Here is a 57,528-nt window from a genome sequence, read left to right on the forward strand (position 1 = left end):
CTATTTTAAGCCGGGCGTTGCGAACAAGACACGGTTTGCAGTGATCAAAACGTAAAGAGGTAAGGTTAACAAAACGGCGAACGCAGGTGCGTTCGCCGACTGATCAAGCCTTTATCGCCTTTATATCGCCCAATTCCTGCTATCCGAGATGCAGCAACTGGCGAGTCAGGCGCACAATATCGTTATAAGTTGCGAAGATCATGAGGCTCGCAACCAAGGTCAGGCCGAGCTTGAAGCCAAATTCCTGCGCCTTCTCATGCATCGCCTTCCCCTGAACCGCCTCGACGGCATAGTAGAATAAATGGCCGCCATCGAGCAGCGGGATCGGCATGAGATTGAGAATCCCGACAGAAATGGACAGAATTGCGGCGAGATTCAACAAAGCCGCCAAACCGATCTTAGCCATCTCGCCCGAGACCTCGGCGATCCGGATCGGGCCAGACAATTGGTCGGTGGATTCGCGTCCCATGACCAGGCCGCCGACATAAGACCCGGTCCGCGCGACGACGAACCAAGTTTCGGAGCCGGCCCGCTTGACGGAGTCGATCAAGCCGAAACGTTGCGTGCGCCAATTTTCTGGCTTGGCGCCGGCCTCGACTCCAAGAACGCCGACCCGCGTGGTGCCGAAGGGCGTCTTGATCTCCCGCCGATGCGGCGTGGCGACGAGTTCGATGAGTTTGTCCTGGCGCTCGACTTCGAAGGTCAAGGCCACGTCGCTCGAAGCTTGAACGATCCGTTGCATGTCTTCGAAACTGGCGATCTTGTCTCCATCGATCGCGACGATCCGGTCACCCGGCTGAAAGCCCGCGCCCTCGGCGACGCTTCCGGCCGCAACCTTATCGACAACGGGCGACAGCACAGCGCGGCCGTTGAAATAGAAGATGCAGGTGAAAATGACGATCGCCAGCACGAAATTCGCGGCTGGCCCGGCGGCCACGATCGCCGCGCGCTTCCACACTTTTTGCGCGAAAAAGCTGACTGCACGCTCGTGCTCTGGCATGGCGGCCGCGGCCTCGCGATCCGTCACAGAGGCGCCGTTCGCATCGCCGTGGAACTTTACGTAGCCCCCGAGAGGAAGAACGGCGAGCCGCCAGCGCGTCCCATAACGATCGACGAAGGCGAAGATCTCCGGCCCGAAGCCGAGGGAGAAAGCGTCAATCTTGACGCCGCACCAGCGACCAACGAGAAAATGTCCCAGTTCATGAAAGAAAACGACGAGGCTCAAGACGAAAATGAATGGGACTATATACACGCCGGCCGACCAGATATGCGCTATGATTGACATTGGAGCTCCTAGAGCATGATCCAGGATCGATGAACGAAACCCGGGATCAATGCTTCGATTGACGACGATAGACAGTTATTCCAAGTCCAACTTCCAAGTCCCCCACCCCTCTCGGACCACGGCGCATCCTTTTTCGGGAGGCCGCTAGAGCGAATTCCAACCAAATTCGAGTCATCCAATCGATTTGGAATTCACTCAATCTTTAAAGCTTGAGCATATACTTCCCGATCAGATCGACTTAGGTCCAATCGGAACGCGCTCTAGGCCCAAGCAAGAACGATGCGCACGAAACGTGGGCGGATATTCTTAGTTGGCCAACGCCATTCCGCTCGGACCGCGCACACTCGGATCGGGACCCAGGATCAAATATCGTTCGGAGCGACCGAAAACAAAGCCTCATCGCATATTCATAGCGCGATTAAATGCGACCGATCATGAACATGCGGTTACGCCTTTTCGCCTCGCACGCACTCGCGGCGGCGCCTCATTTCGCGCCGATTCCGCATAGAACTGGTCCTAAACGAAAGCAATCGAACCAATCGCATTGAGCGGAAAGGAGGCGGGGCGCTACTTGGCCGTCCTTAATTAACATCTGCCGCTTTAGCAATTCAATGGAGCCGAATGCAAGCGTCGCCTATGCGCCCGCGCTTCCCCTCCAGTCATCACTAGTTCAAACGGACCGCCGCGCGCAGACCGCCATTACGCGGCAAAACGCCGCGCGCGAGCTCTCGCGCGGCCATATCCATCTCGAGCGCGTCGGCGACCGTTTCCGGCGCATGCGCCGCGCCCGCCGCCCATGCCGCCTCGCAGACCTCCTCGACGATGCTCGCGATCTCATGAAAGGAGATGCGCCGATCAAGAAAGGCCTCGACGGCGATCTCATTGGCCGCATTCAAGACAGTGGGGAGCCCCTGCCCCGCGCGCAAGGCCTCCAAGGCGACGCGCAGGGCGGGGAACCGCACGAGATCCGGCCGTTCGAAGGTCAATTGGCCGACCGCCGCCAGATCGAGGCGCCGCGCGGCCGTCTTGATCCGCTCGGGATAGGACAGGCAATGGGCGATCGGCACTTTCATGTCGGGGGCGGCGAGGCCGGCGGTGACGGAGCCGTCGACGAAAGCGACGAGGCCGTGAACGACCGATTGGGCGTGAACGAGAACATCGAGGCGCGCGGCTTCAATCGCAAAAAGATAATGCGCCTCGATCAGTTCGAGGCCTTTGTTCATGAGTCCGGCGGAATCGATCGTGACCTTCGGCCCCATGGACCAGTTCGGATGCGCCAAAGCCTGTTCCGGCGTCGCCGCGGCTATGGCTTCGCTGGTCCAGGTCCGAAACGGTCCGCCCGAAGCCGTGAGCGTGATCATCTCGATGGTCGCGAGATCAGCGTCGCCCATGGCCTGGAAAATGGCGTTATGCTCGCTGTCCACCGGCAGAAGCCTCGTTCCCATCGCCGCGGCCTGACGCATGAAAGGCGCGCCAGCGCAAACCAGGCATTCCTTATTCGCGAGCGCGATCGTTCGTCCCGCCGAAAGCGCCGCAAAAGTTGGCGCGACGCCCGCCGCGCCGGCGATGGCGCCGACGACGATATCGGCCGGATGCAAGGCCGCCTCGACGACGGCTTCCGCCCCGGCGGCCGGCTCGATCGAGGTGCCGGCCAAAGCCTCCTTAAGCTCGGCATAGCCCGAGGGGTCGGCGAGAGCCGCGAATTTCGCGCCAAGCTCGCGAGCGACCCGAGCGAGGGCCAGAGCGTCGCGGCCTCCGGCGACCGCCGCGACCCGAAACGCGCCGCCGGCGCCGGAGATGATTTCGGCGGTCGATTTCCCAATCGATCCGGTCGCGCCGAGGATCACCACGCTGCGCGCATCCCCGGACTCCGCCGCGGCGCGCGGCGATTCGATGACTTTCTCCATGCCGGTTCAGCCGCTCTTTCTTCGTGGCGTCGCGATGGGCCTCACAGGTTCGATCCAAAATGACCGACCAAGCCTATGGCGGGATTATCAGGAAACCATTTGCGCCGCGACTCCCGATATGCCTAGGAAGCCGCGAAGCACAAACATTGCCAGGTCAAATGAGCCGGGCGCAATGGCCAAGCAAGGCCTCAGCCTTGCGATTCCATAAAGGCCTTCAAATCCGCCATCGACTTGAAATGATAGACGCCGCGTTCCGATTGGGCGTCGATCGATCCATCGGCGTACATGACGTAAGACGTGCCTTCGGATTCATAGCGGCCGGCGATCGCGAGGCCTTGGTCCGTGGGCGGCGAGTCCGGCTCTTCCAGTTCGCGCGAAAGCGTTTCGAATTCAGCCATCTCGTCCGGGCCTTGCGGCGGCGAGGCGATTCGGCTGGCGCCTGAACGACTCCTGGAGTCCCCGCCAACCGATGGACCGAAGCCGGAAGCGACGTCCGTCCCGGTGGGCAGCCCCGCGCGGAACGACGCCGGCCCCTCTCCCGCACCAGCAGCGGCCACAGTCGAGGCGGGCGCCCCTGGTGCAAAGCTCGAGCTAGTTCCGCTGATTTCACGCGTTCCGGCCGCGACCGAACTCGAAGGCCCCATTCGGGCGGCGGGATCGCGCAATGGCGCCCCGGGCGGCGAGCCGGCGACAACGGCGGGCCCGGAAATGCTGGGCGCGCCGACCGCTTGCCCAGGGCCGGGGCGTGATTTCGGCCAGGCCTCGACCTTGGCCGCCACGAGCCGACGCACGTCCTCGATCGACGCGCGGGACATAGTCGCGGCGTCCCGCACCGCCTCGCCCGGTTGCGGCGGCGGAACGCGCGATCGGCCGCGGTGAACGTCGATTTGCTCCACGACCCGCGGTGGCGGCAGCGGCGACGCGTTCTTGGCGTCAGCGATCCGGGGTTCGGGCGAAGCCGCGGCGGGCGGCGGCGCAAGGCTTGCCCCACGACGCTCGCCCCTTTCGAGCGGCGGCTCTTGGGAGGGCGGCGCTTCGGAAGGCAGCGCTTGGGACGGCTGCGCCTCTCGGGGTTGCGGCGCCGCCTCATCCAGCGGTCGGATCGCCGCCGCAACCTGCTCCTGCGGCAAGGGCAGCGGCGCGGCCTCGAGCGCGGCCTGCTCCAAGAACAGCCGTAGCCGGGTCAAGGCCTGCAGGATGAAACCGAGCGCAATGGTGACGATTCCGCAAGACAGCGCGGTCGCGCCGGCGATCACGCTCGACCAGCCGCGCTCGACGTTCACGATGCCATAGCCGAAAGAGACGGCTGCGGCGCCGCAAACCGAAAGCGCAAGCCCGAGGGCGAAAACCAAATAACTCATCTGCCTTTGTCCACGCGCCGCTCCGCCTTTGACCCAGCCAGCTATGGCCAAGAGAGCCAGAAGTTAGCGCAAACCGAAGCGGCCGCAAAATTGCTCGCTTTCTGACGGCCTCCCAGGGCACAGGAGATATACTATAACATTAGTCGAATTTATCCCGCCGCGGCGGTTGCCGGCTTTGGCGAGGCCGTTTACTTATGCCGCGCATGCGGCCGCCGAGCGTCGGCTTCGTCGACCGCGTCGCGCTATCAGGAGCACCCTATGTCCTTCACTCTGCCCGAACTTCCCTATGGCTACGAGTCCCTGCAACCCTATCTGTCCAAAGAGACTTTGGAATATCATCACGATAAGCACCACGCGACTTATGTGACCAACGCAAATAATCTCCTCAAGGACAGCGGCCTCGAAGGCAAGTCGCTCGAGGAGATCGTCAAGGATTCCTACGGCAAGAACGTCCCGCTGTTCAATAATGCGGCGCAGCATTACAATCATTCGGAATATTGGAAGTCGATCAAGCCGAATGGCGGCGGCGCCATTCCCGGCGCGCTGGAGAAAGCCCTGATCGACAGCTTCGGCTCGGTGGCCAAAGCCAAGGAAGATCTGGTTCAGGCCGGCGTGACCCAGTTCGGATCGGGCTGGGCTTGGCTCGCCGTCAAGGACGGCAAGATTTCGGTCTCGAAGACCGGCAACGCCGACAATCCGCTGACCCAAGGCGCGACCCCGATCCTGACCGTCGACGTTTGGGAGCACACCTATTACATCGACTATCGCAATCGCCGCCCCGATTATCTGAAGGCTTTTGTCGATAATCTGGTCAATTGGGAATATGTCGCGGAACGCTACGAGGCGGCGATCAAGTAATTTTTGGAGCGCCGCGCGGAGTCCGCGCCACGGCGCTCCCCGAGAGCGAAAGCCTATCATCGGCCGCGCCCGCGCGGCCGCTTCCATCGCCCGGCCTCGGCGCTAGAGATCGGCCTTCTTCAAGTCTTCGATTTCGCGGATCGGCCCAGCGACCACGGCCTTTGGCCAACTTGGTCGAATACGCTGCGCGTGCGCGTTATCCGCCGAACTGCCCAACTCCGGGGTTCTGCTGTGCGCTCGTCTTTCGACAGACGACGCTTTCGACCGCGCGTCCCTTTGACCGCGCCGCGACGCCGCCAGCGCCAACGACTGGTTCGTAAACTACATAATCGCCCCCCCTTGCCGAACGCAGCGCGAACATATTGGGTATGTTCACCGTTTGTGCGAAGCCCCGCAATGCTGTATCAGTCGGCGAGATCGAAGCGATTCGGAGCCGCGCGGCTCGGGAGAAGGCCAAGGCCCATGTTGACCAAAAAGCAAAGCGAGCTCTTGCGCTTCATCCATGAGCGCCTCAAGGAGACCGGCGTGCCGCCCTCCTTCGACGAGATGAAGGACGCGTTGGATCTGCGCTCCAAATCGGGCATCCACCGCCTGATCATCGCGCTCGAGGAGCGCGGATTCATCCGCCGCCTGCCCAATCGGGCCCGCGCGCTCGAGGTCTTGCGCCTGCCGGGCTCCTCGACGCCGGCGGAGCCCAATCGCAGCAAGAAATTCGCGCCGAGCGTCATCGAGGGGAATTTGGGCCGGGTCCGCCCCATGCCGGCGCACGCCGCCGACGATGATTTGGGACGTTCGGTCGTGGCCATTCCAGTGATGGGGCGAATCGCGGCGGGCACGCCGATCACCGCCCTACAGAACCGCAGCCATACGATCAGCCTGCCGCCCGACATGCTGCCGCAAGGCGAGCATTACGCGCTCGAAGTCCGCGGCGATTCCATGATCGAGGCCGGGATCTTCGATTCGGACACGGTCGTGATCCGCAAGCAGGATACGGCCGAGACCGGCGACATTGTCGTCGCCCTCATCGACGACGAGGAGGCGACCCTGAAGCGCTTGCGCCGGCGCGGCGCCTCGATCGCGCTCGAGGCCGCCAATCCCGCTTATGAGACGCGGATTTTCGGCCCGGACCGCGTCCGCATTCAAGGCAAGCTCGTAAGCCTCATTCGCCGCTATTGACCGCGGCGTCGGCTGGGCGACGCATCGGCCGTCATCCTAATCCAGCGGCGCGCCATCGTCGGCCTCGCCTTGCTCCAAAACAGGGCTGGTCGTCGTCTCGCCTTGGACGTCCGGTCCCAGGCTCAGCGGTTGCGGCGCCCGACCCCACAGGCGCTTCGGCGCGCGCGACCAGGGCCTGTCCTCATCCGCCGCGCGCGCCGTGCGGAATTCGACGCCTTTCGCTCCAAAAGACAAGGCGAGCGCGCCGGTCTGCTTCAATTTTTCGCGATCGATGACAATGCCGGCGGCGCAGCCGAAAGGCGCGAAATAGGGCGTCACGATAATATCGGCGCGGGCGCAATCCTCGGCGAAAGCGCGCCGATCGAGCACCAAAGCGACGGTTCGCCGGCCGGCCATGCGGCCGACGCAGCCGAGCCGATCGCAGTTGTCTTTTTGAACGGCGGCGCGGGCGGCCCGCCCGTCGGCGTCGGCCCGTAGCCATTGCTCGGCGGCGAAAAGGCTCGGCCGCAGCCCGATGACGGCGAGACGGCCGTCCGGTCCGCGCAACGCGGCAGAGTCGCCCGACGCCGCCACGGCGAGGTCGAAGGCGGGGCCGGAGGCTGCGCCGAGAAGCCCGATCAGAACGAGCGGAACAGCCATGGCGCGGAAAGACAGCGTCCGCCACAGCACGATGGAAAGCAGGGCGAGGGTGAGAAAGACGATCGCCCAAGGCGCGAAGGCGGGGAGATGGATCGTCGCGCCGGGCAATTCGCCGACCTTCCGCGCCGCGAACATGATGGAATCAATGCCGAAGCCGACATAGCGCCAAACCCAGGGATCGAGGCCGAGCGGATAGAGCAGCGCGCCGAGGAGCGCGCCGGGCACTGCGAAAATCTCGATCACGGTCAGGGTGAGCGGATTGCCGATCAGCACATAGGGGCTCAATTCGTGGAAATTAAAGGCCATGAAGGAGGCCGTGGCCGAGGTCGCGCAAAAGGTCGCGAAGAGCAGGCCCGCGGGGCCGCTCTGCAAATGCCGGCTCGCCTCCTCCCATAGCAGGCGCTTGCCTGCGCCGGCCACCGGCCGCGCCGCGACGAAGAGCGGTTCGGCGCGGTCGCTCAGCTTGGCGGCGATGCGGCCTTCATAGACGGCGACCAGCGCCGCGACTGCCGCGAAGGAGAGCTGAAAGCTCGCGCCCATGATGGCTTCCGGCTCGAGCAGAATCACGATCAGCGCGGCGAAGGCGAGATTGCGCATAGTCAGGGCCTGGCGGTCGAGCAGCACCGCGCCCAGCATGATCAGCGTCATGAACAAGGCGCGCTCTGTGCCCACGCGTGAGCCGGTCGCGACATCATAGAAGATCGCGCCCGCCATCGCGGCGGCGGCGGCCCATTTCTTGATCGGATAGCGGAGGGCAAGTCCGCCGCTGAGCGCCAGAAGGCGGCGCAGGCCGACGAAGAAAATGGCCGCGACCAGCGTCATCTGGACGCCCGAAATGGTGATGATATGGAAAATTCCCGCTTCGCGAATCACGTCCTTCGCGGATTCGGAGAGGAGATCGCGCTTGCCGGTCACCATCGCCGCGGCGATCGCGCCGGCGTCGCCGCCAACGATCGCATCGATGCGGCGCGCGAGCGCGTTGCGGCCGCGATCGAGGGCCATCATGGCCGCGAGCATGGGGCCGGGCGGCGCGGGAGGGGCTGCGAGCTCGATCCGGCCCAGCGCATTGCCGACCGCGCCGAGCCGCGCGAACCAGGCGTCCCTGGCGAAATCATAGCCGCCGGGCAGGCTCGCGCGGGCGGGCGGCAGAAGCCGGGCTTTCAGGCGAACATAGGCGCCGGCGTCAAAGGGCGGCGTCCGACGGATCGAAAGCCGGACCCGAAAGGGCGTATCCTGCCGCGCCAATCCTTCCGCCGCCACGATGCGCAAGATGAAGCGCGCGCCGGCGCGGCGAAAATCCATTTGCTCGACATAGCCCTCGACCGTCGCGATCCGAACCCGGTCGATGACGGGGGCAGCGGCGCAGGCAGTCCGCCAGGCCGCCGAAAGCTCGCCGGCGAAAAAGGCGCAAAGGCCGCAGAGGATGAAAAAAGCAAGCCTATGGTCCCGCACGAACCAGGCGAGGCCTGCAAACAGAGCCGTCAAAGGCCCGATCAGCCAAAGCGAAGGCTCGCGGTCGGCGTAAAAATAGGCGAGCACACCGGCGCCGGCCGCGACCGGCAGCCAAAGGAAAAGCCGGCGAAGCGCGATCTCGGTCTCGGTCTCGAAGTCGCGCGCCAAACGGTCGAGAAGCCCTTCGAGACCCGCGCGCAGCCTCGCGGCGAGGCCGCCCGTCTTGGCCGCGCCGCCGTCGTCGATCGCCGTCCCGGCCGTCTCCGCCATCCGCACATCCGAAGCCGCGTCCCCGGCGTCGTCGCGCGGACGCTCCGATCAGCCGAGCCCGCCGCCGAGGTCCCTTTTCTTTCGGCGTTTCCATGTTACACGACCCGACGCGGCGCGTAAGGCCGAGGAGCCGACCCGCCAATGATTTTCTCCAAGCTTTCAAACGTGCAGGAATTCCGGTCATGACCGATGCTGTGGTCACGCGCTTCGCCCCGTCGCCAACGGGATTTCTCCATATCGGCGGAGCCCGCACGGCGCTGTTCAACTGGCTCTACGCGCGCCACGCCGGCGGCCGCATGTTGCTGCGCATCGAGGACACCGATCGCGAGCGATCGACCGAGGCCGCGATCGCGGCGATTCTCGACGGACTTTCCTGGCTCGGCCTCGATTGGGACGGCGAGGCGGTCCATCAATTCCGCCGCGCCTCGCGCCATCGCGAAGTCGCCGAAAGCCTGCTCGCCTCGGGAGACGCCTATCTTTGCTATGCGACGCCGCAAGAGCTCGAGGAAATGCGGGAGAAGGCCCGCGCCGAAGGACGCCCGCCGCGTTATGACGGGCGCTGGCGCGAACGGCCCGCTTCGCAAGCCCCGGCCGGCGTCGCCCCCGTCGTGCGCCTCAAGGCGCCGCAAGAGGGCGAGACCGTGCTCGACGACAAGGTTCAAGGTCGGGTGAGCTTCGCCAACAAGGATCTCGACGATTTCATCCTGCTGCGCTCGGACGGGACGCCGACTTTCATGCTCGCCGTGGTCGTGGACGATCATGACATGGGCGTCACGCAAATCATCCGCGGCGACGACCATTTGACCAACGCGGCGCGGCAGATGCAGATCTATGAGGCGCTCGGCTGGACCGCGCCCGGCATGGCCCATATTCCGCTGATCCATGGCGCGGACGGCGCGAAACTCTCGAAGCGCCACGGCGCGCTCGGGGTCGACGCCTATCGCGCCATGGGCTATTTGCCGGAGGCGTTGCGCAACTACCTCGTCAGGCTCGGCTGGAGCCACGGCGATAAGGAATTCTTCTCGACGCAGGAGATGATCGACGCGTTCGATCTCGGCCATGTCGGCCGTTCGCCGGCGCGTTTCGACTTCGTCAAGCTCGAGAGCATGAACGGCCATTATATTCGGGCGAGCCGCGACGCCGACCTCGTTGCGGCGCTCGAAGCGACCACGCCCTATCTGCCGCCGGGCGGCGGCGACCCGATCGCGTTCGACGACGAGACGCGGACGAAATTGCGCGCAGCCATGCCGGGCTTGAAGGAGCGCGCGAAGACCTTGGTCGAGCTGCTCGACGGCGCCGCCTATCTCTTCGCCAAGCGGCCGCTCGTCTTGGACGCCAAGGCGCTGGCCCTTCTCGACGCGGTCGGACGCGCCCATATCGCCAGCCTTTTGCCCCGTTTCGCCTCGCTCGAGACCTGGTCGGCGAAAGGGGCCGAAGCCGCTGTGCGCGACTATGTCGAAGAAACCAAGGTGAAGCTCGGTCAGGTCGCACAGCCTTTGCGCGCCGCGCTGACCGGCCGCGCGACGTCGCCAGGCATTTTCGACGTGCTGGAAGTGCTCGGCCGGGAAGAGAGCCTCGCCCGACTCCAGGACCAGGCCCATTGACCGGGCGCGGCGATGGACTACGGGGTTCGCAACCGGACAGAAACCGGTTCGTCCCGGCGGCTTGAACGGGGACCGCGCATAAGATAGTATTTTTGCGTCGCATCAATCGATGCAGCGACGCAACTCTCCTCCGTTGACTCCAGCACATCTCAAGCGCGGCCCATTCGGCGCGACACAGATTTTATCAAGAAGGCAGCCTCTATGAGCGAGACGACCGGCTCCTTTAGCCTCGGCGACCAGACAGTCAGCATGCCGGTCAAGGCCGGAACCATCGGCCCTTCGGTCGTCGACATCGGCAAGCTCTACGCCCAAACCGGGATGTTCACCTACGACCCCGGCTTCACGTCGACCGCGAGCTGCGAGTCCGAGATCACCTATATCGACGGCGACGAAGGGATATTGCTCTATCGCGGCTATCCGATCGAACAGCTCGCCGAGCAGGGCGACTTTCTCGAGACCTGCTATCTGCTTCTCTATGGCGAGCTGCCGACCCCGACGCAAAGCCGCGACTTCAACTATCGCATCACCCGGCACACGATGGTGCATGAGCAGATGGCCCGGTTCTTCCAGGGCTTCCGCCGCGACGCTCATCCCATGGCCGTGATGGTGGCGAGCGTCGGCGCGCTCTCCGCTTTCTACCATGATTCGACCGATATTTCGGATCAGCGGCAGCGGATGGTCGCCTCGATGCGCCTGATCGCCAAGATCCCGACGCTCGCCGCAATGGCTTATAAATATTCGATTGGGCAGCCCTTCGTTTACCCCAAGAACGAGCTGGACTACACGTCGAACTTCCTACGCATGTGCTACGCGGTCCCCTGCGAGGACTATAAGATCAACCCGATCTTCGCGCGCGCGCTCGACCGCATTTTCATTCTGCATGCCGATCACGAGCAGAACGCCTCGACGTCCACCGTCCGCCTCGCCGGCTCTTCGGGGGCCAATCCGTTCGCCTGCATCGCGGCCGGCGTCGCCTGCCTTTGGGGACCCGCGCATGGCGGCGCCAATGAAGCCGCCCTCAAGATGCTGACAGAAATCGGCACGGTCGAGAACATTCCGAAATATGTCGCCCGCGCCAAGGACAAGAACGATCCGTTCCGCCTCATGGGCTTCGGCCACCGAGTCTATAAGAATTACGACCCGCGCGCCAAGATCATGCAGCAGACCTGCCACGACGTCTTGAACGAGCTCGGCCGCAAGGACGACCCCCTGCTCGAGGTCGCCATGGAGCTCGAGAGAATCGCGCTCAGCGACGAATATTTCATCGAGAAGAAGCTTTATCCGAACATCGACTTCTATTCCGGCATCACCTTGAAGGCGATGGGCTTCCCGGTCTCCATGTTCACCGTTCTTTTCGCCGTCGCCCGCACTTCGGGCTGGATCGCGCAATGGAAGGAGATGATCGAGGATCCGGGCCAGAAGATCGGCCGGCCGCGCCAGCTCTACAAAGGCGCGACCCGACGCGACTATGTGCCGGCGGACAAGCGCTAAGACGGCGCGCTTCCCCTCGCCAAACGCGTTCGACCGGGCTAAATAGTTTCGATACGCGCGTATTTCTGGAAAGGCGGCCTCAGGCCGCCTTCTCCGGTTTGGCCTCAAGGCGGTCATGTCTCTCGCTAGCCCGGACATTAAGACGGATATTCTCGTGGCCGGCGCAGGGGCCGCCGGCCTGTCCGCGGCTCTCGCTCTGGCCCAGGCGGGCTTCGCAGTCGTTTGCGTCGGCCGCCTCGACCGACGCCCCAATGGCAGGACGGTCGCGCTTTTCGAAGCGTCCCTCCGATTTTACAAATCGCTCGGGCTTTGGGCGCATTTTCGCGGCAAGACCGCCGCGCTCGAAAAAATCACGATGATTGACGCGACCGAAGCGCGGCTTCCAGTTCCGGCGGTGACCTTTGCGGCGCGCGAGATCGGCCTCACGGCTTTCGGCGAGAATATCGAGAACAGTATCCTTGTCGACGGTCTCGCGGAGATCGCGGCGCGCGCGCCCGGCCTCGACCTGCACGAGGGTCTGCTCGAGGACCTGAGCTATGAGCCTGAGATCGTCCGAGCGACGCTGGCCGACGGACGCCGCGTGGAGGCCAAGCTGGTCATCGCCGCCGACGGCCGCGCATCGCTCGCGCGCAGCAAGGCGGGCATTGGCGCCCGCAACTGGGCCTATCCTCAAGTCGCGCTCACGGCTCTGCTCAGCCATCGAAAGCCGCATCGCCATGTCTCGACCGAATTTCACACGCGATGGGGACCTTGCACGCTGGTCCCGCTGCGCGCGCTCGAAGGCAGGCCGAATCGTTCAAGCCTCGTCTGGCTGATGTCGGCGCAGGACGCCGACAGCCGAGCCGCGCTCGAGCCGGAAGCGCTCGCGCGCGAAATCGAAAAGCAGGTTGATTCATGCGTCGGCCAAATCGAGGTCGAAGGCGCCTGCGGATTCTTCCCGATGGCTGGGATGAGCGTCGACAGCCTGTTCGGCCACCGCGTCGCACTGATCGGCGAGGCCGCCCATGTTTTTCCGCCCCTCGCCGCGCAAGGCCTGAACCTCAGCCTGCGCGACATTGCCGCCCTGGTCGAGGCGGTCGAAGACGCGCGGGAAGCAGGAGAGGACATTGGCGGCGCGAAAGCGCTTTCTGCCTACGCAAAGGCCCGCCGAGGCGATATTTCCCTGCGAACGAACGGGGTCGATATTCTCAACCGCTCGCTCCTCTCCAATCTCTTCCCGATCGATTTCCTGCGCGGCGCGGGCCTTGTCGCCTTCTCGGTGATCGGACCCTTGCGACGGGCGCTCATGCGCGAGGGCGTTCTGACCCATCGCGCCCTGCCCCGCCTCATGCAGGCGCGGCCGCCGCGATACGCGCGGCAGGGGCGCGGCTGAGAGGATTGTCGCCGAGCCATGCGCCGGCAAAGTCTCAACTCGGCTTCCCTCGGCGCATCCCGCAAATTACCGTCGCGTTCTTGGAGAAGGACTGTTCCGCATGACCTTGACGCGCATCGCCGAGCTTTCGGCGCCCAGGCTCCTCAGCGTGCTGAGGATCGTTTCGGCGCTTCTGCTTCTCCAACATGCGACGGCGAAACTGTTCGGCTTTCCCCATGTCGCCAGTTTCGAGGGTCTCAAGCTTCTGTCGCTGCTGGGCGTTGCGGGAATTCTGGAGCTTGTTGGCGGCGTCTTGCTTTTGCTCGGCGCGTTCACGCGGCCCGTCGCTTTCATCCTGTCCGGCCAGATGGCCTTCGCCTATTTCCTCGCCCATGCCGGACGCGGCTTCTTCCCTGCGCTCAACCAGGGCGAGCCCGCGGTGCTGTTTTGCTTTATCTTTCTTTATCTTGCGGCGGCGGGCGGCGGCGCATGGAGCCTGACAGATCGGCGCCCCCACATGGAATAAAAGGACGGAAAGTTCCGAGTCCGATTGATTGAACGGCGCGGGCTTTCGCCTTTTAGCTTTGGGAGGGCCAAAGCACGGTCGATCGTTGGAGCGTCACTTGCCCGACGGCGATGATCCATCCGCGACGTTTGCCGCTTCGGACGCCTGCTTCGTCGCTTGAGCGGAGAAATGCGCGCTGTCGAGCTCGCTGGCCACCGCGCGGAAGGCCGACACCAAGCCGGCTGTCGGCAGATTGGACAAGGCGTCCGGAATGATGCGCGCCGCCTGGCGCAGGCCGGTGAGCGCCTGTCCAAGAAAGGACGGAGTCGGTGCGCTGGCGTTCGCGACGTCGCCTGTGAGGCTCGGAAGATTGGCGTGATCAGGCCGCGCCGAGACGATTGTCGTGCGCTCCGCTTCGGTGGCGTCCTTGCCGGTCGCTGCGCCGCGAAGCCTTGGCGTTTGTCCGCCATCCGCGTAGGCGAGAACCTGCGTCGGCAAACCGGCTTGGTCTTTCGGTCCCTGTGTGATGACCACAGGCAGGCTGGCCGCGCGGGCAAGCTGGGTCGCCCCTCCCGCCGCGACATTCGTCGCAACCGCCGGCTTTGCGCCGGCGTCGCTCCGATCCGACGCCGGCAAGGCCGCGACGCGGTCGAGTCCTTGCGGCCGAGATGGGGGCAACGGCGCTTCCGCGACGGCGACGAGATCAAGCGGACGCGACGGCGGCAATGGCGCGGCTGCGGCCAGCCATCCCGTCCTCGTCTTGTCCTTGAGCAAACCGCCGGACGCCGCCTCGGCGTCATTGTCGGCGACGGCTGCGTCAATCGCACTGGTCGCGCCGCCAAGGCTGGCGACGACCGTCTTGCTCGCGCTCGACGCCTGATCGAGCTCACGCTCCGGCGAGGGCGCGACGGCGATTTTCGGCGTCGAGGCGACCTTCGGCGCGGAAGCGACACGATCGTCATCCGCTGCGCTTCCTCGCGCCGCCGCTACGCTCGCTTGCTCGACCCCAGAGCGTCCCGGCGCCGCCGCGCCGAGGCCGGCGACCCTCGTGCGGTCGCGGCGAGAGCCCGCGCTGCGGACGATCTCGGCGTCTTCTTCCTGATCGCGATTTTGATCGTGGTTGCCAAAGAGCCAAGCAAAGAAATTGCCGCCGCTCGAGGCAGGCGCATCGGTTGTCACGCCGCCGCGCGCGGCGATCTCGGCGCGGGCCTCTTCATAACGCGGGAGCGTTCTGCCATTAGACGCGAGATGGACGGTCTTCCCGTCAGGGAAGAGGCGGGCGAGCTGATCATAACTCATGCGCGGCCAATGGCGCACATTGCCGACGTCCAGATGGACGAAATTCGCGTTGCCATAATAGCCGACGCCGCCTCTCTGCAGGCGCATGCCGAGCTCGCGAATCTTCTCCATGGACATCCCCGGCATAGTCGTGTCCATCGCCTTGCCGAGTATATGTTGCGAGTGCTCGGCGACCGCGCGCGACCGTCGACGCAACATGGCGTTGGTCTCGGGAGACCGATAAGCGGAAACAACCACAATCGGCTCATTGGCGCCTGCGGAGCGGTAGGTTTCCCATACAACGTCAAACAAGCGCGGATCCATCTTGGTCCGGTCGTTGTTGCGCCAGTCGCGCAAGAACCAGTTGAGCTTCTCGAGAACGGCCGGATCATAAGCGCCATTGACGCGGAAGGTCGCGTCGATCGATTCGCCCGTATGCGAATGGTAGAGACTCAACGTGCGCGTATCGCCATTGGCGACGGCGGTTTCGGTTGACGACGGCAGCAAGGAGCCGAGCACGAAGACGCCGAAATAGGCCGCGGCCTGGAAAACGCCGCCCTGTTTGAAATTCGTGATGACGCGCGGTTGTCGCAAATCAATTCTCACCAGTAGGGCGTTCGTCGCGTGCAACGCCGATCGGTTAACGTCGAAGGCCGCCTTTGTCGTAAGACACCTCTTAATGATCGACCGGTTAATGTCCCGTTGCATGGCAGTCCGCGCCCCCTCAGCGAGATCGCCGCCGATCCGGAATCGTTGCGATTGGTTCAACATAAGTCGCTGAATGTGGCGACCATGTGTCCGCTGGGCGAAGGGGTTTCATGCGCCGATTTCCTATAGCGCGTCACGCTCGCTCGAGCCTTGCGCGACGGTTCGCCTCACCCGCATGGGACGCAAGGGATTCAACGCGTTGGAACGACTGGGGCGCCGCATGGAAAGAACGGAACGAGAATTAACGAGTCCGGCGTTTCACCCGAACCCGACGTGACAACGCCGCGTCGAGTCAACCCCTGGATCCGGGATCGATTCGAGACGAAATGTTGAAAATGGCGAAAACGCGCCGAACAGAGCGAGACGCCGCGACTTCAGGCCGCGAGATCGGCGACGACCGCGTCGAGCACCGGGAAGCCTTCCACGCTCACTCTCAATCTTCCCTGCGGCGCATATTCGACCATGCCCTCGGCGACCAGAGAAGCGACCCGATCTGGATCGAGGCGCCGTCCCGACATGGCTTCGAAACGATCGGGCTCGATTCCTTCGGCGAGCCTGAGGCCCATCAGAAGAAATTCATCGCCCTGCTCTTCCTTTGTGAGAAGCTCGTCCTCGACAAGCGCATGGCCGTCGCCCTCGACGACGGTGAGCCACATTTCAGGGTGCCGCTCCGTCGCCTGGGCGCGTCGTCCGGCAGGAGTTGAGATCCGGCCATGCGCGCCGGGGCCCACGCCGACATATTCGCCATAGCGCCAGTAAATGAGATTATGACGGCTCTCGGCTCCGGGCCGCGCATGATTGGAGACTTCATAGGCTGGAAGGCCGGCCCTGCCCATGACCTCCTGGGTCGTGTCCCAGAGGTCGCGCGCGAGATCCACATCGGGAACCCTGAGCTTGCCGCCGTCGCGCAGCCGCTCGAACATTGTGTCGGGCTCGATCGTCAATTGATAAAGGGAAAGATGGTCGCGCGCGCGCTTCAGGGCGGCGTCCAGCTCCCGCCGCCAATCCTGCGGAGTTTGATTTGGCCGCGCATAGATCAGATCGAAGGAATAGCGCTCGAAGATCGATGCGGCGATCTCCACCGCCGCCAGGGCCTCGGCCGCCGAATGGGCGCGGCCAAGCGCCTTCAAGTCGACGTCGTTCAACGCCTGCACCCCGAGCGAGATTCGATTGACGCCGGCGGCGCGAAAGCCGCGAAAGCGGCCGGCCTCTACGCTGGTCGGATTGGCCTCCAACGTAATTTCCGCATGCGGGGCGATGGACCAATGATCGGCGATCGCATCGAGTATCGCCGCGACCGTGCCGGCCTGCATCAAAGACGGCGTGCCGCCGCCGAAGAAAACCGAAGATACGGTGCGGCCCATGGTCAGGCCGGCGCGATGGCCGAGCTCCGCGCGATAGGCGGCAAGAAAGCGGCCCTCGTCGATCGACTCGGCACGGACATGGCTGTTGAAATCGCAATAGGGACATTTGGAGAGGCAGAAGGGCCAATGCACGTAGATCCCGAAGCCCGGGTCGACGGCAAGTGGACTCTGACCAACCTTCGTCATCTCGTATCGCGCCATTTTGGACTGTCTCATTTTCAGGCGCTCGGGCCGAGATCTCAAACGAACTAAATCGGCGACGCCGCTGCGCCTGCAATGTCGCAAGGTTCAATATAGAGCCCCAAAGATCTTCCAACAAGAAATCGCGCGCCCGCGAATTAAGACCCACGAATTAAGAGCGGTCAAAGTCGCGCCATAATTTCCAGCACAGTGCGCATTTGGAGATTTCAGCTTCGCATAGGCTTTGCCGCTCATGCTCGACGAATCAGATTTCGGGCGGATTGCTTAAGAATGCGTTCACCACGCTTGGATAGCCTCTGCCGTCGGAGCCGTTGCGTTGGTGAAAGTCGAGAGTAGGTGAACATTGGGTTATCTCGCTCCGCCGCCGATGCCGGCGCCCGTCGTGGTCACCAAGGATGTCGGCGGCTATGTCACGGATTATCAGGCCCAAACCGAGATCTATCGGTCCTCGGATCGCGAAGTCAGGCTCCATGAGTGCCGTTCCGCCTGCACCCTGGCGCTGAGCCTGCCCAATGTTTGCGTCTATCCGGACAGCATCCTCAAATTCCATCTCGCGTACGATCCGCGCAATCATCAGACCGACGCCAATGTCTCGCAACAGCTTTTCGATTCCTATCCGCCGGCCGTGCGTGCGCGGCTCGGCGGCCTGACGCGCGAATACAAGGTTTTGCGCGGCAGCGAATTGATCGGGCTCGGCGTCCGAAATTGCAATGAGGACCGCGTCATGGTCGCCGCCCGCACCCCGCGCAAGACGCCGCCTTCGCTTCGCGGCCCGGTCCAGCAGGCCCCGGCGGAACAAGGATCCATTTTCGCCGGCCTGATGCAAAATCTTTTTTCCGGCTTCGGAGACGCCGGATCGCGGGCCGACGCGCCTCGCGACAAGATCGCCATCGCGCGGGCGGGGTCGCAAGCGAGGCTGGCTTCGGCCGAAGCGCCCGCAACCGAGACGCCTTTGCCGCCGCCTCGGCCGGCGGACGTCGAGCCCGGCGAGATCGCTTTAACGGAGCACGCGCCCGAGACGGGCTCGGCATTCCAGGAAAACGCCAAAGCCGTGGCCGCACCGCCGCTTGCGCAAACGGCGATGGTCCAGATTTCGGAGGCTCCGATTTCAGAGGCCCCTTTACCGCCGCAGCGGCCCATGGATCTGTCGCATGGCTACGCCTATCGGCTCGCGGCGATCCCCTTGCCGAAAATCATCACCGGAGCCCAGCCGATCCTGCCGCCTGGTTTCGGCGCTTATGCGCCGCTCTCCCGCTAGATCCGGCGCATGCGCTCTTTCAATTCGGATGGCGGCGCCCTCAGTAAGAACGGCTAAATATTGCGGCGCCGAAGATGCGCGTGTCCGGCGGCGGCGCAATCGGATATGTAGGCCCCTGCCGGATTCGCCGCGCGACCTGCTGGGACGCCGATATTGGACGCCATATTCGGAAGCGACAGCCTGCCGTTCGCCATCGCTGCGACGGCGCTCGCCCTTGGACTCTGCCTATTTCTCCTGATCCTCCGCCGCGCCCTAACGGCTAAGTCTCTCGCGTTGCGGCGCGGAACCCCGAATTCGTCCCGCCTGAGCGTCGGTGAAACCCTAGAGATCGATTCGACGCGGCGGCTCGTCGTCATTCGCCGCGATAATGCCGAGCATCTCATCATGATCGGCGCGGCCAGCGACCTTCTTTTGGAACACGAGATTTTCGAGCCTCGGCGGAACACTGAGGGGACTCGCGGAGAAGTCCTCGAGGCGATCCGCGCCAAAATCTTGGCGCAGGACGCAAACGACGTCTCATCTCCCGCACTTCCAGACGCCGAGTCCGACGCGTTTCCCGAAGCTCCGCCCGCCCCTCGCGCGGCCAGCGAAGAACCTTCTCGTTCTTTCCGCGAGGACCGCATCAATCCGCGCGCCTCGGCCCGGGCGCTGGAGAAAGCCTCGGTCCAAGCCAGGAGGGCGGTCGGACGCGGACTTACGATCGGCTCGGGCTTGATCCCTTTGGCGCTGCTTGCAGGCGCCGCCGGGGCGGGCGCCGGATTAATCGGCGGGCTGTTCCGGCTGGCCTTGCGGCAAGCCTCCCATCTCCGCTCCGCAATGCCCCTTTGGTGGAGCGACGCTCCGCTTCTCGGCTTCGGCTTGATCGTCGTGGGCGCCGCTGTGGCGACGGCGCTCGCCGTGTGGCTCGTGCGCCGTTTCATGGAGCATGCCGCCGGCAGCGGCATTCCTCAGATCGAGGCCGTGATCGGCGGCGAGCTGCCGCCGCCTTCCTTGCTGCTACTTCCGATCAAATTCATCGGCGGCGTTCTGGCGATCGGCTCCGGCCTCGCGCTCGGCCGCGAAGGGCCTTCCGTGCAAATGGGCGCGACCTTGGCTGATGCGCTCGGAAAAGCATTCGGGCGCAACCCGGACGATCGCCGGTCGCTCATCGCGGCCGGAGCCGGAGCCGGCCTCGCCGCCGCCTTCAATGCGCCCCTCTCGGGTTCAGCCTTCGTGCTGGAGGAACTGATCCGGCGTTTCGACCCTCGCGACGCCATCGCCGCGCTGGGCGCAGCGGGCAGCGCGATCGTGATGGCGCAACTCCTAACTGGCCCTGCGCCGGCTTTTACGGTCGCCGACCTTCCTTATCCAGAGCCGGCCGATAATCTGCTCAGCTTCGCCCTGGGGGCTGTGGCCGGCGCGCTGGGCGTCATCTATAGCCGCGTGCTTCTCGGCGCGCTCGCGGCGGCCGATAGGCTCACGCGATGGCCGCCGGAGTTGCGCGGCGCCCTGCTCGGCGCGGCTGTCGGCGCGCTGGCCTGGTTCGCGCCCCGCCTCGCCGGCGACGGCGAGCAACTCATCCAGCAGACCCTCGACGGCGCCTATGCATTGAGTCTGATCCCCTTGCTTTACCTGCTCCGGCTCGGCCTCGGCGCCGCCTCCTATTCCTCCGGCGCGCCAGGGGGCATATTCGCGCCTCTCCTCGTCCTCGGCGCGCAAATGGGCTATTTTTTTGGCGGCTTGTGGCATCCCGCCGGCGTCGATCCGGCCGCTCACGCGGTCTCTTTCGCGATCGTCGGCATGGCCGCTTTGTTCAGCGCCGTCGTGCGCGCGCCGCTGACGGGCATCATCCTCGTCACCGAGATGACCCAAACCTCGAACCTGCTCTTGCCCATGCTCGCCGCCTGCTTCTCCGCCATGGCGACTGCGTCCATCCTCGGCGAGCCGCCGATCTATGATTCCCTCAAGGCGCGGATCGTGAAGGCCGCGCCAAAGACGCTCAGCCCCATATAAAATCCACCGAAGGCATCAAGCGCCATGCAATTGAGGGCCTGCTCGCGTCGAGCAGGCCCTCCTAAAAGCGAAGCGATAAATCCGATTTTGGAAACCGAAACGCCGCGACGATCAGTTCGTCGCCTGGCTGATGGCGGCGCGGAGGTCGGCGAGCGTGACGACGCCCGGACCATGGAGGGCTGCGATCTGAGCCACGTCGAGCTTGAGCTTTTGGATGTTGTCATAAAGGTTGACGGAATAGGGGTTCGGCGTCGCGGGGGGATTGCCCGGCGTCGGCGTATAGGCGTCGGCCTCGATCAGGATTTTTTCGGCCGGCAGATAGACCAGCGCCAGGTCGTCGCTATGGCCGTTTCCGGCGATGCGATGAATTTCAATCGCCCTCGACCCGTCGGTCAGCACATGTCGATCGCTATAGGTCTCGAATTTAGCGGGCTTTTGCGATCGCGACAGAAGGTCCGGGCGCAGCGTGTGCGGCGCAGCCCATGCCCCTTCGAGATAGGGCTTATCGAGCTCATGCGCCACAATGACCGCATCCGCGTCGACGAAGGTGCGCAGGCCGCCCGAATGATCGAAATGGACGTGGCTGGCGACGACATATTTGATCGGCTTGTTGGGAGCGAGCTCCTTGATCTTGTCGATCAGGGCGAGCGATCGCTCCTCATTGAGCGGCGCTTCCACCAGCACGACATGATCGCGCTGTTCGATGGCGACGCTGTGATGGGTTCCCCCGGTCAGATAATAAACGCCATTGGCGAGCTTGTTGACCGCGACGGGCGCGGGAGCCGGCGCCGCCGCGACATTTTGCGGCGCGGCTATGTCGACGGCGGGATTGAGCTTGACCGCCGCCACATTCAGGTCGAGCACCGGATGCCCGCCCTGGGTGCGCACGATATGGGCGGGAAATTGCGCGCCGCCGAAATCCTTGTAATCGCTGAAGCTTGTTTCCACCAACGTGTCGCCGAGCACGGGACTGTCGATCCAAGTGCGGACGCGCTCGAGTTGGTTGCGCGCGTTGATGACCCCGACATAATGATATTTGCCGCCGGCCGTGAAAGAGACCTCCAGATTGGCGCCCGCGGGCTCCGATTTGGCGTCATTCGCGAGCGCCGCCTTCAAGAAACCTTGCGGAGTCGCCCATATTTCCGCGAGTCGCTCTTCGACCGCGCCCGGCTGCGAGGTCGGGACGGGGGCCGTTCCGGGCGGCGAGTTCGGCGGCGGCGCTACGTTCCAAGCCGTTCCCCCGCTCACATAGAGGTCGGGTTTCTGCTCGACCGGGTCGGGTCTCAGCCGGCCTGGCTCAATCGCCTGCTTGCGCACCTGCTGCACACGAGCGCTCGGAACGTCGTAATTAATGTCGGCGACATAGCTCGTCACGTCGAATTGCGGCCAAGGGGCGTTGGGGATCGGCGCCTGGCCGAATTGGAACCAGCGCCCCGAGCCTGAAAATTCGATGGATTTGACATTGGCGGCGCCAAGGGCGGTGGCGGCGTCCCGCAGCGAAGCGGCTTGCGCCGCGCCGAAAGCCATGGTCAAGGCGAAGGTCAGGCCGGGAAGGGTATTGAGCGCTTTTCGCATGAGGCCTCTCTTTGAGTCTATATAGTCTATAAAACTACTATATAGAAGCACGCAGCACACCCATCGTCAAGCCGCGTCGAAACCTCCCGCTTGCTTTAGACGCCCGGCTCTCCAGCCCGAACCAAGGCACGGCGAAATCCCGCAAAAGCGAGCGAATTCCTCGGAAGATGGCGCCAGCGAAGCGCGCAACTTTAGAGAATGTCGGCCGTCGCGAAGCGATCGACGCCGATCTCGCGGAAGCTGTTCCAGGCCGAGGTCGAGCCCGCGAGACCGAGGGCGCGGCAAGCGTCCTCGACGACAGCGACGGAAAAACCGAGTCTCTTCGCGTCTTCCGCCGTCCAACGGACGCAGACGTCGAGGGCGAGCCCGGTCAGAACGACGCGGGCAAAGCCGCGTTCGCGCAAATAGCCGCAAAGGCCGGTCGGCGTCCGCCGATCGTTCTCGAAGAAAGCGGAATAGGAATCAATGTCTCGGCGATGGCCCTTGCGCAGCACCAGCGCGGCATGAGGAATGTCCAAAGCGGGGTGAAAATCGGCGCCTCCCGCACCCTGAACGCAATGGTCCGGCCAAAGAATTTGCCGGCCGTAAGGCAAGTCGATTTCCTCGAAAGGCTTCCGCCCCGGATGAGAGGACGCGAAGGAGGCATGGTCCGGCGGATGCCAATCCTGCGTCATGACGACATGATCGAAAGCCTGCGCGAGCCTGCTGATCAGCGGCGCGACCTCGTCGCCGCCCGGGACGGGTAGACTCCCGCCGGGACAAAAATCTCTCTGCACGTCGATGACGAGCAGAACGTCGGCATCCGATCGCCCGATCAGCTTGCTCAAACTGGCTCCTCAGCGAGGCCGAGCCGACGCTCGACGTCTTTGGCGAGACGGCGCAAGGGCGCAGCGACCACAAGAGGATAGGTCGCGCCCGACTCCAGCTTTTGCAAGGGAGCCGGCAAGCGCGCCAATTCCGCGCGGGCGCGCGCACGGATTTCTTCCAGAGTCGGCGGCGGAGAGAGACGACGTCCCTCGCGCATCACAGGCGCGAGCAGCGGCTCGCCCGACTGCGCGTCATCGCTTTCGAGCGAGAGCGCATCGCCCGTCATCCGGCCTTCGGCGAAGCTGCGCCAGACCTGCTTGCGGCCGGGCCAAGTCGCTTTGCCGGGGGCGCGTTTGAGCCGCGCAAGCCCGGCATATTCCTCGAGCTTGTAGACGCAATCGAGCGAGGCTGCGTCGGAAGATGTGGTGAGGCACGTGCCGAGGCCATAGCCGTCGATCGGCGCGTCCTGATGCGTGAACGAGACGAGATCATCCTCGTCCAGGCCGCCGCTGGCGAAGATCGTCGTCTCAGCGAGCCCGCCCTCGTCGAGTATGCGCCGGATCTTTCGCGCCAGGACGACCAGATCGCCGCTATCGATGCGGACCCCGGCGACGCGGATTCCCGCCGCGCCGAGCTTGGGCGCGAGGGCGACGATTTTGTGGGCAGCGGCCTCCGCGTCATAAGTGTCGATCAAGAGGATAAGCCCATCGGGCCGGGCGTGGGCGAAAGCCGCGAAGGCGGCAGATTCGTCGTCAAAGGTCTCGATGAAGGAATGCGCCATGGTCCCATAGAGGGGAATGCCAAAAAGCGCGCCGGCGAGCACGGTCGCCGTCCCGTCGAACCCCACGATATAGCTCGCGCGCGCCGCCATCAGCCCCGCCTCGGCGCCATGCGCGCGGCGAAAGCCGAAATCGACGAGAGTCTTGCCCGGCGCTGCGAGGCGCATGCGCGCCGCCTTGGAGGCGACCAGCGTCTGATAATGCAGAATGTTCATCAGCCGCGTCTCGACGAGTTGCGCCTCGGCCAAGGGCGCGGTGACGCGCAGGACAGGCTCGTTGGCGAAAAAAACGCCGCCCTCGGGCATGGCCTCGACCGAGCCGGTGAAGCGCATGGTCTCGAGCTTTTGCAGAAACGCGCCACTAAATCGGCCGCTCGCGGCGAGCCATGCGATCTCGTCTGGCGCGAAACGGAAATCTTGAAGATAGTCGAGCGCCTGCTCGAGCCCGGCCGCGACCAGAAAACCGCGCCGCGGCGGCAATCGGCGCACGAAAAACTCGAACACGGCCTCCCGCGTCTCGCCGCTATCCTGATAGGCCTGCAGCATGTTGAGTTGATAGAGATCCGTGAGCAAAGCGCTCCTAGTGAGATCCATACGCCGATTTCCCTTCGCGCCGCGCGCAGCGTCCGTCATTGCTTTGACCGAAGCTTAGCAGGGCCGGCCCAGAGTTTCGACAAGCTATCGAATCCCGCCGGCCGCGCGAATGCGGCTTCCGCCCTTCTGTCATGCGACGTGAGATCGCTCGTTCATCCGTCTTAAGAGCACGCAAAGCTCGATGGCCATTCGCCAATCGAACGCTCCATTTGGGAGAAAGGCACATGACGACCAAGCCGTTGCTGCTCCTCGCACTCGCGATCGCCGCTCTTTTTGCTTCTCCCGCGCGGGCCTTCGAGACCGCGACCGTGGTGCGGGACCACTGCTCTATTCGGATCGGTCCCTATTTGCTCAATTACAGCGGCTTTCAGCCGGAGGTCCAATCGAAAGAAGCATTCTGCGCCGATCTCCCGGCTTCGGGCAGAACGCTGATCGTTCTCGACGTTGAGCAAAACTCCGGCGGAATGGGCTTGGCCTCGGACCATTACAATGAACTGCGAGACATGCAGATCGACTTTCGAATCGTGCGCAATGTCGGACAGGACGAAGAGGATCCGGAGGAGCAGACCGAAGTCTACCTTCCGCCAGAGAAATATCCCGCCGGCACGCTGACCTTGCAGCATGATTTCAAGAATGGCAGTTACATCGGCGTTGTCACGGCGCGGGACTACCACGGTCGAATCTTCGTCTCGCGTTTTCCCTTCCGGGTTGGGCCGTCGGCCAGCGCATTGCCTTACGCGGTCGGCAGCTTCGTCTTAGGCGCGGCGGCCGTCGGATTTTTGATCGCGCGGCGCCGGTCGCCGGCCTTGTCGCGAGCCGTGCAGCGTTTCCGCGCCACGACGACAATTAGCTGACCAGCGAACGCCACTCGCGGCCGGGATCGCTTGCCCGCCCGCGGCGGCATCGGCGCAAAAACCATATGACAAGGGTTTTCGTCTGCGCTACGGTGACGGCCATGTTGCTCGTCTCCAGCCGCGCCTATTTCTGGTTTTATTGGTTTTCCTCGCCAGCGGCTGAGGCTCGATGCGCATGATCTGACGACATCGCAAAAGTCCTTCACCAGCCGCCCGGTTCGCCTGGCGGCTTTTTCATGCCGCGGGCCCCGGCAAAATTCGGAGCCGAAGCCGTGTTGAGCACTGACGACCTTCGCATTTGCGAGATCAAGGAACTCGCGACCCCCGCCGAAATCATTCGCGAATGCCCTCGCACCGAGACCGCGACCAAGACCGTCATCAACGCGCGCGACGCTTTGCGCCGCATTCTCCGCGGCGAGGACGATCGCCTCGCCGTCGTGATCGGTCCCTGCTCCATCCACGATCCAGTCGCCGCGCGCGACTACGCCGCACGGCTCGCCGAGGCGCGCAAGCGGCTCGCGGGCGAGCTTGAGATCTTCATGCGGGTCTATTTCGAGAAGCCGCGCACGACGGTCGGCTGGAAGGGACTGATCAACGATCCGCATCTCGACGGCAGCTTCGCGATCGACCAGGGCTTGCGCATCGCGCGCGGGCTACTCCTCGACGTCAATGATCTCGGCTTGCCGGCGGGCTGCGAGTTCCTCGACATGATCACGCCGCAATATATCGCCGATCTCGTGAGTTGGGGCGCGATCGGCGCCCGCACAACCGAGAGCCAGGTCCATCGCGAGCTCGCCTCCGGCCTCTCCTGCCCGATCGGCTTCAAGAACGGCACCGACGGCAATGTGCGGATCGCCGTCGACGCGGTGAAGGCGGCCTCCTGCCCGCATCATTTCCTCGCCGTGACCAAGACCGGCCAGAGCGCCATCGCCTCCACGGCCGGCAACGAGGACTGCCATATCATTCTGCGCGGCGGCAACGCGCCCAATTACGACGCCGCCAGCGTCGCCTCGGCCTGCGCCGAGGCGGTGAAGTCCGGGGTGACGCCGCTTCTGATGATCGACGCCAGCCATGCCAACAGCCGCAAGAAGCCGGAAAATCAGGGACAAGTGATCGAGGATGTCGCGGCGCAAATCGCCGCCGGCGAGCAAAGAATCATCGGGGTCATGATCGAAAGCCATTTGCGCGCCGGCCGCCAGGATCTCGTTCCTGGCCAGCCGCTGGTCTATGGCCAGAGCATCACCGACGGCTGCATCGACTGGGAAAGCTCCGTCGCGCTTTTGGAGCGTCTCGCCCAGGCTGTCGCCGCACGGCGCGCCTTGGGTCGATAGCGGACCGGAACGGCCGAGTTCAGATGGAGAGCTTGGCCCCGACCGCGGCCAGCGTGCTGGCGAGGACCGGCCGTAAAAACTTGTCGGGGATCCTGGCGGCGAGATAGGAGCCGATGGCGATTCCAGGGAGCGACCCGATCAAGAGCGAAACGAGCAGGACCCAATCCACCGAGCCCATGAGCCAATGGCCGGCTCCGGCGACGAATGTCAGCGGAACGGCATGCGCGATGTCGGAGCCGATCAAGCGGACGGTCGGCAATCTCGGATAGAGGGCCAAAAGGACCGTGATGCCGATGGCCCCAGCCCCGACCGAGGAGATGGACACGAGCGCGCCGAGAAAGGCGCCAAGAAGATGGGTCAGAAGCCGAGTCTGGCGATCGGTCAGCCGATCCGTATGCGCGGCGATGTATCGGAGCAGCCAACCGCGAAACAGGATGACGACCGCGGTCAAGATCAAGGCGAAGCCCAGAACCGAGGTGATGACGCCATTGGCGACATGGCCGCCTGATTTTCCGAGCAGAGAAAGCGCGACGAGCGCCGCGATCGTCGCCGGAACGCTGCCGGCCGCGAGCCGCCCGGCGATGCGCCAGTCGACCGTGCCGTTCAGCGAATGAACGAGCGTGCCATTGCTCTTGGTGATGGCGGCGTAGAGGAGATCCGTGCCGACGGCGGTCGTCGGCGCGATGCCGAAGGCCAGAACCAGCAATGGCGTCATCAAGGAACCGCCGCCGACGCCGGTGAACCCGACGAGCCCGCCCACGAAGAACCCGGAAATCGAATAAAGCGGATGAAACGCATGCAGAAACTCGACCAAGTGACGCCCGCACTCCGGTTAATCTGAATGTCATCCTGCATACATTTCGCGCGCCAGCAAGGCGGGCCCAGCCTATCTCGCGATGAGAACCCTTTGGCAGTCTGTGGGCAATTGCGCCATGGTCAGCGGCGGCTTCGGTTTCCATGGCCCTGGCTTCGGATGCAGGATCTGATCGGAAAACCACCAAGCGAGCGAGGCGTCGCAGCCTTGGCCCGGAGGCGTCGGATCCTGATCCTTGCATGCGTCCTCGCCGGCCGGACAGGCGAGCCGGACATGGAAATGATAGTCATGTCCGTAATAGGGACGCACCTTGCCGAGCCACGAGCGGTCGCCCGTCGCGTCTCGGCAGATCGCCTTCTTGATCGCGGCGTTGACGAAGATGCGCTGAACCTCCGGGTCCTGCGCCGCCGCCTTGATCACGGCGAGATGATCCGGCGTCCATTTCGTCGCGTCGACGTCGAGCCGGTCGGCGCGCACGACATTCACCGCCGACATTTCCTCGCGCTCAGCTCGCGACAGATCGCGATTTGGCATAGGCGTCAGCCAAATGTCGGCGTCCAGACCGATCTGGTGCGAGGCGTGACCGGTGAGCATCGGGCCGCCGCGCGGCTGTGACATGTCGCCGACGAGAATGCCGGGCCAATGGCTCACGCCCGGCACCTTGCGCGCGAAACGCTCGAGAAAGGCGATCAGCGCCGGATGACCCCAATTCCGGTTGCGCGAAAGCCGCATTACCTCCCATGCCGGCCCGTTGACCGGAAGAGGCTGGCCGCCAGCGAGGCATCCACGCGAATAGAAGCCGATCGTCCGTGCCGCCAGGGGCGCGGGCTCGGCCTGGCGGCCGAATAATTCCTTAGCGGGCGTCGCGGGATCCTCTGGATGCGCGAGCGGCGGCAAAGGCTTCGGCTCGAGCGTCCCCTTGTCCTGGGCCAAGGCCGCGCCGAACGCCCCCAAGCCGAACGCGACTGACGCCGCGAAAAAGCGCAATCGCATCGTTTCCTCCCTCTCCGGTCGCGCCGCGCGATTGCTGCGCAGCCCAGAGGCTAATAGGAAAATGCCAAGAAGTTAACGCTTTCAAACCTAGGCCTCGGTCCGCCGCATTTCGTGTCGGCCTTGCTCGCGATGCATCTGGAATGGAAAATGCTCCGAAGCGCGGATCACGCCGCGTGCGGAGCAGAGCTCGGCGCGGCGATTCTTCGCCCGCCCAGATCCGAGAGAAACGATTCCATGTCCGAGGTGATGCAGCGAAAGGAGCGAATCAATTCGGCGATCCGCGAGCGCGGTGCGGCCGCTTTCGCCGGGGCGTTGATGGGATGGCTGGAGGCGACCGCCTATTTGCGCGTGCTTCCGACGCTCGAGAAGCTCGCGCTTCCCCGCGGCGTCGTTCCGACCCTGTCCAATGTCGATCTGCGCGAGGAAAGCGTCCGTGAAGTCGCCGATGACGCGGTCATGGCCTTTTGCATCTCCGCCGGCCTGGGCGACAATCGCGAAGCCGTCATCGAGCTGCATGGCCTTTTGACCAAGCAGATGGGCCCAATCTATCCGGGCTCCTCAGCGATCGCGCACTGCATGCAGACCATCGATCCGATCGTCACGCTCGACGACGCGGTCGGCCAAGCGCTCAAGGCCATGCTCGACGGCAAGGCGCTGGACGCAAAGGACATATGGAATTCCGGGCTGCGCCTGCTGCAGCGGCTCCGTTCGTCAAATTTCATGCAGGAGCTTGCGCCGCTTCTCGCCCAATGGATGCGGCGGAAATGGTCCTCCGTGATCCGTGAGCAGCGCTTCAATCTGACTCGGCCGCGCCTCAGCGTGCCGCCGATCGAAACAGCCCTCGCCGACCCCGCCGACGATCAGAGCTTCATCGCAGCGCTGCTGCTCGCCGGCGCAGACGCCGCCGACATCGAGATCGAAGCCGATTACCGGCGCCAGCTCGAAGCGATCGCGCGACGCCCCTGAGCCGCTTTGGCCGCGACGCCAGCTCCGGCATGTCGACCAGCGCCCGCGGCCAATCTTGAAATGGACAAGATCCCCCAACAATAATCCAACGTTCATGGTGGAGAAATCGAAACGGCTGGTCGGCGCCGCGCGAATTTCGCCGCCCTCGTCTAGCCCGAGCCGCGAATCTCGGACTGCGCAGCCTATTGAGCGAGCGCAATGACGCGATCCGGAGCCTTGTCATCCTGTCATGGACATTCATTCGTCGGGGCCCTATCGCGGGAGCTGCGAACCGTCGGGAGTTCCGCTTGGCGCGAACCGGCTCAGCAAGGGAGCAATCTCAGGCAATGCGCATGTCGGCGTTCATCGCAATCGGCTTGGCGGGATTGGCCGGCGGCGCCGGCGTCATCTTATCCGCCGTCGCGGCCCATGGGACGGCCGATGCGCCGCTCCTCACGACATCGGCCAACTTCCTCATGCTGCACGCCGCCGCAACCATCGCCGCCGCATCAGTCGCTCTTGCCGCCCCACAAAGCGGCCGGCCATTCCTGATCGCCGCAGCGCTCTTCTTGTTGGGCGGCCTATTGTTCAGCGGCGACCTCGCCACCCGCGCGCTCGCTGGAGCGCGGCTCTTTCCCATGGCCGCGCCGATCGGCGGCTCGAGCCTTATTCTTGGCTGGGCGGCGGTGGCGATCGCTGCAATCGTCGCGCTACGCGCGGAGCGAGCCAAAACTCTAGGACGAGTGGCGGAAGGCAAATAATCGAATGATGGCCACGGCGCCGGTCCATTTCCTGGACATTATGAAATCTACAAGGCAAAGTCGTCGATATTGAAACAATGGTTCGTCAAATGGCGCTCGTCCGCTCAGCGGCTAACAGCTCGAGACCTCGGATCTTGATCGTCGAGGACGAACCGTTCATCGCGCTCAGCTTGGCCGATGCGTTGTTCGATCTCGGCTTCAACATCGCGGGCAGCTTCGCCGACGTCGCTTCAGCGCTCGAGTTCATTGGCCGGGAGCAGATCGACGGCGCCTTGCTCGACGTGAACCTCGGCTCGCATAGGATCGACCCAGTCGCCGATCTCCTCGCAAAAAGAGCCTGCCCGTTCATCTTCACCACAGGATATGGCCGATCGGGAATACCACCTGCCTACGCCGATCGCGCCGTGCTGCAGAAGCCGTTCGGCCTCAACGACCTCGCCGGCGTGCTGCAAGCCGAGTTCGGCGTCGTCGGCATCTAGATCCGACGCCAGTCAGATCAAAGTCGCCGCCGCCGGCCGCGCAACTTTCTAAGACAGCCTCGGGTTCGATCGCGCTACGATCTCGCCTTATCGAGCGCATGTGACTCTCGCGACCGCGCCGCCGCTCTTGACAAGATCCGACTGATCAAAGCTCTATCGCCATGTTGGCGACAAAGTCGAGGGTCAGACTAAGGGGGGTTCGACGGCGCTTAGCCGCTTCGAGCCACAAGGCCGCCAACGCACGACGCCTACTAGGGCAATTTGAGAGCCATGGTCGAAATGGCGCCACTCGCTCCCCTGTCTTCGCGGCCGTCGCGAAAGCGCGCGGCTCGCGCGATCGGAGCTATCGCCGTCATTTTTGTCCTCGTCGGCTTTGTCGCGGCCATGGTCCCCTGGGCTTTCTCGACCGAGGCCTTGCGCGGCGAGATCATGTCGCAGATTCGGCAGATGACTGGCCTCGCGCCGATCTCTCAAGGACCCGCCGTCTTCGTCGTTCTGCCTCAGCCGCATATCAGCATCGAGGACGTCAGCCTCTCCGATCCATCCGGCGCGCTTCGAATCCAAGCCCGCGCGCTCAAGGGCTATTTTCGCGTGACGTCGCTTCTGCGCGGACAATTGGAGATCGGCTGGGCGAGCCTGACGCAGCCCGAACTGGCCATCGATCTCGATGGAACGCCGATGCCTTCCGATAGCGCCATCGGGCGCGCGGCGGCCGCGAAATCGGCGAGCCCACAAGCCGCGACGGCGGACCAAGCCCGGCTCGCCGCCGTCACGCTCATCGATGGCCGCGCCCGTCTCAAAAGCAGGTTCTCGGCCTCCGAGATCGTCATCGACGGCGTCAACGTCGCAATCGACTGGCGAAAGCTCGGAGGTCCCGCCCGCGTGACCGGGCAGGCCCGCTTTCAAGACGAAACCACAGGGATCGCGGCCCGGATCGAGAGTCCCGTCGACCTCTTGCGCGGCGGGCGATCGGCGGTTTCGCTCGGCGTCATGAGCAACTCGCTCAACCTTTCCGCCGACGGCGTTCTCGCGAGCGAGCCGGGCGCATCCTTCAGCGGACACATCGTCGCTTCGTCGCCGTCCTTGCGCAAGCTGCTGCAATGGGGCGGCTTCTTCATCCCCTTCCCTGATCTTCTCACGGATTTCGCCCTCGCCTGCGAGGCGAGGCTGGACGAGACGGGCGCCGCCTGCTCCGAGCTCAAGCTCCGCCTGGACGACAATGAATTCGAAGGCGCGCTTGCGCTTCAAGCGCGCGACAAAACGCCGGCCCTCTTGGGCACGTTGGCGACGAACCGCCTGTCCGCGCGGCCTTTTATCGTGGACCTCCCGCGCGCGGTCGGGCCCGACGGAGAGTGGAGCCGGGAGAGTTTTGATCTCGACGACCTCCGCCGGTTGGACCTAGACCTGCGCGTCTCCGCGGCTCGGATCCTCTTGCCGAACGCGCAGATCGAGGATGCCGCCTTCGCTGTGCTGAATCGAGACGGTCGGCTGGAATTCAGCTTGGCCGAGGCGAAGGCCTATCAGGGCGTTCTCAAAGGTCGGGCGTCCCTCTCCGCCGGGCCGGACGGCGTCTCCCTCCGCGCGCGCGGCTCTCTCTCTGATCTCGACATGGCGGCTTTGCCGTTCAGCGCCTTCGCCGGCGGAAAAATAATCGGCGCGTTGACCGCCCACACCAGCATCGAAAGCTCAGGCTCCGACATGCGTGAGCTGATGCGCAATATCGACGGCGACGCGCAAATATCGGTTGAGAAGGGCGGGCTCGTCGGCATTGATCTCGGACAGGCTTTGCGGAGAATCGACAAGATGCCGCTCGCGCTCCCGAGCGACATCCGTCGTGGGGGCACCGCCTTCGATCGCGCCGCCTTTGGATTGCGCATCGCCAAAGGCGTCGCGGAAATCGAGGCCGGCGCGTTGAACGGCCCCGGCGTCGATCTCCAGTTCGGCGGGGCGGCCGATATCGGCGGGCGGGCGCTCGAGCTTAGCGCCGTCGCCATGCCGTCGGACGCCGAGGGCGGCGCCTCACGGCAAGGTCCGCAGTTTCGCTTCCAAGTTGCGGGCTCGTGGGACGATTTGACTTTCCTGCCCGACGTGCGCGGCCTGATTAGCCACTCGGACGCCGCCGCGCCGCTGCTCGCGCCGCGCGCCGCCGCCAAGCCCGCGCGAAACGCCCCGCCGAGCGCGGATTAAAACTCAGTCCCGCGCGCCCCTGCCAGCGGACCCCTCCAGCTGGCCGCGAGGACTCCTGCCGATCAAGGCGGCAAGGAGCAGGCTCGTTCCGACGAAGCCGATCAACAACGTGGACATGGCGTTGATCTGCGGCGTCACGCCAAGCCGAACTTCGCTATAAATGCGCATGGGCAACGTGGTTGAGCCCGGCCCCGTGTTGAAGCTGGCGAGAATAAGATCATCAAGCGAGAGGGTCACGGCGAGGAGGAAGCCGGTGGCGACGGCCGGCGCGATAAGCGGCAAAGTGACCCGCATGAAGGCCGTCGCTGGCCCAGCGCCCAAATCCGAAGCCGCTTCTTCCAAAGATCGGTCGAACCCGGCGAGCCGCGCCCGGACGAGTATCGCCACGAAGCCCAGGCTCAAAGTCGCATGGGCGACGACCAGCGTGACGAAGCCGCGCTCGACCCCCGAGGCCACGAAGAAGAGCAACAAGGCGAGGCCCATGACGACCTCCGGCAGGACCAGCGGCGCATAGATCGCCCCGGCGAAAAGCCCGCGCGAGCGGAACCTGCCGAAACGATCGAGCGCCAGGGCCGCGAGCGTCCCGAGAATGGTCGCGATGGCGCCTGAAGCTATGGCCGCCTCGAGGCTCGTAGCGGCGCTCGCCATCAACTGCCTGTTGGCGAAAAGCGCACCGTACCAACGAGTCGACCAGCCGCCCCAGACCGTCACCAAGCGAGACCCGTTGAAGCTGTAGATCACCACGAGCACGATCGGCCCATAGAGAAAGGCGAAGCCGGCGCAAAGGACCGCGAGCCGCGCCACCGTCCAGTCCCGCTTCACCGCTGCTCCTCCCCGGCTTTTATCTGTAGCCGTTCATAAAGGACCAGCGGGCCGACCAACAAAGCAAGCAGAGCGACCGCTGCGGCGGAGGCCGCTGGCCAGTCACGATTGGCGAAGAAGTCGTTCCATAGAGTCGCGCCGATCATCAAAGTGTCGGACCCGCCGAGAAGATCTGGAATGACAAATTCGCCGACCGCCGGAATGAAGACCATGAGCGCGCCGGCGAGCACGCCCGGCAGCGACAGCGGAAAGGTGATTCTCCAAAAAACGCCTGTTGGCGAGGCGCCAAGATCGGCCGCCGCCTCCGCCAAAGCCCTGTCCTGATTCTCGATCGCCGCGTAGAGCGGCAACAGCATGAAGGGCAGATAGGAATAGACGATGCCGATGAGCACGGCCCAATTGGTCGCGAAGATGTGCAATGGCTCCGCGATGAGGCCAATCCCCATCAACGCATGATTGATGAGGCCTTCGTCCTTCAGGATCATGATCCAGGCGTAGACGCGCACCAAAGCGCTCGTCCAGAAGGGCGCGATCGCGAGCAACAGGAGCAGCGGCCGCCGGTTCGGTTCGGACCGAGCGATGGCGAGCGCGAGCGGATAGGCGACGAGCAAGGCGATCATTGTCGCCGCCGCCGCGATCAGAACCGAATTGACGTAGGATTGGAGATAGAGGCTGTCGCCAACGAGCCCTGCATAGGCGTCGAGCGAGAGCGCGCCGAGCTTGTCTCGGATGTCCGCGAGGTCGAAGGAATTGAAGATGGGCGCGTAGGGGGGCTGACCGAGTTCCGAGCTCGACAGCGAGACCTTCAGTACGAGAGCGAAAGGCGCGAGGAAAAATAGGATCAGCCAGCCATAGGGCAAAGCGAGGACGAGACGGGCCGCCAGGCTCATGCGCGCGCGCGCCGCCTTGGTCATGACGGGAGAATGATCGCGGCGTCCGGCGTAAATCCGGCGGCGACCTTGTCGCCCGGCTCGAAGGCGCTTGCGCCGGGCTCGTGGTTTTGCCGCGCGGCGCGCAAGGCGAGGCCGCCGGAAAGGCCGATGCGATAAAGCGTGACCTCGCCGAGATAGGCTTTTTCCTCGATCACGCCATGAAGGAGATTAAGGCCGGGCGCATCCGGCGCCGCCTCCGATGGGCAGACGAGAATGCGCTCGGGGCGAAGGGCGACGGCGACCGGCCACCCCGGCGCGTAGGCCGCGGCGCAGGCGATCTCGACGGCGCCCGCCGCGGTCGCAACCGAGACGCGACCTCCGGTCGTCGTCGCGACCTTTCCGTCTAGGAGATTGATCTCCCCGACGAAGCGGGCGACATAGCGCGAGCTCGGCGTCTCGTAGATTTGCTCCGGCGTCCCGATCTGCTCGATCCGGCCCTCGCGCATGACGGCGATGCGGCCAGCCATCGCCATCGCCTCCCGCTGATCATGGGTCACGACGAGGAAGGTGACGCCGAAAGTCTTTTGCAGACGCATGAGCTCGAACTGGGTCTCCTCGCGCAGACGCCGATCGAGCGCCGCGAGAGGTTCGTCGAGGAGCAGAAGCTTCGGCCTTTTGGCGAGCGCCCTGGCGAGAGCGACGCGTTGCTTCTGCCCGCCCGACAATTGATCCGGGCGGCGCTCGCCCAATCCCTCGAGCTGGACGAAACGCAGCATCTCTTCGACGCGGGTCTTGATCTTGGCCTTCGGCATTCCCTCCTGGACCAGGCCGAAGCCGATGTTGCACGCGACATTCAGATGCGGAAAGAGCGCATAGGTCTGGAACATCATATTGACCGGACGCCGATGCGGCGGCGTCTCGGTCACGTCGACGCCGTCGATGAAGATCCGGCCCGAGTCCGGCGCCTCGAAGCCCCCGATGAGGCGCAGAAGGCTCGTCTTGCCGCATCCGGACGGCCCGAGCAGCGCGAAAAACTCGCCGCGCCGGAGCGAGAGGGAAAGATTATCGACGGCCGTCAGCCGGCCATGCCGCTTCGTCACGCCCTCCAGGCGAACGACGGGGGCCGCGGATTCCGATGGTGCGGACACTGCGTTCGAACCTCCCCCGCGCCGCGCTTCACCCCGCCGGCTTGAATTCTGAAACGCCGCCATGCGCCGCCGACCAAGCCGCAGGCGCGGCGAGGAATTTCTCGACCTCGTCGAGCGTCGCCGAATCGAAAGCCGCGCTTTCCCGCGCGACCGCCAAAACGTCATGCCAAGTCGTCAGATAATGCAGGGCGACGCCGAGCTCGTCCATGAGCGCCTGAGTTTGCGGAAATATGCCGTAAAAGAAAAACACGAAAGCATGGTCGCAGCGCTGGCCGGCCTCGCGCAGGGCGTTGCAAAAATTGACCTTGCTGCGTCCGTCGGTGGCGAGATCCTCGACGAGCAAGGCGCGGCCGCCGTCATGGAGATCCCCCTCTATTTGGGCGTTGCGGCCAAAGCCCTTGGGCTTCTTTCGAATATATTGCATCGGCAGCATCAGCCGGTCGGCGAGCCAGGCCGCGAAAGGAATGCCGGCGGTCTCGCCGCCGGCGATGACGTCGAGGCTCTCGTAGCCGATCTCGCGCTCGATCGTCGTCGCGGCGAAATCGACGAGCCGCGCGCGCAGGCGCGGATAGGAGATGATCTTGCGCATGTCGGTATAGACCGGGCTCGCCCAGCCGGACGTGAAGATGAAGGGCGTCTCGGCGTTGAAGAGGATCGCCTTCACCTCGATCAACGCCTTGGCCGTCTCGCGGGCGATCACTTGCTTTTCTGACGACAATTGGGACATGGGCACACTCGGGGCGCAACTTTCGGAGCTTCTCCTCGCCCGGCTATGGCCGCGGGTCAAGCCGGGTTCGCCGGGCCGCGCGCCGATTCATCCCCTGTCGCACAGGGGCTGTCAGGGCACGGCCTGCTTGTCAGGAGGCGGCCGACCCGGTCGCGCCCGACGCAGAGGGTGGCTGCGGCTCGCGCTCCCCCTCGCGGCGCAAAAAATCGCGCCGCTTGTCGATGGCGTGGCGAGCATGCGCGATGGCGACCGAGAAGCCGGTGGAATCGAGCCCTCCCCTGGCCTGGCCCTTGACGAACCAGGAGATGACCAGGTTCAGCTCCGCCTCGAGGCGCTCGAGCTCAGCGTGGTCGGCGCCGAGAGCGCGATCGGCGAGCGCGATCAGCCGATCGACCTGGCGGAGATCGTCCTCGGACTTTCGGCGCGCCATGCGGCTCGCGATAAAGGCGGCCATCGAGCCGAGGGCGGTCAATCCCATCCCGACAATATAAAAATACTGCTGGAACTCGTCGAAAAAGCTCTGCTCGCCATTGGTGAGATAGGCGGCGACGCCTGGATGAACCGGCAGGATCGGGTTCTTTTCGTCGGTGTCCGGCGCCTCGATCTGATTGGCGAGCGGCGTCACCGCCATCAATTTGGCCTTGGCCGTGAAAATGGACCGCGCGATCGCTCCGGCGACGATATTGAGCATCTTGCCGGGCGCGACGAAGCGGTAGGTGACGGCGACGCTCGTCACAGTGTCGTCGGGCGTCGGCGGCTGGCCTCTGAACGCTCCGACGGGAATGTCGATCGACTCGAATCCGGGATCGCGCTTGGCGATCGCCTCCGCTTCGTCGATGGCGAGGATTTGCGGCCGGCCCCTGGTCGCGGCCCGCACCGCGGAAACGACGTCCACCGGCTCTCCGGGGCCGATAGGGCCAACGGCGAGGATCGCCGCGACGCGCTTGTCGCGCACGGCCTTGCCGATCTCGGCGAGCGGCAGGACAAGCCGCTTCACCGCCTTCGGCTGAATGTCATAATAGCGCAGGATCGCATCAAAAGCCTGCTCGTTATAGGCCTGCAAAGGACTTTCGGGTATGGCGATCGTCTTGCCGTTGAGGTCCGCGACCTTGTCGATCGACGATTTAGGCGGCAGGACGATCGCCACTGCGTCGCGGCGGAGAATGGCGATGGTTTGGCCGTTCGTCGGCGGCGCGACGTCGGTCCGCACAATGGCGAGATCGGTCGCTCCGTCCTCCAGCGCCTTCGCGCTCGCAACAAGATCGGCGACCGGAACGAATTTAATGTGGACGCGTGGATGATCGCTCTGCATCACTGACGCGAAAGCGCCGACGAACCGTTGCGCCGCACTGGCTTGCGTGCTCGTCGTCACACGCAGGTTCGCATGCGGCGACCAGAAATACACGGCCGCGATGAGCGCCGCGACTATGACCAGGATCCCCCCTATCAGGAGCAACATGCGGCGCAAAGAACGGCTCCCGGCGTATTGTTTCGGGATCGCGGACATCCACCTTGGCGCTAAAGCATTTTCGCGGCGCACGCAAATGCCGCGGCGGGCTTCCGGTTCGGCGGGCAGGTTGTTTGTCGCGCGTCATTCGCGGTACAAGGCTAGAGCTTGCGCGGCGTCACCGATTCCGTTGACGCCAGCGCGAGCGCCGGGCGCGCGCTACCGGCCTAATAGTCAAGCAGGAGGAAAAGAATGCGACACGCACTACTCGCCGCCGCAACCATCACAGCGTGCCTCGTCTCCAGCGCAAAGGCGCAAACGCCGCTCAGCGCCTATGCTGACCCGGAAGGCTATATCAACGTCCAGGCTTTGACCTGCGCGGAGCTCGCGGGCACCTTCCAGGAGGACGCCGATCTTCTGACCACCTGGTACAGCGGCTGGTATAACGGGCTGGCGAAAAAGCATTTCATCAATGTGAAGCGCTCCAAGGAAGCCGAGCATGAAACGATTGTTTATTGCAAGGCGCATCCCGAGAAGAAGGTGATCGAGGCGATCGGGACCGTCATCGATGAGATGCGGGCCAAATCCGGGATCGAACTCTCGAAATAAACAAAGGCCTGCCTCGAAAAAGGACGCGCCGGAGGCTTGGACTTCGGCGCATTCCGCGGGGCCCGTGGTCGCCGCCCCCTGATCGCCCTCGCTTCGGAAGGGCGGGAGACCTCGTCGCTGTGTTAAAATTATTACTGTTGGAAGGAATCGCGCGCTGAACCGATGAAGCCACTCCTATTTGCTTGAGCGCTCCTGCATTAGTGCAATTATAGTAGCGAACTAAGGAATCCTCTCTTTCAATAGAATTTGGTTGGAAAGATCCGTCGGGCAGTCATTCCATGCCGAGAGAAGAATAAGAGCCATGGAAAAAGGGTGCGCGAGGCGAACCGCATATGGCGCGCTCTGTTTCGGCTGGCTCTTTTCAGCCAGCCAGCCTGCGCAGGCTACGGAATATGGCCTCAGCGACTACATCCTCGGCTTGTCGATGCCGATGTCCGGCTATACGCCGCCGCCAGGCGCCTATTTCTGGGACACGTTTTACCTCTACAGCGGCAGCGGGACGCTCTATCGGGACCCGGCCGCCAACAGAAGCACCAAAATCGCCTACAGCTATCTCGCCGACGTCGCGACAGTGGCTTGGTATGGCGATTTCAAAATTCTCGGCGGCACGCCCGGGCTTTCGGCGGTTACGGCCCTGGTCGGATTTCGCAATACCGCCTTGACCACGTCGACGAATTCATACGGCGTGCGAAACCTCTCCAGCGCCACCGGCGAGGTCACTAGCCTCTCGGACAGCTATTTCAGCGCCTTGCTGGGTTGGGAGGCCGGAGAGCACCATTGGAACCTGGTCGTGACAGGATTCGCGCCGACCGGCAACTACAATCCCGACCGTCTGGCGCAAACAGGCCTCAACCGGCCAGGCATCGACGTTCGAGGCGCCTATACCTTCCTAAGCCAGTCGGGGACGGAAGTCTCCGGCGCGCTAGGCGTCACGTTCAACGCGCTCAACACGACGACGAACTATCAAAGCGGCGATGAACTTCATTTCGAATGGGCGCTGAACCAGCATCTGCCCTTCGGCCTCGCCGCCGGCGTCGGCGGCTATTATTACCAACAAATCACCAATGATCATGGCGCCAGCGACGCCTATGGCGCGTTCAGAGGGCGCGTCGCGGCGGTGGGGCCTTTGCTCGCCTATACGTTCGTGGCGGGCGCGCAGCAGGTCAGCCTCAGCGCACGTTGGTTTCATGAATTCGACGTTGTGAATCGCGTGCGAGGCGATTCGGTCTTCACGACATTGAGCTTCCCGCTTTAGAGCCGAGAGCGTTCCAATCGATCGTCTTTCCGAACATGCTTTGGCGATCCAACTTCGACGCCCCGCTCCGAAGGCCATGACGACCCGCACTTCGACGATTGCCGGCGGAGCGATAATCGGTTGCGCATCAAAGAGGCCTATGGTTTCTCAAGGCGGCGCTTTCGGCCGCGCGCGGAACTCGTCTACCGCGTTTCCAATGGGCTCGCCGCGCCGCACATGCAGGAGGTGCGGAAACGCCGGACGCGCAGGCGACAAAGCCGACCAAGATGACCGGGAGATGACACGAGCAGATGACAATAAGAGAGACGACACTTGTGGATCGAAACGCGCGATTTGCGAGCGCATGGCTGGAGTATGCGATGAACAATAAAGCTCTTGCATTGACGGTGAGCCTTCTCCTCGCTCAGGCGCTCGCGCCGGCGGCCTTCGCCGAGACGTCGACCAAGGAACCCGCCAAAGAAGCGGCTATCTCTGAAGAAGAAGCGCATGCGATCGGGGTCGACGCCTATCTCTATCTGTACCCCCTCGTCACCATGGACCTGACCCGCAAGCAGCTGACCAATGTCGAGCCGGGCAAGGAATGGGGCCGCGGCCCCATGAACACGTTTGCGAATGTTCCTGAATTTCCGCCGGCCGATTTCAAGGCCGTCGTACGGCCCAATTTCGACACGCTTTATTCCATCGCCTGGCTTGATCTCATCAAGGAGCCGGTCGTCGTTTCCGTTCCCGACACAGGCGGCCGCTATTATCTCTTGCCGATGCTCGACATGTGGTCGGACGCCTTCGCGTCGCCGGGGTGGCGCACGACCGGAACGCAGGCCGGCACTTTCGTCGTCGCCCCGCCGAATTGGCGCCCGGAGCTCCAGGGCGACAAGCTGACCGGGAAATTCAAGCTTCCGAAGGACGCTCAGCGCGTCGACGCGCCGACACCTTATGTCTGGATCATCGGCCGCACCAAGACCGACGGACCGGCAGATTATGACGCCGTCCACAAGATCCAGGCCGGATTTAAGGCGACGCCTCTCTCGCATTGGGGCAAGCCGCCCGCTGCCGTCGCTTTCAAAGCCGATCCCAATATCGACATGAAGACGCCGCCGAAGCTGCAAATCGATGGGATGCCGGCGAGCCAATTCTACGCCTTTGCCGCCGAGATTCTAAAACTCCAACCGCCGCATCTCACCGACCAGCCGATCCTCGCGCGCTTGCGGCGGATCGGGTTCGAGCCCGGCAAGAGCTTCGACATCGACAAGGTCTCCCCAGCCGTCAGAAGCGGCCTTCTGCATGCGCCTGAAGACGCGCAAAAATTGATGAAATGGAAGACCCAGTCGATCGCGCAGGTTGTGAACGGCTGGTCGATGAACACGAACACAATGGGCGTTTATGGCGATTACTATCTGAAGCGCGCGATCGTCGCTCAACTCGGCCTCGGCGCCAACGTCCCGGAAGATGCGATCTATCCGCTCAATCTCGCCGACGAAACGGGCAAGCCCCTCGACGGCGTCAATTCCTACAAGCTGCATTTCGACAAGAACGCGCTGCCGCCCGTCGAGGCGTTTTGGTCCGTGACCCTCTACGACCAGGATGGTTTCCAAGTCGGAAACCCGCTCAATCGCTTCGCCCTCAGCAGTTGGATGCCGTTCAAATATAATTCGGACGGGTCGCTGGACCTTTATGTCCAAAACGAGAGCCCCGACGCAGACAAAGAGACGAATTGGCTCCCCGCGCCGAAAGGTCCGTTCAACCTCACAATGCGCCTTTATGCGCCGAAGCAAGACGCCTTGACCGGGGTATGGAATCCGCCTCCGGTCACCGAGTTAGTGAAGGCGCCTCTCAATCTACTTCCTCCGGCCAAGACCGAGCCGCCGGCCAAAGCGGAGGAGCCCGCCACGGAGCCGCCCGCCAAGGCTGACGAGGCTCCCGCCGAGCCTAAGGACGACAACTCGGACGACGCCGAAAAAGAATAAGGCGCCGAAGGTCCCGCGGCGCGTCTACCGGTCCCACCGGTCGAGCGCCGCGGCGAGACGATCCGCTTCTGCGGCGATCGCGGCGGAGCGACGCCGCAAGAGCCCGAGCATGTCGCTCAAGAGCGCTGGAGCGTCCTCGAGATCCCGCTCCCCCGCCAGCCAACCGGCGAGGGCCGACTCGTCACGGTCGAGGGCGCGGGCGGCGTCGCGCTGCCAATCGCCGCCGAAGGCAAGCCGCGCCGCTCGGCGAAACAGATCGGGCGCCGAGAGATTCGCCTCGGCTGCGGCGGCGCCCTCCGCGAGCTTCGGCTGCGTCAGCTCGGCTAGGCGCAAGATCTCGGGAAGCGCCGCGCGGACCGCATTGGCGCCCGCCAGGGATACGGTCCAATGGCGTTTCTCCGGTCGCCATTGGACATGCGGCGCCCAGCGCAGAAGCGCAAGCAACTGCTCGCTGAATCCCGACCGGATGACGATGACGTCGCCCACGACCTCAACAAAGGGATTCGGTGGAAACGGATTTGCCGCAAGGGAAGCGCGAGCTTTTTCGATGGCGGACATTTCGGTTCAACCGCGCCCGTGCAGTCGGGGAAAAGAAAAGCAGCGCGGCCCCATCACAAACCGCCGCTCATCACGCCGTCCCAATTTGGCCGCCCGGTGGTCAGGAAATTGAGGATCGCTCGGGCGGCCGCAGCGCCGTTGGCGCGCCAACCCGGATGACGCCGATCAACCGTCAGATCCGGGAAAAACAGCGCGGCGAGCGAGCCGCCGGCCTGGGCCTGTCCTTGCACGTAGCGCCGGGCGCCGAGGACCGAGATTCCATGCGCCAACGCAATATGGCCGCCGATGCAGCCGACCGAGCCGCAGTCGGAAGCCGCCTGATTCATGTCGAGGGCGGCGGCTTCGGCCATGAGCTTGGAACACAGCGCGATGAGCTCCTCGCGTTCCCAATCCTCGACTCCGAGCGCTTCGGCCGGCAGATAGGGCTCATGATGTTTCATTTCCGCCTCCTTGGATAGACAAGCTGAATTTAGGCCGATTTCGCGAGACGTCGACTCCCTCGCGAGAAAAGAAGGCGGCTCATGTGATCATCCCGACCACGGCGCCGCTCATGCTGGTCGCCAAAGTCCCCGAGACGATCGAACGCAAGCCGAGTTGCGCGATCTCGCGCTTGCGCTCCGGCGCCATCACGCTCATGCCGCCGATCATGATCCCGAGACTGCCGAAATTGGCGAAGCCACAAAGGGCGAAAGTCATGATCAGCCGCGAGCGCGGGCTCAAAGCCTCCTGCGGCAGGCGCGCCAGCTCGACATAGGCCACGAACTCGTTGAGCGCCGTCTTGACGCCCATGAGCCGCGCGGCGGCCTCCGTCTCGGCGGCGGGGATTCCGATCAGCCATACGATGGGACGAAAGCCGAAGCCAAACAGGCGCTGCAGCGTCAAAGGATCGTCGGCGTGAGGAATGAAAGCGAGAGTCATGTTGATGAGCGCGACGAGCGCGACAAGCACGATCAGCATCGCGATAATATTGGCGAGAAAACCGATCCCCTCATTCGCGCCGCGCACGATCGCCTCCATCATGCTGGATGGCGGATCGGCGATGTCGAGACGGCCGGCCTCTTTGAGATTTGGCGCAAAGGGAACCATGATCGCCGCAACGGCGAGGGCCGCTGGCGTCGATATGATCGAAGCGATGAGAATCATGCCGAGCGCGTCGGGAATGACCGGTCCGAGCAGGCTCGCGTAGATCACCATGACGGTCCCCGCGATCCCCGCCATTCCGCAGCTCATCAGGGCGAAAAGCTCGCCCCGCGCCATCGACCTGAGATACGGCCGCACCAGCAAGGGCGCCTCGACCATCCCAACGAAAATATGCACGCATGCGCCGAGGCCGAGCGCGCCGCCGATCCCAAGTGTGCGCCGGAGCGTCCAAGCGAGGACCCAAACGATCTTTTGAAGAATGCCTAGGTAAAATAAGAGCGAGGCCAGCGCGCTGATCACGAGGACCAGCGGAAAAGCGCGAAATCCAAGGATGAAGCTCGCCTCCGGACGAGTCTCGGCGAAGGGGAGCGGTCCGCCGCCAAGATAGCCGAAGACGAATGAGGTTCCGGCGTCGGTGGCGGCTTGCAGCGCCGCGACAGCCCGATTCAGGAGGAGAAAGACCCATGTCGCGGGCGGAAATTTGAGCAGCGCCAGAGCCAGGCCGAGCTGAAGCGCGACGCCGCCGAAAACAACGCGCAACGCCGGCCCGCGCCGGTTTTCGCTAAGAAGCCAAGCCAAGAGAAGGAGCGCGAGGATGCCAACCGCGCCGCGGAAAACTGTCATGCCGGCCTCATTGAACCGATATTTTCTTGAACGAATGATTGAGCGGACGGACCGCATCCAATCGACGCGGGAACTTCTTGCGAACTATCGAGTTCGCAAATGCAAGAATCGCGCGGATCGGCCCAGCGAGGCGCGCAGAAAGCGAAGCGAGAGAATTCATTTCTCACGCAGGGGTTGTTTTGCGGTGGGAAAAGCGCGCGAAAGCTAAACTCAAATCCAGACTTTCCCCGTTGGTTGCGAGGCGTGAGTAGAATTGGTCCGTAAACCTTAAATAAACTTAGTCATTTACTTTGAATTGTCGCAGCGACAGCATAGCGATCGGGGCAGAGAGGGTGGCGCCCGCAAAGCGGCAAGGCGCGGAAGAGTCGGTTTGCATCTTTTGATTTGATTCCGTCGAGAACGGCTTTCCGTACGCTCGTCACGGTCGAATTGCTTAACGAGCGCGCGGAAAGCCGTTGCGGCGGCCATAATAAATTTTGGGGGAGGCTCAAATGAGAATCGCGAGCGGCGCTTGCGCGTTGTTCCTCGGCTTGTTCAATTTGACGGCGGCGCATGCGACAGTCGTCATCGACATCAATCTCAGCACGCAGACCATGCATGTGCGCGGCAATAGCGGAAACTATGACTGGCGGGTCTCGACCGCGCGTTCAGGCTTTGTGACGCCACGCGGACATTATCGGCCGATTTCCCTGCAGCGCATGCACTATTCGCGCAAATATGACATGACGCCGATGCCCTATTCGATTTTCTTCCGCGGCGGCTATGCGATTCACGGCACCTCTTCCACGGGGCAACTCGGCCGGCCGGTGTCGCATGGCTGCGTTCGTCTCGCGCCCGGCAATGCCGCGCGCCTCTTCGAGATGGTGCGCTCTGAAGGCGGGTCGATCAGCATCAGCGGCTCGCCGCCACACAGCCTTTATGCGCGAAAAAGGCATTCGGCGACTTACGCGGGCTGGCGCGGACGGCCGGAGGGTGCAATGTCCTACGCGCCGGCGCGCCGCACCACGCCCATCGGCGCGAGAGCCTTGCAGCTCACAAATCCCGTATTTCGCGCGCCGCCGTCTGGATCGGACTGGCCTTATTACTACCAGTAGAACGAGCGCGGAAAGTTCTCCGCTTTCCCAGAAAAGCGATCGCCCGGCTGTGTCCTCGCGCTTCGAGACGGCCTAGCTTGGGCTTTTGAAGGATTCGCGCAGTCTCGACGATTCTAAATGTCGCGCCCTTCGATTTGCAGCCTGAGCTTCTCGGCGTTCTTCTGAAGGTCGGGCTGGGACGGGTAGATCGCGAGGGCCTTGTCGAACACTTGCAAGGCCCTTTCAGCGAAACCGGCGCGCTCGAGGATCAGGCCCATCCCCGCGAGAGCGCCGAAATGGCGCGGCTCGAGCTTCAGGACATGATCGATATCCGCCATCGCGCCGTCCAAGTCATCCGCGAGAAAGCGGGCGGTCGCGCGTTGGTTCCAAGCCTCGGCCCATTCCGGCTCCAGCGCCAGGACCTTGTCGAGAAGCGACAGCGCCAGCTGAAAATCCTGGGCCTGCAGAGAAACCAAGGCCCGCTGCATCAGCAGTTCGGCGGAGTCTGACGGCGACTGCAGCCAGACACGCTCGATGGAGGCCGCAACCTTTTGCGACTCCTCGGGATCGGACGAGGCCTGCAGGCGCTTGAACAGATCTTCGAGGGCGCGCCCACGTCGCGCGGCGGCCGGCTCATGCGGCGCCAGCGCCTCCTTCAATTTCTCGGCGCGCGCGGCTTTTTGTTTCGCCGCCCGCGCGGCGGCGGCGTCTTGCGCGCGATCCGAAGCCGTCGCGCCGCCGCTCATGGCGTCCGGCCGATCGGCTCGGCCTCGCGGGGAAGGAATTCCCGGCCGTGCACGAAAACCATCCAGGCCGAAATCGAATTTTGGCCGCGCGCGCTCCTCGCCGAAATCGCGCCAACCATCCGGCAGTCCGCCGGGAACGCCCGGAAAATGTTGCGTGTCGGCGGCGTAGCCCGTCGATGCGGCCTCCCCGCCGAGCAGTGCCGCCACGCCCGCCAATAGGAAGAGCCGTTTGCGCATAGCCGATAAGGTAGACAAATCGACGCTGAAAATCAAAACCGGCGAGGCGTCAGGAAAGGAAAAGATCAACGGGCCGATCAATCAAGATGAGCAGGCCGACGCCGATCAGGAGAATGGGCAAAGCCCATCGGATCACACTTTCGAGACGATCTTTCACGGCGGGATGACCGGCGAGAGCCGCGGCGAGCGAACTCATGAAAACGGCCGCGGCGACAGCGGCGGCGAGGCTTGCGAGAACGAAAGCGGGCTTGAGATCGGCCAAAAGCGGCGTCATGACGCCCAGCGTGTCGCCGCTATTCGCCAGCAAGACGAGGGCGAAGCTGAAATAGGCCGACGAAGCCATCGCGCTCGCCGGCGCCTTAGGAGAATTCGCTTCGCCGCCTCTGCGGCCAAGGACCAGATTGATCAGATGATATGCGCCCAAGCCGAGAGGGATCACGCCGAGGTAGCGGATCGCGTTGGTCGGCAAGCCGTCGGCGGCCCGCGCCAGCGCAAGGCTCGCGAGGAGGACAGTGAGGCAAACGCAGAGAAACGTCAGGCTGATGAAGAGAGGCCGGTATCCCGGCCGCGCGCCATAGGCCGAAAGAACCGCGAGATTGTCGAAATTCGTTGAGGCGTAGGAAGTCGCCGCCACCATCGCGACGCCTAAACCTTCGATCAAGTCCGCCGATGTGACGAAAGCGCCCAAGGAAGGCCCCGCGTCGCTATGCGACCGCTCCGCGCCGAGTCAGCGCGTCGCGCCTGTCAAGCGCCGACTGATCTTCAGCCCTGGCGCGCCTTATAGCGCTTTTGCGTCTTGTTGATAATATAGACGCGCCCCTTGCGCCGCACGAGCTGATTGTCGCGATGGCGGCCGCGCAGGGATTTGAGGGAATTACGGACTTTCATCGGACATGTCCCATAAACGAAGCGACCGGCCGTCGCCGGCCGGTTCAAAAGCTAGGCCATCCTATGCCCGATCGCGCGCGTCCGATCAACCCCTAAACCGATCGCCGAAGGAAGCGTTCGGCTGGCGCAACCCTGGATAGAGTGAGGACGACAGGCATATAATGTGCTTGGCGCATTCCAGAGATGGCGCGACTCGCCGATTCACGCGATGAAGCGGCGCACAGGCGTCTGCGACAGGCCGCGCAGGGAGACGGATGAATGACGAACGAGCAAGTCGAAATCGTAAAACGCACGATCGTGAGAATTTTCCCGCCGCGTCCCGAAGGCAGCAGCGAGATGATTCTCCAGCGTTACGAAAAAGCGAAATTCGAGGCGTCGAAAGCATTTGGAGAAGTATTCTTCGCCCGCCTCTTCGAGACCGCTCCTGAAATGAAGGAGCTTTTCAAAGAGCCGGAGAAAACAGTCCATAAGTTCGGCGAAATGCTGCCAATGCTGTTTCGCTCGATGAACCGGCTCCACGACACTTTGAATACGATGCAGGAACTCGGCGTCACCCACATGAAGGCCGGCGTCAAGCTGGAGCATTACCAGCCGTTTCTCTCGGCGCTCTTATGGACGTTCCGCACGCAGATGGGCGAGGAGATCTTCAACGAAGACGTCGCCAAGGCCTATGTCGCCGTGCTCTCCCGCATCTGTGGCATCATGTGCAACGCCGCCTATCCCGATGCGCGGCGCATCGCCGAGGCCGAAGCGGCTGCGGCCGAGGCCGCGGCCTCGAAGGCCGGCTGAGCCTCGGAGCGACCGCGAGAAATTCTCGGCGCCGCTCCGCCGCCCAATCCTTAATGCCGGCGCCTCTCTTTGGCCGGGTTTTCGAGCTTATTGACGTCAGCAAAGCTTTACAGCACCGCTTGCCTGCGGCGATCGTTTCTGCGCAATCGAGCCGCAGCGCACCGCACGACGTTCATAGATTTCGGCGCATGACAGAAGCCAGAGGATCCATCGCCGCCAGCGTCCGCGCAGGCGGGGGCGCAACGAGACGACTGAGCTCCCGGCGGGCGCGCCGGCGCTTTTTGTGGGCCTTCGCCCTCGCGGCTGTAGGCGCCGCGGCCCTTTCAGCCCCTGTCTCCGCGCATCCGCATGTCTGGGTTTCGGCTCAAGAAGAGGTGATCTTCGGCGCGAAAGGACAGATCGAAGCGATCCGACACGCTTGGGTCTTCGATGAAGCCTATTCGGCTTTCGTGACCCAAGGGCAGGCCAAGGACGGCGGGCTCATGACCAAGGAACAGCTCGCGCCTCTCGCCAAGTCCAATGTCGAGGACCTAGCCGAGTTCGAATATTTCACCCACGCCAAGGCCTCCAATGCAAAGGTCGAGTTCGGCGCGCCTATCGACTATTCATTGGAAGAACGCGACGACAAGCTCATCGTGCTGCGTTTCACTCTTCCGTTGAAGACCCCGGCGAGCGCCAAGATCTTCTCGTTGCAGGTGTATGATCCGACCTATTTCGTCGCCTATGAGCTCGCCAAGGACGAGCCCATCCGCTTCGTCGGAGCGCCTAAGGGCTGCTCGGCCAATGTCCTTGGCGCGAAGCCCTTGGCGGCTGACGAATCCAAGAAGCTCACCGAATCCTTTTTCAGCGGGCTTTCGCCGGGAACCGATTTCGGCGTCAAGCTCGCGACGCCAATCATCATCGCCTGCCCATGAGGCCGCGGTGAGACGCGCTGCGCCAGCTCTTCGCCAAGGGCGAGCCATCGGCGTCTTGGCCGGGCGTACCGCCGCGATCGCCTTTTGGCTCTCGCTCGCCGCTCTGATTCTTTCGTCGGCATCCCTTGCCCAAGGCGCGCATCACCCTTTCGCGGTCGGCGCCAACGAGGGCGCGGCCGGCGGACCCGGCGGGTTGAGCGGCTGGCTCCTCTCCATGGAGAGCGGATTTTATCGCTTGCTGACCGGCGCCGTTCGAGCCGCCAAGCAAAACAGCGCTTCGGCCTGGAGCCTGGCAGGGCTCAGCCTCGCCTATGGCGTGTTCCATGCCGCCGGCCCTGGACACGGCAAGTCCGTGGTCGCCTCCTATATGCTCGCCAATGAGAACGTCTTGCGTCGCGGCCTCGTCATCGCCCTGGCGGCGGCGCTCTTGCAAGGATTTGTCGCGATCGCGATCGTCGGCGTCGCCGCGATGATCATCGGCGCGACGGCGAAGCATATGACCGCCGCCGCGAATGTGGTCGAGATCGCCGGTTATGGCGGCATTGTCCTTCTCGGCGCCGCGCTCACATTCACGAAAGGCGCGGCGCTTCTCTCCGCCTGGCGGACGGCGCCGATTGCTTCGCCGAAATTCGCATCCGTCGATTTCGCTCCCGCGGCCAGCAGAGACGGCGTTTCCGGGCGGTTCGTCGCCGACGACCCGGCGACAAGCCATGCCCACGATCAAAATTGCGGCCATTTTCATGCGCCTGACCCGCGCGGGCTCGGGTCAGGCTTCGCCTGGAAAGCGGCCCTGCTCACGGTGCTCGCCGCCGGCTCGCGGCCCTGCTCCGGCGCTATCCTGGTTCTGGTCTTCGCAGCGGCGCAAGGCATATTTCTCGCTGGCGTCGGCGCGGTGATGGCCATGTCGCTCGGCTCGGCGGCGACAACGGGTGCGCTCGCGGCCTTGGCCGTCTTCGCTAAGAAAGCTGCGGCCAAATATGCCGGGGCGGCCTCATGGAGAGGCTTGATCGTCGGCCGCCTGTTCGAGTTCGGCGCGGCTCTCGCGGTGCTGCTTTTTGGGCTCGCGCTTCTCGCCGCCGCCTTCTCCGGCGCATTGCGGCCAAGCTAGAGCGAGCGCGGGGCGTCGTCGACTTCGCGCGCTTCGTCGACGGACAATAGGTCCGGGCGACGCTCTCTCGTAAGCCGCAAAGCCTCCGCCTGGCGCCAGGCCTTGATCTTCGCGTGGTCGCCCGAGAGCAGGACCGCCGGAATTTCCCGGCCTTCCCATTCGCGCGGCCGCGTGAATTGCGGATATTCGAGCAGGCCTGTCTCGAAACTCTCCTCCGCGCCGGAGGCTTCCTTGCCCATCACTCCGGGGAGTAGCCTCACGCAAGCGTCAAAGACGACCATGGCGGCGATTTCGCCGCCGGACAGCACATAGTCGCCGATCGAAATCTCTTCGAGGCCGCGCGCGTCGATCACCCGCTCGTCGACCCCCTCGAAGCGCCCGCAGATCAAGATCGCGCCGGCGCCGGCGGCAAGGGCGCGCGCGCGCGCCTGCGTCAAGGGCGCTCCGCGCGGGCTCATGAGCAGACGCGGCCGGGTGTCGCCCTCCAGCAATCCCGCGTCGAGGCTCGCCGCAAGCACATCGGCGCGGATCACCATTCCGGGACCGCCGCCGGCCGGGGTATCGTCGACGGCGCGATGGCGGCCGAGCCCCTGGGCGCGAATGTCGCGCGTCTCCAGCGACCAAATCCCCTTGGCGAGAGCCTCGCCCGCAAGAGATACGCCGAGAGGACCGGGGAACATGTCCGGAAAAAGCGTGAAGACCGTCGCGCGCCACATTGGCCTAATCTATGGGCCTAATTTACGGGCCTTTTCCAGGGGCCTTGTTCTGGTCGACGCCTTCGCCGCGGAGAACGCCTGAGCGAACTCAGGGCGGCGGGCTAGCTCTCAAGCCCGAGCGCCGCCTTCACGCGGTGCGAATAGCCGTAAATATCGTCGCGCGATTGGAGACGGCCCGAGTCGTCGACATAGGTCGTGAAATATTCGATGTGAACGGGCAGCGGCTTCGGCAAATAGACATAGCGCTCGCGTCCGCCGATCAGGCCCTTGATGCGCTGTTCGCTCCAGCCATTGGCGCGGCCGAGCACGGATTCTGCGAAGCTGAACGGGTCGTCGACCCGGACGCAGCCATGGCTGAACGCCCGCCGGGCTTCGCTGAACAAGGCGCGCGACGGCGTGTCGTGCAGATAGACGGAATAGTCGTTGGGGAACATGAATTTGATCCGCCCCAGCGCATTCCGCTCGCCGGGCGGCTGGCGCACGGTGAGGCGGCCGCCGACATAGGCGACCTGATAGCCGAGCCGCCGCAAATAGCCCGGATCGGACGCAAGACGCGGCATCATTTCCTTGCGGATGATCGACGGCGGCACGTTCCAAGCCGGATTGACGATCAGGAATTTCATCTGGTTCGAAAAAATCGGGGTCGGCGTCTGCTCTTTGCCGACGACGACGCGATTGCGATGAACCACGCGCCCGTTCTCGATGACGGTGACCTCGAAATCCGGAATATTCACCTCGATCCGCGAGTCGCCCAAATCGCGCGGCATCCAGCGCCAACGCTCCATATTGGCGATAATCTCAGCCTCAAGCCGCGGCGGCGGAGCCGCTGCCGTCCGCCCGGACTGAAGCCGCGAACCGGACCGGCCGCCGCTGGGACCGGAATCGATCGTCCCCGTTTCATATGCGATATCTTCGAACGCCCCGGATTGACGCGCCTCCGGGCTCAAACGCGCGCGCTCCAGCGCGGCCCGCGGCTCGCGGCCGCCGATCTTGATCGCTGGCGCCGGACCGCGCGGCGCCCGCGCGGCGGAGGGGACCCGCTCATGGCGCAATTCGGCGAGCTTGTCCCGAAGCGCTTCATAACCTTTTTGCGCGGGGTTGAACCCTCGGAGCGCCGCCCCGGCCTGATCGCCCGCCGTGGCGACGATCGCCAGGATGACCGAGACGTCGGCGACTTCCGGCTTGGCGCCGATCAAAGGCGAGATGGAATGCGGATCGATGCGCGAGCCGCTGGCCTGTCGCCCATAGGCGACGACCGCGTCGGTGAGCGCAATATCGGCTGCGACAAGCGCCTCTTCCGAATTCGCCTGCGCCGGATTCGTCGGCGTGCTGCGAATATCCAGTCCATCCTCGGCCGCGCGCGCAAGCCGCTCCATCACCGGCTCAACCTCGATATTAGGCTTGCCGTCGCTCGACCAGAGCGGCGCGAAACCTCGCGCCGCGTAGAAAGCCGCGACGGCCTCGCGCTCGCGCCGATTGAGCGGCCCGAGCGACCCTTTAAATCCCGCAACCGAACGCGTCTCCAAAGCCGCTTTCAAGGCTGCGTTAGGTCTCGGCAGAAGCTGCTCCGCTGAGGCCTCCTGGCCCGTCGCGGAGGGTGGCGCGGAAACCTCTGGCGCAACGGCCGCATCCGGCTCTGCATCCAGCTCAGGGGGCGGAACGGTCACCACGGGGTCGAGATCCGTCCCGGCGTCGTCGTCATCGGGACCATCCGCCGCCTCGTCCTTCAGGCGCGCGGCGCCTGAAGCCGTCCCGGCCAAGGCGACGCGCATATCGGCCCGAGCGCCAATCTCTGAAACCGCGGCGCGATCGCGCGTCGGATGGGCCCGATCGAGCCGTTCCATCAGCGCCGCCCGCAACGAAGATGGGGCTTGTTGGGCGCGCGCCGGCGTCAATCCCAAAGCCAGGGCAAGAGCTAGGGTTGACGCGCACAGGGTCGATGCGTTTCGAAAATTCGCCCATTCCGCCGCCGCGCGCATCATATCTTCCTTACATTCGCCAATTTCAGACATGTGCCGGATCGACACAGGGCTCGCCGTGCTTCGCAGCACAAACGGCGCGGGAGCTCGCCAATTCGCTCCGACTGCCGCCTGGAGAGGGCCTCCACGGTAAAGCTCGTTGCGTTGCAACGCTTTCGCATCCCCGTGGTTCCATAGAGGCTCGATCTCAGGAAATTTTTTTCTTTAATCAATCCTTTCAAAAGCAGCTCGCATCAGGCCGCCGCGCCATCGGAGCCGACTTCCTCGATACCGGCGAGGCCATAATCCTTCAGCTTACGATAAAGCGTCGATCGGCCGATCCCGAGCTTGCGCGCGGCGGCGGACATGCGCCCGCGACAATGCGCCAGAGCGAACCGAATCGCCTCGGACTCGATCTCATCGAGCCGCCGCAAGCCGCCCGCCCCGTCGAGAAGCGCCAAAACATTGGGATCACGGATCTCCACCCGGAAGATTTCTGCGGCCAGCGGCGGCTCCGCCATCGCCGGAGCGGCGATCGGCGGAATGCGCACGTCGAAGCCCCGGACCCTCGTCGCGATTTGGGGAAATTCGGCGACCGTCAATTCATCGCCCTCGGCGAGGATCACTGCCCGATAAAGCGCATTCTCCAATTGGCGAATGTTGCCCGGCCAATCATAGGCGGCGAGCAAGGCGAGCGCCTCGGCGCCGATCCCGCGCAGCTTGCGGCCTTCCTCGGCGGCGAAACGCGCGCAAAATCCGCGCGCGAGATCGGGGATGTCGTCGCGGCGCTGGCGCAGCGGCGGAACCCCAATCGGAAAGACATTCAGGCGGAAATAGAGATCCTCGCGAAAGCGGCCCTGCTTGACGCGCTCGATCAGGTTCCGGCTGGTCGCCGCGATGACGCGCACATCGACCTTGATCGGACGCCGGCCACCGAGCGAATCGATCTCCCCGTCTTCCAGCGCGCGCAGCAGCCTCGCCTGCGCGCCCAAGGGCAATTCGCCGACCTCGTCGAGAAAGAGCGCGCCGCCCTGCGCCTCGACGAATTTGCCGACGGATTTTTCCTCGACGCCGGCGACCGCGCCTTTCTCATGTCCAAACAGGACCGGTTCAATGAGATCGTCCGCCCGCGCGCCGCAATCGACGCAGACAAAGGGCCGGCCGCGGCGATCGGAGCCGGCCAGAATGGCGCGGGCGACGGCTTCCTTGCCGACGCCCCGCTCGCCTTCGAGAAGCACGGGCATGTTCAATTTGGCGGCCCGCTCGCCAAGCCGCAGGACCCGCTCCATGTCGGCGCTCTTGGTCGCGAGGTCCTTGAAGGCGAAAGCGCCCGAGGCCCGGCGGTCGAGGCGCCTCACCTCGCCTTCAAGCGCGGCGAGGCGAAGCGCGTTCTTGATCGAGACCTGGAGCCGTTCGGCCCCGACTGGCTTCACGACGAAATCGACAGCGCCGGCGCGCATCGCCGAAAGGACGGCCTCGATCGAGCCGGCGGCGGTCTGCACGATGGTCGGAAGCTCGAGCCGCTTCTCGCGCAGCCGGCCGAGAACGGCCATTCCGTCGAGGTCGGGCATCACAAGGTCGAGGATCATGAGATCGATCGCCGGCGCGCTCGCAACCTCAAGGCGCGTGAGCGCGGCCTCGCCGCTTTCGGCAAGTTCCGCCGGATAGCCGAAGCGATGAACCATGGCTTCGAGCAGGCGGCGCTGCACGGGGTCGTCGTCGACGATCAGAATTCTAGGGGACATGCGGCCTCGCGAGGGGCGCGTCCTCGCCCCGATGGCCGCATCCTCGGAGATCAAGGTAAACGCGGCGTTAAGGACGAGCTGTCGCCGGGGTCATGCGAGGGTCGAGACCGATCCAATTGACATTGGTCGTCGGCGCCGGACCCATGTATAAAATTCCGACTCCATCCGCGCATTCAGCGCAAATGACGAGGGAAGCTTGCGACGCCTGCTTTTCATTCTTGCGCTTCTCCTCGCCTCGCCCGCGCTGGCGGAAGAGTTCATCACGCTCGCCTCGACGACCTCCACCGAGCAATCGGGGCTTTTCTCCGCGATCCTTCCCGCTTTCAAGCAGCAGAGCGGCCTGGACGTGCATGTCGTCGCCGTGGGCACCGGGCAGGCGCTGGCCATCGGCGCGCGGGGCGACGCCGACGCGCTTCTGGTTCACGACCGCCAGGGCGAGGACAAATTCGTCGGCGACGGCCATGGGATCGACCGGCGCGACGTGATGTTCAATGATTTCGTGCTGATCGGCCCCACATCCGATCCGGCCGGCGTCAAAGGCCTGAAGGACGCCAAGGAGGCGATGCGGAAAATCGCCGCGGCCAAGGCGCCCTTCGCCTCGCGCGGCGACGACAGCGGCACGCATCGCATGGAGCTTCGGCTCTGGAAGGCCGCCGGCGTCGAGGTCGCGCAGGGCGCGGCCCCTTGGCGGCGGGAGACCGGCTCCGGCATGGGGCCGACGCTCAATCTCGCGGCGGGCCTCGACGCCTATGTTCTCGCCGATCGAGCGACCTGGGCCAATTTCAAGAATCGCGGAACGCTCGAAATTTTGAGCGAAGGCGATCCGGTCCTGTTCAATCCCTATGGGTCGATCCTGGTCAATCCGAAGCTGCATTCGCATGTGAAGGCGGAGGCCGCGCGGCGCTGGCACGAATGGCTGACCTCACCGGCCGGGCGCGCCGCGATCGCTTCCTACAAGATCAATGGCGAGCAGGTGTTTTTTCTGCCCGAGGCCATGGCCCGCTAAGCGCGGCTCGGCTATTTCAGGGCTATGGATGACATTGGCCAAGCTTTCGTCATCGCCGTAAAGCTCATCGCTGAGGCGGACGCCGAGCTCTTCGCGACCGTCCGGCTGTCGCTCGCGGTTAGCCTTTCCGCAACGTCGATCGCATTCCTTCTCGGCGCGCCGGCCGGCGCCTTTCTCGTGGTTCAGACGTTCCAGGCGCGGCCCGCCTTGCTCGTGCTCCTCAATGCGCTTCTCGGCCTTCCCTCGGTCGTCGTCGGGCTCATCGCCTATCTCCTGCTCTCGCGCTCAGGTCCTTTGGGCTTTCTCGGCCTTCTGTTCACGCCGCAAGCCATGGCGCTGGCGCAGGTGATCTTGACCCTGCCGATCGTCCTTGTCCTGACCTATCGCGCGACCGAGACCTATTGGCGGGCCTATCGCGACATTTTCCTGGTTTTCGGCGCGAGCCGGCTGCGCATGATCGGGATGTTGCTCGATTCGGCGCGGGCCGCGCTCGTCACGGTCTTTCTCGCAGCTTTCGGACGCGCCATCGCCGAGGTCGGCGCGATCATGATCGTCGGCGGCAATATCAGGGGCTTCACGCGAACCATGACGACGGCGATCGTCCTGGAGACGAGCCGGGGCGATCTCGCCTTGGCGCTCGGCATTGGGATCATATTGATCGGCTTGACGGTTCTTGTCAGCGGCGGCGCGTTTTGGCTCAATCAGCGCATGTCGGACGAGTAAGCAGCCGGCGCAGGTTGATCCCGAAGCCCTCGATCCGATATGAATCCCGCCACGCTCAGTTAGAATTGCTCCAATAGATGGATGTGCACATGTTCCCGTCGCGCGCTCCCGGATTCCCACTCGTCTCTCACGCGGCGCCGGCCGCCGCCGGACGCGCGCCGGCCGTCGATCTCGGCGCCTTGCCGGAATGGAACCTCGCCGATCTTTATCCGGCGATGGATTCGCCAGCCTTCGCCGCCGATCTCGCCAAGGCCGAGGCCGAATGTCTGGCCTTCAACGAGGCCTATAGGGGCAAGCTCGAAACGCTCGCCCAAGACCTCTCCGGCGCCGCACTCGCCGAGGCCCTGAAGCGTTACGAGGCGCTGGAAGAGCTTTTGGGGCGCATCATGTCCTATGCCGGGCTCGTCTATGCGGGCGACACGTCGGATCCGGCGCGCGCCAAATTCTATGGCGACGCGCAAGAGAAGATCACTTCGGCCTCCACCAATCTTCTCTTCTTCGAGCTCGAATTGAACCGGCTCGACGACGAGGCGATCGGCAAGCTCACGGCCTCGGGGCCGCTCGCACATTACCGCCCCTGGATCGAGGACATTCGCAAGGGCAAGCCCTATCAGCTCGAGGACAAGATCGAGCAATTGTTCCACGAGAAATCCGTCACGGCCTACGGGGCCTGGAATCGTCTCTTCGACGAGACGATCGCGGCCTTGCGCTTCAATGTCGATGGCCAGCCCCTGACGCTCGAGCCCGTGCTGAACCTGATGCTCGACCCGAGCGAGGCGGTTCGCGAGAAAGCCGCCAACGCCTTCGGCCTCGGGCTCAAGGAGAATTTGCGGATCTTCACGCTCATCTCCAACACTTTGGCCAAGGACAAGGAGATCTCGGACCGCTGGCGCGGCTTCAAGGACGTCGCCGACGCCCGCCATCTCGCCAATCGGGTCGAGCGCGAGGTGGTCGACGCGCTGGTCGCCGCCGTCCGCGACGCCTATCCGCGCCTGTCGCATCGCTATTACAAGCTGAAGGCCAAATGGTTCGGCAAGCCGGCGCTGAAACATTGGGACCGCAACGCGCCGCTGCCCAATGTCGCCGCCAAGACCTTCGCCTGGATCGAGGCGCGCGAGACGGTGCTCAACGCCTATGACGCCTTCTCGCCGCGCATGGCGGGCATCGCCAAGCGCTTCTTCGACGAGCGTTGGATCGACGCGCCGGTCCGGGACGGAAAGCAGCCGGGCGCCTTCGCCCATCCGACCGTCCCTTCGGCGCATCCCTATGTGCTCTTGAATTATCAAGGCAAGCCGCGCGACGTGATGACGCTCGCGCATGAGCTCGGCCATGGCGTGCATCAAGTCCTCGCCGGGCCGAATGGCGCGCTGATGGCGCCGACGCCGCTGACCCTGGCCGAGACCGCCTCCGTCTTCGGCGAGATGCTCACCTTCCGCGCGTTGCTCGCCCGCACCGCCAATATCGCGGAACGCCGCGCCATGCTCGCCTCCAAGGTGGAGGACATGCTGAACACGGTGGTGCGCCAGATCGCTTTCTATTCGTTCGAGCGCAAGCTCCATCTCGAGCGCCGCAACGGCGAGCTAACCGCTGATCAGATCTGCGCTCTATGGATGTCGGAGCAGACGGATAGCCTCGGGCCGT

At 64.0% G+C, this 57,528-nt stretch carries 49 protein-coding genes (1 of these 49 running past the window's edge); 24 read left to right on the top strand and 25 right to left on the bottom strand.

The genetic code is table 11. The features are described 5' to 3' along the window. Positions 1–139: 139 nt before the first annotated feature. The 3 genes from rseP to METAC_RS25285 form a co-directional block, all read right to left on the bottom strand. Positions 140–1,285, bottom strand: a complete 1,146-nt coding sequence (gene rseP, locus METAC_RS0114520) for an RIP metalloprotease RseP (RefSeq protein WP_026607603.1) — start codon at positions 1,283–1,285, stop codon at positions 140–142. A gap of 665 nt (positions 1,286–1,950) precedes the next feature. Then, positions 1,951–3,192, bottom strand: coding sequence for a 1-deoxy-D-xylulose-5-phosphate reductoisomerase (dxr, locus tag METAC_RS0114525; RefSeq protein WP_051335593.1), 1,242 nt, complete (start codon positions 3,190–3,192; stop codon positions 1,951–1,953). A gap of 188 nt (positions 3,193–3,380) precedes the next feature. Beyond that, a complete protein-coding gene (locus METAC_RS25285; RefSeq protein ID WP_156898230.1) occupies positions 3,381–4,553 on the bottom strand; it encodes a hypothetical protein in 1,173 nt (390 codons plus the stop codon). Between the two features lie 258 nt (positions 4,554–4,811). Here METAC_RS25285 and METAC_RS0114540 point away from each other — a divergent pair, with 258 nt between their 5' ends. Together METAC_RS0114540 and lexA are read left to right on the top strand one after the other, a co-directional pair. After that, positions 4,812–5,411, top strand: a complete 600-nt coding sequence (locus tag METAC_RS0114540; protein ID WP_026607606.1) for a superoxide dismutase — start codon at positions 4,812–4,814, stop codon at positions 5,409–5,411. Between the two features lie 462 nt (positions 5,412–5,873). Continuing rightward, on the top strand, positions 5,874–6,587 hold the full coding sequence (gene lexA / locus METAC_RS0114545) for a transcriptional repressor LexA (protein WP_026607607.1): 714 nt from the start codon (positions 5,874–5,876) through the stop codon (positions 6,585–6,587). A 36-nt stretch (positions 6,588–6,623) separates the two neighbouring features. Here lexA and METAC_RS23800 read toward each other — a convergent pair whose 3' ends face one another. Next, positions 6,624–8,948 (bottom strand): ComEC/Rec2 family competence protein, encoded by a 2,325-nt coding sequence (locus METAC_RS23800; protein WP_084143668.1) that lies wholly within the window; start codon positions 8,946–8,948, stop codon positions 6,624–6,626. A 182-nt stretch (positions 8,949–9,130) separates the two neighbouring features. Between METAC_RS23800 and gltX the strand changes: the two genes are divergently transcribed. The 4 genes from gltX to METAC_RS0114570 all read left to right on the top strand — a co-directional run bounded on the left by gltX (position 9,131) and on the right by METAC_RS0114570 (position 13,920). Further along, the gene (gene gltX / locus METAC_RS0114555; RefSeq protein ID WP_026607608.1) at positions 9,131–10,552 is read left to right on the top strand and encodes a glutamate--tRNA ligase; all 1,422 of its coding nucleotides are present in this window, start codon (positions 9,131–9,133) and stop codon (positions 10,550–10,552) included. Positions 10,553–10,753: 201 nt separating this feature from the next. Further along, on the top strand, positions 10,754–12,043 hold the full coding sequence (gltA, locus tag METAC_RS0114560; protein ID WP_026607609.1) for a citrate synthase: 1,290 nt from the start codon (positions 10,754–10,756) through the stop codon (positions 12,041–12,043). Between the two features lie 115 nt (positions 12,044–12,158). Beyond that, positions 12,159–13,415 (top strand): FAD-dependent monooxygenase, encoded by a 1,257-nt coding sequence (locus METAC_RS23805; RefSeq protein ID WP_036255620.1) that lies wholly within the window; start codon positions 12,159–12,161, stop codon positions 13,413–13,415. 100 nt (positions 13,416–13,515) lie between these two features. Continuing rightward, the gene (locus tag METAC_RS0114570; protein ID WP_026607610.1) at positions 13,516–13,920 is read left to right on the top strand and encodes a DoxX family protein; all 405 of its coding nucleotides are present in this window, start codon (positions 13,516–13,518) and stop codon (positions 13,918–13,920) included. A 93-nt stretch (positions 13,921–14,013) separates the two neighbouring features. On the opposite strand, the gene METAC_RS25290 is transcribed toward METAC_RS0114570, so the two are convergent. After that, positions 14,014–15,885: a peptidoglycan L,D-endopeptidase MepK gene (locus METAC_RS25290; protein WP_084144008.1), complete on the bottom strand. Its 1,872-nt coding sequence runs from the start codon at positions 15,883–15,885 to the stop codon at positions 14,014–14,016. A 374-nt stretch (positions 15,886–16,259) separates the two neighbouring features. Next, complete coding sequence (hemW, locus tag METAC_RS0114580; protein WP_026607611.1) at positions 16,260–17,435, bottom strand: radical SAM family heme chaperone HemW; 1,176 nt, start codon at positions 17,433–17,435, stop codon at positions 16,260–16,262. Positions 17,436–17,793: 358 nt separating this feature from the next. Between hemW and METAC_RS27145 the strand changes: the two genes are divergently transcribed. Together METAC_RS27145 and clcA are read left to right on the top strand one after the other, a co-directional pair. Then, the gene (locus METAC_RS27145) at positions 17,794–18,708 is read left to right on the top strand and encodes a hypothetical protein (protein WP_026607612.1); all 915 of its coding nucleotides are present in this window, start codon (positions 17,794–17,796) and stop codon (positions 18,706–18,708) included. A 153-nt stretch (positions 18,709–18,861) separates the two neighbouring features. Beyond that, a complete protein-coding gene (gene clcA, locus METAC_RS23815; RefSeq protein WP_156898231.1) occupies positions 18,862–20,700 on the top strand; it encodes a H(+)/Cl(-) exchange transporter ClcA in 1,839 nt (612 codons plus the stop codon). Positions 20,701–20,811: 111 nt separating this feature from the next. On the opposite strand, the gene METAC_RS0114595 is transcribed toward clcA, so the two are convergent. The 3 genes from METAC_RS0114595 to METAC_RS0114605 all read right to left on the bottom strand — a co-directional run bounded on the left by METAC_RS0114595 (position 20,812) and on the right by METAC_RS0114605 (position 24,454). Then, positions 20,812–22,275, bottom strand: coding sequence for an MBL fold metallo-hydrolase (locus METAC_RS0114595; protein ID WP_026607613.1), 1,464 nt, complete (start codon positions 22,273–22,275; stop codon positions 20,812–20,814). A gap of 191 nt (positions 22,276–22,466) precedes the next feature. Further along, a complete protein-coding gene (gene pncA, locus METAC_RS0114600; RefSeq protein ID WP_198017277.1) occupies positions 22,467–23,093 on the bottom strand; it encodes a bifunctional nicotinamidase/pyrazinamidase in 627 nt (208 codons plus the stop codon). Between the two features lie 5 nt (positions 23,094–23,098). Next, positions 23,099–24,454: a nicotinate phosphoribosyltransferase gene (locus METAC_RS0114605; protein ID WP_026607615.1), complete on the bottom strand. Its 1,356-nt coding sequence runs from the start codon at positions 24,452–24,454 to the stop codon at positions 23,099–23,101. A 224-nt stretch (positions 24,455–24,678) separates the two neighbouring features. Between METAC_RS0114605 and METAC_RS23820 the strand changes: the two genes are divergently transcribed. Continuing rightward, the gene (locus tag METAC_RS23820; RefSeq protein WP_051335596.1) at positions 24,679–25,308 is read left to right on the top strand and encodes a hypothetical protein; all 630 of its coding nucleotides are present in this window, start codon (positions 24,679–24,681) and stop codon (positions 25,306–25,308) included. Positions 25,309–25,580: 272 nt separating this feature from the next. Beyond that, positions 25,581–26,639, top strand: coding sequence for a 3-deoxy-7-phosphoheptulonate synthase (locus METAC_RS0114615; protein ID WP_026607616.1), 1,059 nt, complete (start codon positions 25,581–25,583; stop codon positions 26,637–26,639). A gap of 19 nt (positions 26,640–26,658) precedes the next feature. Here METAC_RS0114615 and METAC_RS0114620 read toward each other — a convergent pair whose 3' ends face one another. Both METAC_RS0114620 and mepA read right to left on the bottom strand, forming a co-directional pair. Further along, positions 26,659–27,453, bottom strand: coding sequence for a sulfite exporter TauE/SafE family protein (locus METAC_RS0114620; RefSeq protein WP_026607617.1), 795 nt, complete (start codon positions 27,451–27,453; stop codon positions 26,659–26,661). Positions 27,454–27,525: 72 nt separating this feature from the next. Continuing rightward, positions 27,526–28,446 carry a penicillin-insensitive murein endopeptidase gene (gene mepA / locus METAC_RS0114625; protein ID WP_026607618.1) on the bottom strand — a complete coding sequence of 307 codons (921 nt, stop codon included), beginning with the start codon at positions 28,444–28,446 and terminating at the stop codon, positions 27,526–27,528. Between the two features lie 234 nt (positions 28,447–28,680). Between mepA and METAC_RS0114630 the strand changes: the two genes are divergently transcribed. From METAC_RS0114630 to METAC_RS0114645, 4 genes are all read left to right on the top strand, one after another. Continuing rightward, positions 28,681–29,412: a hypothetical protein gene (locus tag METAC_RS0114630; protein WP_036256575.1), complete on the top strand. Its 732-nt coding sequence runs from the start codon at positions 28,681–28,683 to the stop codon at positions 29,410–29,412. Positions 29,413–29,744: 332 nt separating this feature from the next. Continuing rightward, positions 29,745–30,152 carry a DUF423 domain-containing protein gene (locus tag METAC_RS23825; RefSeq protein ID WP_245257494.1) on the top strand — a complete coding sequence of 136 codons (408 nt, stop codon included), beginning with the start codon at positions 29,745–29,747 and terminating at the stop codon, positions 30,150–30,152. 77 nt (positions 30,153–30,229) lie between these two features. After that, entirely contained in the window at positions 30,230–30,631 is a 402-nt protein-coding gene (locus tag METAC_RS0114640) for a response regulator (RefSeq protein ID WP_245257495.1), read from the top strand. Between the two features lie 279 nt (positions 30,632–30,910). Continuing rightward, positions 30,911–32,818, top strand: a complete 1,908-nt coding sequence (locus METAC_RS0114645) for an AsmA family protein (RefSeq protein WP_198017224.1) — start codon at positions 30,911–30,913, stop codon at positions 32,816–32,818. A gap of 3 nt (positions 32,819–32,821) precedes the next feature. Here the strand turns inward: METAC_RS0114645 and METAC_RS0114650 are convergent, their stop codons facing one another. From METAC_RS0114650 to METAC_RS0114670, 5 genes are all read right to left on the bottom strand, one after another. Beyond that, complete coding sequence (locus METAC_RS0114650; protein ID WP_026607622.1) at positions 32,822–33,640, bottom strand: ABC transporter permease; 819 nt, start codon at positions 33,638–33,640, stop codon at positions 32,822–32,824. Then, positions 33,637–34,530: an ABC transporter permease gene (locus METAC_RS0114655; RefSeq protein ID WP_245257496.1), complete on the bottom strand. Its 894-nt coding sequence runs from the start codon at positions 34,528–34,530 to the stop codon at positions 33,637–33,639. The genes METAC_RS0114650 and METAC_RS0114655 overlap by 4 nt, the downstream gene beginning before the upstream one ends. Positions 34,531–34,550: 20 nt before the next feature. Next, positions 34,551–35,660 carry an ABC transporter ATP-binding protein gene (locus tag METAC_RS0114660; protein ID WP_026607624.1) on the bottom strand — a complete coding sequence of 370 codons (1,110 nt, stop codon included), beginning with the start codon at positions 35,658–35,660 and terminating at the stop codon, positions 34,551–34,553. A gap of 28 nt (positions 35,661–35,688) precedes the next feature. Continuing rightward, positions 35,689–36,387, bottom strand: coding sequence for an orotate phosphoribosyltransferase (locus METAC_RS0114665; protein ID WP_026607625.1), 699 nt, complete (start codon positions 36,385–36,387; stop codon positions 35,689–35,691). Positions 36,388–36,517: 130 nt separating this feature from the next. Next, a complete protein-coding gene (locus METAC_RS0114670; protein ID WP_156898325.1) occupies positions 36,518–37,846 on the bottom strand; it encodes a TAXI family TRAP transporter solute-binding subunit in 1,329 nt (442 codons plus the stop codon). A 240-nt stretch (positions 37,847–38,086) separates the two neighbouring features. Between METAC_RS0114670 and METAC_RS0114675 the strand changes: the two genes are divergently transcribed. The 3 genes from METAC_RS0114675 (at position 38,087) to METAC_RS23830 (ending at position 41,662) form a co-directional block, all read left to right on the top strand. Beyond that, positions 38,087–38,443: an HdeA/HdeB family chaperone gene (locus METAC_RS0114675; RefSeq protein ID WP_026607627.1), complete on the top strand. Its 357-nt coding sequence runs from the start codon at positions 38,087–38,089 to the stop codon at positions 38,441–38,443. A gap of 301 nt (positions 38,444–38,744) precedes the next feature. Next, positions 38,745–39,698 carry a SphA family protein gene (locus METAC_RS0114680; RefSeq protein ID WP_026607628.1) on the top strand — a complete coding sequence of 318 codons (954 nt, stop codon included), beginning with the start codon at positions 38,745–38,747 and terminating at the stop codon, positions 39,696–39,698. Positions 39,699–40,057: 359 nt separating this feature from the next. Next, on the top strand, positions 40,058–41,662 hold the full coding sequence (locus METAC_RS23830) for a DUF1254 domain-containing protein (RefSeq protein ID WP_084143670.1): 1,605 nt from the start codon (positions 40,058–40,060) through the stop codon (positions 41,660–41,662). 24 nt (positions 41,663–41,686) lie between these two features. Here METAC_RS23830 and METAC_RS0114695 read toward each other — a convergent pair whose 3' ends face one another. From METAC_RS0114695 to METAC_RS0114705, 3 genes are all read right to left on the bottom strand, one after another. Continuing rightward, on the bottom strand, positions 41,687–42,148 hold the full coding sequence (locus METAC_RS0114695; protein ID WP_245257497.1) for a hypothetical protein: 462 nt from the start codon (positions 42,146–42,148) through the stop codon (positions 41,687–41,689). Between the two features lie 125 nt (positions 42,149–42,273). Continuing rightward, positions 42,274–42,660: a hypothetical protein gene (locus METAC_RS0114700; protein WP_026607630.1), complete on the bottom strand. Its 387-nt coding sequence runs from the start codon at positions 42,658–42,660 to the stop codon at positions 42,274–42,276. A gap of 79 nt (positions 42,661–42,739) precedes the next feature. Continuing rightward, positions 42,740–43,984: a NupC/NupG family nucleoside CNT transporter gene (locus METAC_RS0114705; protein ID WP_026607631.1), complete on the bottom strand. Its 1,245-nt coding sequence runs from the start codon at positions 43,982–43,984 to the stop codon at positions 42,740–42,742. Positions 43,985–44,475: 491 nt separating this feature from the next. On the opposite strand from METAC_RS0114705, the gene METAC_RS23835 reads away from it, so the two are divergent. Then, on the top strand, positions 44,476–45,078 hold the full coding sequence (locus tag METAC_RS23835; protein WP_051335599.1) for a L,D-transpeptidase: 603 nt from the start codon (positions 44,476–44,478) through the stop codon (positions 45,076–45,078). A gap of 113 nt (positions 45,079–45,191) precedes the next feature. On the opposite strand, the gene METAC_RS0114720 is transcribed toward METAC_RS23835, so the two are convergent. The 3 genes from METAC_RS0114720 to ykgO form a co-directional block, all read right to left on the bottom strand. Beyond that, entirely contained in the window at positions 45,192–46,010 is an 819-nt protein-coding gene (locus tag METAC_RS0114720; RefSeq protein WP_156898232.1) for a tetratricopeptide repeat protein, read from the bottom strand. 79 nt (positions 46,011–46,089) lie between these two features. After that, on the bottom strand, positions 46,090–46,677 hold the full coding sequence (locus METAC_RS0114725) for a cadmium resistance transporter (protein ID WP_198017226.1): 588 nt from the start codon (positions 46,675–46,677) through the stop codon (positions 46,090–46,092). Between the two features lie 125 nt (positions 46,678–46,802). Further along, entirely contained in the window at positions 46,803–46,928 is a 126-nt protein-coding gene (gene ykgO, locus METAC_RS0114730) for a type B 50S ribosomal protein L36 (protein WP_012590802.1), read from the bottom strand. A 258-nt stretch (positions 46,929–47,186) separates the two neighbouring features. Between ykgO and METAC_RS0114735 the strand changes: the two genes are divergently transcribed. The 3 genes from METAC_RS0114735 to METAC_RS23840 all read left to right on the top strand — a co-directional run bounded on the left by METAC_RS0114735 (position 47,187) and on the right by METAC_RS23840 (position 49,739). Beyond that, positions 47,187–47,717: a globin domain-containing protein gene (locus METAC_RS0114735; protein ID WP_026607634.1), complete on the top strand. Its 531-nt coding sequence runs from the start codon at positions 47,187–47,189 to the stop codon at positions 47,715–47,717. A 188-nt stretch (positions 47,718–47,905) separates the two neighbouring features. Beyond that, positions 47,906–48,631 carry a DUF1007 family protein gene (locus METAC_RS0114740; RefSeq protein WP_084144014.1) on the top strand — a complete coding sequence of 242 codons (726 nt, stop codon included), beginning with the start codon at positions 47,906–47,908 and terminating at the stop codon, positions 48,629–48,631. 55 nt (positions 48,632–48,686) lie between these two features. Next, entirely contained in the window at positions 48,687–49,739 is a 1,053-nt protein-coding gene (locus METAC_RS23840; RefSeq protein WP_051335601.1) for a nickel/cobalt transporter, read from the top strand. Here METAC_RS23840 and trmD read toward each other — a convergent pair. From trmD to METAC_RS0114760, 3 genes are all read right to left on the bottom strand, one after another. Beyond that, positions 49,736–50,455 carry a tRNA (guanosine(37)-N1)-methyltransferase TrmD gene (trmD, locus tag METAC_RS0114750; RefSeq protein WP_026607636.1) on the bottom strand — a complete coding sequence of 240 codons (720 nt, stop codon included), beginning with the start codon at positions 50,453–50,455 and terminating at the stop codon, positions 49,736–49,738. The two genes, METAC_RS23840 and trmD, sit on opposite strands and share 4 nt — an antisense overlap. A gap of 101 nt (positions 50,456–50,556) precedes the next feature. Then, on the bottom strand, positions 50,557–52,467 hold the full coding sequence (locus METAC_RS0114755) for a L,D-transpeptidase family protein (protein WP_245257498.1): 1,911 nt from the start codon (positions 52,465–52,467) through the stop codon (positions 50,557–50,559). A gap of 200 nt (positions 52,468–52,667) precedes the next feature. After that, a complete protein-coding gene (locus METAC_RS0114760) occupies positions 52,668–54,158 on the bottom strand; it encodes a sigma-54-dependent transcriptional regulator (protein WP_026607638.1) in 1,491 nt (496 codons plus the stop codon). 196 nt (positions 54,159–54,354) lie between these two features. On the opposite strand from METAC_RS0114760, the gene METAC_RS0114765 reads away from it, so the two are divergent. The 3 genes from METAC_RS0114765 to METAC_RS0114775 all read left to right on the top strand — a co-directional run. Next, a complete protein-coding gene (locus METAC_RS0114765; RefSeq protein WP_026607639.1) occupies positions 54,355–55,164 on the top strand; it encodes an ABC transporter substrate-binding protein in 810 nt (269 codons plus the stop codon). Between the two features lie 24 nt (positions 55,165–55,188). After that, entirely contained in the window at positions 55,189–55,887 is a 699-nt protein-coding gene (locus METAC_RS0114770; RefSeq protein ID WP_026607640.1) for an ABC transporter permease, read from the top strand. An 89-nt stretch (positions 55,888–55,976) separates the two neighbouring features. Further along, positions 55,977–57,528, top strand: partial view of a M3 family oligoendopeptidase gene (locus tag METAC_RS0114775; protein WP_026607641.1) — the 5' portion only. Its footprint extends 311 nt past the window's final position; 1,552 of the gene's 1,863 nt are visible here — the first part of the coding sequence; the start codon lies at positions 55,977–55,979; its stop codon lies beyond the right edge, outside the window.

It is taken from the genome of Methylocapsa acidiphila B2, assembly GCF_000427445.1.
Taxonomy (GTDB): Bacteria; Pseudomonadota; Alphaproteobacteria; order Rhizobiales; family Beijerinckiaceae; genus Methylocapsa; species Methylocapsa acidiphila.

Excerpts from the sequence above, each read along its gene's own strand:
- METAC_RS0114640 (WP_245257495.1), top strand. The coding sequence starts at position 30,230 with ATGGTTCGTCAAATGGCGCTCGTCCGCTCAGCGGCTAACAGCTCGAGA.
- ykgO (WP_012590802.1), bottom strand. The coding sequence starts at position 46,928 with ATGAAAGTCCGTAATTCCCTCAAATCCCTGCGCGGCCGCCATCGCGAC.
- gltX (WP_026607608.1), top strand. The coding sequence starts at position 9,131 with ATGACCGATGCTGTGGTCACGCGCTTCGCCCCGTCGCCAACGGGATTT.
- rseP (WP_026607603.1), bottom strand. The coding sequence starts at position 1,285 with ATGTCAATCATAGCGCATATCTGGTCGGCCGGCGTGTATATAGTCCCA.
- METAC_RS0114755 (WP_245257498.1), bottom strand. The coding sequence starts at position 52,467 with ATGTCTGAAATTGGCGAATGTAAGGAAGATATGATGCGCGCGGCGGCG.
- METAC_RS0114540 (WP_026607606.1), top strand. The coding sequence starts at position 4,812 with ATGTCCTTCACTCTGCCCGAACTTCCCTATGGCTACGAGTCCCTGCAA.
- trmD (WP_026607636.1), bottom strand. The coding sequence starts at position 50,455 with ATGTGGCGCGCGACGGTCTTCACGCTTTTTCCGGACATGTTCCCCGGT.
- METAC_RS0114705 (WP_026607631.1), bottom strand. The coding sequence starts at position 43,984 with ATGACAGTTTTCCGCGGCGCGGTTGGCATCCTCGCGCTCCTTCTCTTG.
- METAC_RS0114740 (WP_084144014.1), top strand. The coding sequence starts at position 47,906 with ATGACAGAAGCCAGAGGATCCATCGCCGCCAGCGTCCGCGCAGGCGGG.
- METAC_RS0114595 (WP_026607613.1), bottom strand. The coding sequence starts at position 22,275 with ATGCGAAAAGCGCTCAATACCCTTCCCGGCCTGACCTTCGCCTTGACC.
- mepA (WP_026607618.1), bottom strand. The coding sequence starts at position 28,446 with ATGCGATTGCGCTTTTTCGCGGCGTCAGTCGCGTTCGGCTTGGGGGCG.
- METAC_RS23800 (WP_084143668.1), bottom strand. The coding sequence starts at position 8,948 with ATGGCGGAGACGGCCGGGACGGCGATCGACGACGGCGGCGCGGCCAAG.
- METAC_RS0114655 (WP_245257496.1), bottom strand. The coding sequence starts at position 34,530 with ATGAGCCTGGCGGCCCGTCTCGTCCTCGCTTTGCCCTATGGCTGGCTG.
- dxr (WP_051335593.1), bottom strand. The coding sequence starts at position 3,192 with ATGGAGAAAGTCATCGAATCGCCGCGCGCCGCGGCGGAGTCCGGGGAT.
- METAC_RS23820 (WP_051335596.1), top strand. The coding sequence starts at position 24,679 with ATGACGACCAAGCCGTTGCTGCTCCTCGCACTCGCGATCGCCGCTCTT.
- METAC_RS23830 (WP_084143670.1), top strand. The coding sequence starts at position 40,058 with ATGAACAATAAAGCTCTTGCATTGACGGTGAGCCTTCTCCTCGCTCAG.
- METAC_RS0114670 (WP_156898325.1), bottom strand. The coding sequence starts at position 37,846 with ATGTTGCTCCTGATAGGGGGGATCCTGGTCATAGTCGCGGCGCTCATC.
- gltA (WP_026607609.1), top strand. The coding sequence starts at position 10,754 with ATGAGCGAGACGACCGGCTCCTTTAGCCTCGGCGACCAGACAGTCAGC.
- METAC_RS23805 (WP_036255620.1), top strand. The coding sequence starts at position 12,159 with ATGTCTCTCGCTAGCCCGGACATTAAGACGGATATTCTCGTGGCCGGC.
- METAC_RS0114645 (WP_198017224.1), top strand. The coding sequence starts at position 30,911 with ATGGCGCCACTCGCTCCCCTGTCTTCGCGGCCGTCGCGAAAGCGCGCG.
- METAC_RS25290 (WP_084144008.1), bottom strand. The coding sequence starts at position 15,885 with ATGCAACGGGACATTAACCGGTCGATCATTAAGAGGTGTCTTACGACA.
- METAC_RS23825 (WP_245257494.1), top strand. The coding sequence starts at position 29,745 with ATGTCGGCGTTCATCGCAATCGGCTTGGCGGGATTGGCCGGCGGCGCC.
- METAC_RS0114675 (WP_026607627.1), top strand. The coding sequence starts at position 38,087 with ATGCGACACGCACTACTCGCCGCCGCAACCATCACAGCGTGCCTCGTC.
- hemW (WP_026607611.1), bottom strand. The coding sequence starts at position 17,435 with ATGACGAAGGTTGGTCAGAGTCCACTTGCCGTCGACCCGGGCTTCGGG.
- METAC_RS0114570 (WP_026607610.1), top strand. The coding sequence starts at position 13,516 with ATGACCTTGACGCGCATCGCCGAGCTTTCGGCGCCCAGGCTCCTCAGC.
- METAC_RS23835 (WP_051335599.1), top strand. The coding sequence starts at position 44,476 with ATGAGAATCGCGAGCGGCGCTTGCGCGTTGTTCCTCGGCTTGTTCAAT.
- METAC_RS25285 (WP_156898230.1), bottom strand. The coding sequence starts at position 4,553 with ATGAGTTATTTGGTTTTCGCCCTCGGGCTTGCGCTTTCGGTTTGCGGC.
- METAC_RS0114735 (WP_026607634.1), top strand. The coding sequence starts at position 47,187 with ATGACGAACGAGCAAGTCGAAATCGTAAAACGCACGATCGTGAGAATT.
- METAC_RS0114725 (WP_198017226.1), bottom strand. The coding sequence starts at position 46,677 with ATGGTGGCGGCGACTTCCTACGCCTCAACGAATTTCGACAATCTCGCG.
- lexA (WP_026607607.1), top strand. The coding sequence starts at position 5,874 with ATGTTGACCAAAAAGCAAAGCGAGCTCTTGCGCTTCATCCATGAGCGC.
- METAC_RS0114760 (WP_026607638.1), bottom strand. The coding sequence starts at position 54,158 with ATGTCCCCTAGAATTCTGATCGTCGACGACGACCCCGTGCAGCGCCGC.
- METAC_RS0114680 (WP_026607628.1), top strand. The coding sequence starts at position 38,745 with ATGGAAAAAGGGTGCGCGAGGCGAACCGCATATGGCGCGCTCTGTTTC.
- METAC_RS0114605 (WP_026607615.1), bottom strand. The coding sequence starts at position 24,454 with ATGGATCTCACTAGGAGCGCTTTGCTCACGGATCTCTATCAACTCAAC.
- METAC_RS0114700 (WP_026607630.1), bottom strand. The coding sequence starts at position 42,660 with ATGAAACATCATGAGCCCTATCTGCCGGCCGAAGCGCTCGGAGTCGAG.
- METAC_RS0114770 (WP_026607640.1), top strand. The coding sequence starts at position 55,189 with ATGGATGACATTGGCCAAGCTTTCGTCATCGCCGTAAAGCTCATCGCT.
- METAC_RS0114630 (WP_036256575.1), top strand. The coding sequence starts at position 28,681 with ATGTCCGAGGTGATGCAGCGAAAGGAGCGAATCAATTCGGCGATCCGC.
- METAC_RS0114665 (WP_026607625.1), bottom strand. The coding sequence starts at position 36,387 with ATGTCCCAATTGTCGTCAGAAAAGCAAGTGATCGCCCGCGAGACGGCC.